This is a genomic window from Nonomuraea sp. SYSU D8015, from assembly GCF_008065375.1.
Lineage (GTDB): Bacteria > Actinomycetota > Actinomycetes > Streptosporangiales > Streptosporangiaceae > Nonomuraea.
Genome location: NZ_VJYI01000011.1, coordinates 170,382 through 226,916 on the forward strand (window position 1 = coordinate 170,382; position 56,535 = coordinate 226,916).

53 protein-coding genes (2 of these 53 running past the window's edge) are annotated in these 56,535 nt (G+C 70.0%); 24 read left to right on the top strand and 29 right to left on the bottom strand.

The window, feature by feature from the left end; genetic code table 11:
* The 4 genes from ID574_RS37045 to ID574_RS37060 all read left to right on the top strand — a co-directional run.
* Positions 1 to 510: the final stretch of a sensor histidine kinase gene (locus ID574_RS37045; protein WP_188193668.1), read on the top strand. It extends 609 nt beyond the left edge of the window; the window shows 510 of its 1,119 coding nt (coding positions 610-1,119); its start codon lies off the left edge, out of view; its stop codon occupies positions 508 to 510.
* A gap of 47 nt (positions 511 to 557) precedes the next feature.
* Positions 558 to 1,154, top strand: coding sequence for an NUDIX hydrolase (locus ID574_RS37050; RefSeq protein ID WP_188193669.1), 597 nt, complete (start codon positions 558 to 560; stop codon positions 1,152 to 1,154).
* 300 nt (positions 1,155 to 1,454) lie between these two features.
* Positions 1,455 to 2,114, top strand: coding sequence for a lysophospholipid acyltransferase family protein (locus ID574_RS37055; protein ID WP_223167464.1), 660 nt, complete (start codon positions 1,455 to 1,457; stop codon positions 2,112 to 2,114).
* A gap of 65 nt (positions 2,115 to 2,179) precedes the next feature.
* Positions 2,180 to 3,754, top strand: coding sequence for a penicillin-binding transpeptidase domain-containing protein (locus ID574_RS37060; RefSeq protein ID WP_223167465.1), 1,575 nt, complete (start codon positions 2,180 to 2,182; stop codon positions 3,752 to 3,754).
* 24 nt (positions 3,755 to 3,778) lie between these two features.
* Here ID574_RS37060 and ID574_RS37065 read toward each other — a convergent pair whose 3' ends face one another.
* From ID574_RS37065 to ID574_RS37075, 3 genes are all read right to left on the bottom strand, one after another.
* Entirely contained in the window at positions 3,779 to 3,991 is a 213-nt protein-coding gene (locus tag ID574_RS37065; protein WP_188193671.1) for a hypothetical protein, read from the bottom strand.
* A gap of 731 nt (positions 3,992 to 4,722) precedes the next feature.
* Positions 4,723 to 5,697, bottom strand: a complete 975-nt coding sequence (locus tag ID574_RS37070) for a hypothetical protein (RefSeq protein WP_188193672.1) — start codon at positions 5,695 to 5,697, stop codon at positions 4,723 to 4,725.
* Positions 5,698 to 5,738: 41 nt separating this feature from the next.
* Complete coding sequence (locus tag ID574_RS37075) at positions 5,739 to 6,134, bottom strand: GntR family transcriptional regulator (RefSeq protein WP_188193673.1); 396 nt, start codon at positions 6,132 to 6,134, stop codon at positions 5,739 to 5,741.
* Between the two features lie 137 nt (positions 6,135 to 6,271).
* Between ID574_RS37075 and ID574_RS37080 the strand changes: the two genes are divergently transcribed.
* The 4 genes from ID574_RS37080 to ID574_RS37095 all read left to right on the top strand — a co-directional run bounded on the left by ID574_RS37080 (position 6,272) and on the right by ID574_RS37095 (position 9,034).
* A complete protein-coding gene (locus ID574_RS37080; RefSeq protein ID WP_188193674.1) occupies positions 6,272 to 6,787 on the top strand; it encodes a sporulation delaying protein family toxin in 516 nt (171 codons plus the stop codon).
* Positions 6,784 to 7,338, top strand: a complete 555-nt coding sequence (locus tag ID574_RS37085) for an SdpA family antimicrobial peptide system protein (protein ID WP_188193675.1) — start codon at positions 6,784 to 6,786, stop codon at positions 7,336 to 7,338. The genes ID574_RS37080 and ID574_RS37085 overlap by 4 nt, the downstream gene beginning before the upstream one ends.
* Positions 7,332 to 8,327 (top strand): sporulation-delaying protein SdpB family protein, encoded by a 996-nt coding sequence (locus tag ID574_RS37090; protein WP_188193676.1) that lies wholly within the window; start codon positions 7,332 to 7,334, stop codon positions 8,325 to 8,327. The genes ID574_RS37085 and ID574_RS37090 overlap by 7 nt, the downstream gene beginning before the upstream one ends.
* An 89-nt stretch (positions 8,328 to 8,416) precedes the next feature.
* A complete protein-coding gene (locus ID574_RS37095; RefSeq protein WP_270094315.1) occupies positions 8,417 to 9,034 on the top strand; it encodes an LmbU family transcriptional regulator in 618 nt (205 codons plus the stop codon).
* A gap of 30 nt (positions 9,035 to 9,064) precedes the next feature.
* Here the strand turns inward: ID574_RS37095 and ID574_RS37100 are convergent, their stop codons facing one another.
* The gene (locus ID574_RS37100) at positions 9,065 to 9,331 is read right to left on the bottom strand and encodes an acyl carrier protein (RefSeq protein ID WP_188193678.1); all 267 of its coding nucleotides are present in this window, start codon (positions 9,329 to 9,331) and stop codon (positions 9,065 to 9,067) included.
* Positions 9,306 to 10,361, bottom strand: coding sequence for a ketoacyl-ACP synthase III family protein (locus tag ID574_RS37105; protein WP_188193679.1), 1,056 nt, complete (start codon positions 10,359 to 10,361; stop codon positions 9,306 to 9,308). The genes ID574_RS37100 and ID574_RS37105 overlap by 26 nt, the downstream gene beginning before the upstream one ends.
* Positions 10,362 to 10,457: 96 nt before the next feature.
* Here ID574_RS37105 and ID574_RS37110 point away from each other — a divergent pair, with 96 nt between their 5' ends.
* Together ID574_RS37110 and ID574_RS37115 are read left to right on the top strand one after the other, a co-directional pair.
* Entirely contained in the window at positions 10,458 to 11,726 is a 1,269-nt protein-coding gene (locus tag ID574_RS37110) for an activator-dependent family glycosyltransferase (protein WP_188193680.1), read from the top strand.
* The gene (locus ID574_RS37115) at positions 11,714 to 13,027 is read left to right on the top strand and encodes an activator-dependent family glycosyltransferase (RefSeq protein WP_188193681.1); all 1,314 of its coding nucleotides are present in this window, start codon (positions 11,714 to 11,716) and stop codon (positions 13,025 to 13,027) included. The genes ID574_RS37110 and ID574_RS37115 overlap by 13 nt, the downstream gene beginning before the upstream one ends.
* On the opposite strand, the gene ID574_RS37120 is transcribed toward ID574_RS37115, so the two are convergent.
* The 10 genes from ID574_RS37120 to ID574_RS37165 form a co-directional block, all read right to left on the bottom strand.
* A complete protein-coding gene (locus ID574_RS37120) occupies positions 12,961 to 13,971 on the bottom strand; it encodes a ketoacyl-ACP synthase III family protein (protein WP_223167466.1) in 1,011 nt (336 codons plus the stop codon). The two genes, ID574_RS37115 and ID574_RS37120, sit on opposite strands and share 67 nt — an antisense overlap.
* A gap of 9 nt (positions 13,972 to 13,980) precedes the next feature.
* Positions 13,981 to 14,814 (bottom strand): alpha/beta fold hydrolase, encoded by an 834-nt coding sequence (locus tag ID574_RS37125; RefSeq protein WP_188193682.1) that lies wholly within the window; start codon positions 14,812 to 14,814, stop codon positions 13,981 to 13,983.
* An 18-nt stretch (positions 14,815 to 14,832) separates the two neighbouring features.
* Positions 14,833 to 15,990, bottom strand: coding sequence for an ABC transporter permease (locus tag ID574_RS37130; protein WP_188193683.1), 1,158 nt, complete (start codon positions 15,988 to 15,990; stop codon positions 14,833 to 14,835).
* Entirely contained in the window at positions 15,987 to 17,144 is a 1,158-nt protein-coding gene (locus ID574_RS37135; RefSeq protein WP_188193684.1) for an ABC transporter permease, read from the bottom strand. The genes ID574_RS37130 and ID574_RS37135 overlap by 4 nt, the downstream gene beginning before the upstream one ends.
* Before the next feature lie 6 nt (positions 17,145 to 17,150).
* Positions 17,151 to 18,086, bottom strand: a complete 936-nt coding sequence (locus ID574_RS37140; protein WP_223167467.1) for an ABC transporter ATP-binding protein — start codon at positions 18,084 to 18,086, stop codon at positions 17,151 to 17,153.
* Between the two features lie 65 nt (positions 18,087 to 18,151).
* Complete coding sequence (locus ID574_RS37145) at positions 18,152 to 19,231, bottom strand: class I adenylate-forming enzyme family protein (RefSeq protein WP_223167468.1); 1,080 nt, start codon at positions 19,229 to 19,231, stop codon at positions 18,152 to 18,154.
* Complete coding sequence (locus tag ID574_RS37150; protein ID WP_188193686.1) at positions 19,231 to 20,508, bottom strand: activator-dependent family glycosyltransferase; 1,278 nt, start codon at positions 20,506 to 20,508, stop codon at positions 19,231 to 19,233. The genes ID574_RS37145 and ID574_RS37150 overlap by 1 nt, the downstream gene beginning before the upstream one ends.
* A 42-nt stretch (positions 20,509 to 20,550) precedes the next feature.
* A complete protein-coding gene (locus tag ID574_RS37155; protein ID WP_188193687.1) occupies positions 20,551 to 21,816 on the bottom strand; it encodes an activator-dependent family glycosyltransferase in 1,266 nt (421 codons plus the stop codon).
* A gap of 12 nt (positions 21,817 to 21,828) precedes the next feature.
* Positions 21,829 to 23,181, bottom strand: coding sequence for an NDP-hexose 2,3-dehydratase family protein (locus ID574_RS37160; RefSeq protein WP_188193812.1), 1,353 nt, complete (start codon positions 23,179 to 23,181; stop codon positions 21,829 to 21,831).
* 22 nt (positions 23,182 to 23,203) lie between these two features.
* The gene (locus ID574_RS37165) at positions 23,204 to 24,316 is read right to left on the bottom strand and encodes a DegT/DnrJ/EryC1/StrS family aminotransferase (protein ID WP_188193688.1); all 1,113 of its coding nucleotides are present in this window, start codon (positions 24,314 to 24,316) and stop codon (positions 23,204 to 23,206) included.
* 301 nt (positions 24,317 to 24,617) lie between these two features.
* On the opposite strand from ID574_RS37165, the gene ID574_RS37170 reads away from it, so the two are divergent.
* The gene (locus ID574_RS37170; RefSeq protein WP_188193689.1) at positions 24,618 to 25,847 is read left to right on the top strand and encodes an acyl-CoA dehydrogenase family protein; all 1,230 of its coding nucleotides are present in this window, start codon (positions 24,618 to 24,620) and stop codon (positions 25,845 to 25,847) included.
* Positions 25,847 to 27,142, top strand: a complete 1,296-nt coding sequence (locus ID574_RS37175; RefSeq protein WP_188193690.1) for an activator-dependent family glycosyltransferase — start codon at positions 25,847 to 25,849, stop codon at positions 27,140 to 27,142. Before ID574_RS37170 ends, ID574_RS37175 begins: the two co-directional genes overlap by 1 nt.
* Here the strand turns inward: ID574_RS37175 and ID574_RS37180 are convergent.
* The 6 genes from ID574_RS37180 to ID574_RS37205 form a co-directional block, all read right to left on the bottom strand.
* Positions 27,115 to 28,341 (bottom strand): class I SAM-dependent methyltransferase, encoded by a 1,227-nt coding sequence (locus ID574_RS37180; protein ID WP_188193691.1) that lies wholly within the window; start codon positions 28,339 to 28,341, stop codon positions 27,115 to 27,117. The two genes, ID574_RS37175 and ID574_RS37180, sit on opposite strands and share 28 nt — an antisense overlap.
* Before the next feature lie 37 nt (positions 28,342 to 28,378).
* The gene (locus ID574_RS37185) at positions 28,379 to 29,368 is read right to left on the bottom strand and encodes an NAD-dependent epimerase/dehydratase family protein (RefSeq protein WP_336245589.1); all 990 of its coding nucleotides are present in this window, start codon (positions 29,366 to 29,368) and stop codon (positions 28,379 to 28,381) included.
* A gap of 137 nt (positions 29,369 to 29,505) precedes the next feature.
* Entirely contained in the window at positions 29,506 to 30,504 is a 999-nt protein-coding gene (locus ID574_RS37190; protein ID WP_188193693.1) for a Gfo/Idh/MocA family protein, read from the bottom strand.
* A gap of 58 nt (positions 30,505 to 30,562) precedes the next feature.
* Positions 30,563 to 31,138 (bottom strand): GNAT family N-acetyltransferase, encoded by a 576-nt coding sequence (locus ID574_RS37195; protein WP_188193694.1) that lies wholly within the window; start codon positions 31,136 to 31,138, stop codon positions 30,563 to 30,565.
* Positions 31,139 to 31,180: 42 nt separating this feature from the next.
* On the bottom strand, positions 31,181 to 31,732 hold the full coding sequence (locus ID574_RS37200; RefSeq protein WP_188193695.1) for a GNAT family protein: 552 nt from the start codon (positions 31,730 to 31,732) through the stop codon (positions 31,181 to 31,183).
* A gap of 62 nt (positions 31,733 to 31,794) precedes the next feature.
* Positions 31,795 to 32,649, bottom strand: coding sequence for an ABC transporter permease (locus ID574_RS37205; protein WP_188193696.1), 855 nt, complete (start codon positions 32,647 to 32,649; stop codon positions 31,795 to 31,797).
* Positions 32,650 to 33,327: 678 nt separating this feature from the next.
* Here ID574_RS37205 and ID574_RS37210 point away from each other — a divergent pair.
* Together ID574_RS37210 and ID574_RS37215 are read left to right on the top strand one after the other, a co-directional pair.
* Positions 33,328 to 34,314 (top strand): aldo/keto reductase, encoded by a 987-nt coding sequence (locus tag ID574_RS37210; protein ID WP_188193697.1) that lies wholly within the window; start codon positions 33,328 to 33,330, stop codon positions 34,312 to 34,314.
* Positions 34,315 to 34,336: 22 nt separating this feature from the next.
* Entirely contained in the window at positions 34,337 to 35,674 is a 1,338-nt protein-coding gene (locus tag ID574_RS37215) for an activator-dependent family glycosyltransferase (RefSeq protein WP_188193698.1), read from the top strand.
* On the opposite strand, the gene ID574_RS37220 is transcribed toward ID574_RS37215, so the two are convergent.
* From ID574_RS37220 to rfbA, 4 genes are all read right to left on the bottom strand, one after another.
* Entirely contained in the window at positions 35,596 to 36,381 is a 786-nt protein-coding gene (locus ID574_RS37220; protein ID WP_188193699.1) for an SAM-dependent methyltransferase, read from the bottom strand. The two genes, ID574_RS37215 and ID574_RS37220, sit on opposite strands and share 79 nt — an antisense overlap.
* A complete protein-coding gene (locus ID574_RS37225; RefSeq protein WP_223167469.1) occupies positions 36,378 to 37,958 on the bottom strand; it encodes an aromatic amino acid ammonia-lyase in 1,581 nt (526 codons plus the stop codon). Before ID574_RS37225 ends, ID574_RS37220 begins: the two co-directional genes overlap by 4 nt.
* Positions 37,959 to 38,029: 71 nt before the next feature.
* Positions 38,030 to 39,025 (bottom strand): dTDP-glucose 4,6-dehydratase, encoded by a 996-nt coding sequence (gene rfbB, locus ID574_RS37230; protein ID WP_188193700.1) that lies wholly within the window; start codon positions 39,023 to 39,025, stop codon positions 38,030 to 38,032.
* A gap of 6 nt (positions 39,026 to 39,031) precedes the next feature.
* A complete protein-coding gene (gene rfbA, locus ID574_RS37235) occupies positions 39,032 to 39,916 on the bottom strand; it encodes a glucose-1-phosphate thymidylyltransferase RfbA (protein WP_188193701.1) in 885 nt (294 codons plus the stop codon).
* 94 nt (positions 39,917 to 40,010) lie between these two features.
* On the opposite strand from rfbA, the gene ID574_RS37240 reads away from it, so the two are divergent.
* The gene (locus ID574_RS37240) at positions 40,011 to 41,258 is read left to right on the top strand and encodes an activator-dependent family glycosyltransferase (RefSeq protein WP_188193702.1); all 1,248 of its coding nucleotides are present in this window, start codon (positions 40,011 to 40,013) and stop codon (positions 41,256 to 41,258) included.
* Here the strand turns inward: ID574_RS37240 and ID574_RS37245 are convergent.
* On the bottom strand, positions 41,239 to 42,501 hold the full coding sequence (locus ID574_RS37245) for an activator-dependent family glycosyltransferase (RefSeq protein WP_188193703.1): 1,263 nt from the start codon (positions 42,499 to 42,501) through the stop codon (positions 41,239 to 41,241). The two genes, ID574_RS37240 and ID574_RS37245, sit on opposite strands and share 20 nt — an antisense overlap.
* Positions 42,502 to 42,520: 19 nt before the next feature.
* Positions 42,521 to 45,175 (bottom strand): AAA family ATPase, encoded by a 2,655-nt coding sequence (locus ID574_RS62300; RefSeq protein WP_188193704.1) that lies wholly within the window; start codon positions 45,173 to 45,175, stop codon positions 42,521 to 42,523.
* A gap of 204 nt (positions 45,176 to 45,379) precedes the next feature.
* On the opposite strand from ID574_RS62300, the gene ID574_RS37255 reads away from it, so the two are divergent.
* The 5 genes from ID574_RS37255 (at position 45,380) to ID574_RS37275 (ending at position 49,196) form a co-directional block, all read left to right on the top strand.
* Positions 45,380 to 46,132 carry an NAD-dependent epimerase/dehydratase family protein gene (locus ID574_RS37255; protein ID WP_188193705.1) on the top strand — a complete coding sequence of 251 codons (753 nt, stop codon included), beginning with the start codon at positions 45,380 to 45,382 and terminating at the stop codon, positions 46,130 to 46,132.
* Between the two features lie 66 nt (positions 46,133 to 46,198).
* Positions 46,199 to 46,756, top strand: coding sequence for a GNAT family N-acetyltransferase (locus ID574_RS37260; RefSeq protein ID WP_188193706.1), 558 nt, complete (start codon positions 46,199 to 46,201; stop codon positions 46,754 to 46,756).
* Between the two features lie 114 nt (positions 46,757 to 46,870).
* On the top strand, positions 46,871 to 47,104 hold the full coding sequence (locus ID574_RS37265) for a hypothetical protein (RefSeq protein WP_223167470.1): 234 nt from the start codon (positions 46,871 to 46,873) through the stop codon (positions 47,102 to 47,104).
* 17 nt (positions 47,105 to 47,121) lie between these two features.
* A complete protein-coding gene (locus ID574_RS37270; protein ID WP_188193707.1) occupies positions 47,122 to 48,474 on the top strand; it encodes a nucleotide sugar dehydrogenase in 1,353 nt (450 codons plus the stop codon).
* 14 nt (positions 48,475 to 48,488) lie between these two features.
* Positions 48,489 to 49,196 (top strand): class I SAM-dependent DNA methyltransferase, encoded by a 708-nt coding sequence (locus tag ID574_RS37275; protein WP_188193708.1) that lies wholly within the window; start codon positions 48,489 to 48,491, stop codon positions 49,194 to 49,196.
* Here the strand turns inward: ID574_RS37275 and ID574_RS37280 are convergent.
* On the bottom strand, positions 49,131 to 50,459 hold the full coding sequence (locus ID574_RS37280; RefSeq protein WP_188193709.1) for an activator-dependent family glycosyltransferase: 1,329 nt from the start codon (positions 50,457 to 50,459) through the stop codon (positions 49,131 to 49,133). The genes ID574_RS37275 and ID574_RS37280 overlap by 66 nt on opposite strands.
* A gap of 234 nt (positions 50,460 to 50,693) precedes the next feature.
* On the opposite strand from ID574_RS37280, the gene ID574_RS37285 reads away from it, so the two are divergent.
* The 4 genes from ID574_RS37285 (at position 50,694) to ID574_RS37300 (ending at position 55,100) form a co-directional block, all read left to right on the top strand.
* Positions 50,694 to 51,311, top strand: coding sequence for a flavoprotein (locus ID574_RS37285; protein WP_223167471.1), 618 nt, complete (start codon positions 50,694 to 50,696; stop codon positions 51,309 to 51,311).
* A gap of 21 nt (positions 51,312 to 51,332) precedes the next feature.
* Entirely contained in the window at positions 51,333 to 53,843 is a 2,511-nt protein-coding gene (lanKC, locus tag ID574_RS37290; RefSeq protein WP_223167492.1) for a class III lanthionine synthetase LanKC, read from the top strand.
* 151 nt (positions 53,844 to 53,994) lie between these two features.
* Entirely contained in the window at positions 53,995 to 54,486 is a 492-nt protein-coding gene (locus tag ID574_RS37295; RefSeq protein WP_188193712.1) for a DrrA family ABC transporter ATP-binding protein, read from the top strand.
* A 29-nt stretch (positions 54,487 to 54,515) separates the two neighbouring features.
* Positions 54,516 to 55,100 (top strand): NADPH-dependent FMN reductase, encoded by a 585-nt coding sequence (locus ID574_RS37300; RefSeq protein WP_188193713.1) that lies wholly within the window; start codon positions 54,516 to 54,518, stop codon positions 55,098 to 55,100.
* A gap of 55 nt (positions 55,101 to 55,155) precedes the next feature.
* Here ID574_RS37300 and ID574_RS37305 read toward each other — a convergent pair whose 3' ends face one another.
* On the bottom strand, positions 55,156 to 56,535 hold the 3' portion of the coding sequence (locus tag ID574_RS37305; RefSeq protein ID WP_442939362.1) for an MFS transporter. Its footprint extends 162 nt past the window's final position; 1,380 of the gene's 1,542 nt are visible here — the last part of the coding sequence; its start codon lies beyond the right edge, outside the window — the gene reads right to left on this strand; the stop codon is at positions 55,156 to 55,158.

The window sequence follows — 56,535 nt, forward strand, 5'->3', positions numbered from 1 at the left end:
GAGCGGCTCATCGAGGGCCTGTTGCTGCTCGCGCAGTCGGAGCAGGAGCTGACCGTGCGCAGGCCGGTGGACCTGGAGCAGGTCGTGCGGACGGTGCTGGAGCAGCTCGACCTGCAGTCGCGCAAGCGGCCCGTCACGCTGCACGAGGACCTGCGTCCCGTGCTGGTCGAAGGGGATCCGCTGTTCCTGGAGCGGTGCGTGTTCAACCTGCTGGAGAACGCCACCAAGTACAACGTGCGCGACGGCGCGATCTGGCTCGCGTTGCGGGAGGACGACGGAGGCGCGGTGATCACGGTGGAGAACACCGGGCCGCCGGTGCCGCCGTACGAGGTGGACGACCTGTTCGAGCCGTTCAGCCGGATGCAGGGAGATCGGGTCCGCTCGTACAAGGGGGCGGGGCTGGGGTTGTCGATCGTGCGGGCCATCGTGGCCGCGCATGGAGGCCAGGTGGGGGCGGTGGCGCGGCCGGAGGGCGGGCTCCGGGTCACCGTACGCCTGCCGCGCGGTTGAGTGAGTCCTTGAGGGGCCGGATGAGGCCGCCGTGAGATCCTGAAGGCGTGTTGCCGCCCATTGACGTGCTGCGTGAGCAGATCACCGCCCGGCTGACCGCCTTCGACCGCCGGGAGGTGCCCCCTGCCGGAGGCATCCTCCGGGCCGCCGTCACCGTGTGCGTGCTGGAGGACGCCGAGCGGGTCCCGTACACGATCCTGCTCAGGCGCGCCCCGCGCGGCCGCAACCCCGGGCAGTGGGCGCTGCCCGGCGGGCGGCTGGACGACGGGGAGCAGCCGGTCGAGGCGGCGCTGCGGGAGCTGGCCGAGGAGGCCGGCGTCAAGGATGTCGAGGTGGCGGGGCTGCTGGACGACTTCGTCACCGACTCGGGATTCGTGATCACGCCGGTGGTGGCGTTCGGCGGGCAGCAGGAGCCGGTGCCCGATCCGAGGGAGGTGGCGTCGCTGCACGCGGTGCCGCTGGAGCGGTTCCTGGCGCCCGGGGTGCCGCGCTGGGAGGGCGAGCTGCTGCAGATGCCGCTGGGGCCCTCGATCGTGGTCCACGCGCCGACGGGGGCGATTCTGTGGCAGTTCGCGGAGGTGGCGCTGCGGGGCCGCGAACTACGCGTCTTCGACGTCGCCCAACCCCACTGGACGAGGACCTGACCGGCCGCCGCGATCGGCACGCCATCCACGTCCCGGCCGCGTCACGGGCTCCCCATGCGGAAGGCACGATTACCTCCCGAGCCAACCCGTGTGCTTAACTCAAGAGGCCGATGTGGTTAGTGTCCCCCGGGCCGCAAATTACCGCCTTCACGGAATACCGTTCGGCTGGAGCCGTGTTGTGCATCTCGCCGAGGAGGCGACCGCCACATCGGCCTCACGCTTTCCCAGGCGCCTCGCTCATCCGGCGGGACGCCTGCCTTATGGTGGGGTGGCCGACCGCCGATGATCCGGGAGAGCCTGTTGCTTTACGAAGTGGTCAAGTTCGCCGCGACGCCGCTCACGCACGCGATGTGCCGGCCGCACATCTCCGGCGCGGCACACGTGCCGCGCAGCGGGCCCGCGATCCTGGCCGCCAACCACCTGTCCGTGCTCGACTCGTTCCTGCTGCCCGCGCTGCTGCCGCGGCACGTGACGTTCACCGCCAAGAACGAGTACTTCTCCGGCAACCCGGTCTCGGGCTTCTTCATGCGGCTGGGCAGGAGCCTGCCGATCGACCGGGAGAGCGCGCACGCCGCACAGGCCATGCTGGACGAGGCCGCCGCCCTGCTGGAGCGGGGCGAGCTGTTCGGGATCCATCCCGAGGGCACCCGCTCCCCCGACGGCCGCCTCTACCGCGGCAAGATCGGCGTGGCGTGGCTGACGCTCAAGACGGGCGCGCCGGTGCTGCCCGTGGCGCTCAAGGGCACCGAGAAGGTGCTGCCCCTGGGCGCCAAGGTGCCCAGGCCGGCGAAGATCGGCATCTCCATCGGGGAGCCCATGCACTTCGAGGGCGACCACACCAAGGCACGCGACCGGCGGCGGGTCACCGACGAGATCATGGCCGCCATCCAGAAGCTGTCCGGACAGGAATACGTACCGGTTTACGCATCCAGCGTCAAGGCATCCAACGGATTGGCCTAAGCTCGGGCATCTGTCGTCGAAGACCAGGGGGCTGATCAGTGGCGCGGGGTCGTACGATCGCGATCGTGTCCGGTGCCACCGTGCTCGTGGTGGGCGCCGCGGCCGGTGGGGCTTACTACCTCCTGCACACCAGGGGCACGCCGGCCGAGACCGCGCAGCGTTTCGCAGCCGCGTGGCAGGCCGGCGACAAGGCCGCCATGACGAGAGAGCTGGCCAGACCGCAGCCGCTCGACGCGTACGACCAGCAGCGCAGCGCGCTCACAGTGGAGCGGACCACGGTCCGTCTCGGCGCGGTCACCGAGGGTGACGGCACCGCCCGCGTCCCCTACACCGCCACCCTGGCCTTGAAGAACGTCGGCGAGTGGTCCTACGAGGGCCGGATCGACCTGGTGGTGGCCGACCGCACCTGGAAGGTCGACTGGAAGCCGGCGACGCTGCACCCGTCGATGACGGCGGGGGCGACGTTCGGGATCAAGACGCGCTGGCCGGAGCGGGCCGAGATCACCGACGCCGAGGGCGACCGCATCGACGACGGCACAGCGGGCGGGTCGGTGCAGCAGCTCGTCGGTTTCCTGGACAAGGCGACCAAGAAGGACGTCGGCAAGCTGGGCTCCGCCTACAAGGTCGGGCAGGCCGTCGGGCGGGGCGGGCTGCAGGAGACGTTCCAGAAGCGGCTGGCGGGCACCCCGTCCACCGACATCCAGCTCGGCGGCAAGACGCTCAAGACCATCGAGGGCAAAGAGGGCGAGCCCTTGCGGACCACGCTCGACCCGCGCGCGCAGGCCGCGGCGGTGGGCGCGGTCAAGGACGTGGAGAAGCCGGCTTCGATGGTGGCGATCAAGCCGTCGACCGGGGAGATCCTGGCCGTGGTCAACAACCGGGGCGGCTTCAACCGGGCGCTGGACGGCCGCTACCCGCCGGGCTCGACGTTCAAGGCCGTCACGGCGATCGGGCTGCTCGCGGCGGGGATGTCGCCACAGGACCAGGTCACGTGCCCGAAGCGGGCCAACGTCGGCGGCCTGCCGATCCGCAACTCCGACAACGAGGCGTTCGGATCGCTGTCGTTCCTCGACTCCTTCGCCCATTCGTGCAACACGACCTTCGCGCCCCTGGCGCACGCGAAGCTTGGCGCCGCCAAGCTGCTCGACGCGGCCGAGGACGTGGGCTTCAACCAGCCGCTCAACATCGGGGTGCCGGCCACCGAGGCCAGCTTCCCCCGGGCGGAGTCGGACTCGGAGCTGGCCGCGGAGTCGTTCGGGCAGGCGCGGATCACCGCGAGCCCGCTGTCGATGGCCTCGGTGGCCGCCGCCATCGCCGACGGCACCTGGCGCCCGCCGACGCTGGTGCCCTCGCTGAAGCAGCAGGCCTCCGAGCGGAAGCTGCCCGACGGGGTGAAGGAGCAGCTCCACACCATGATGGAGGCCGTGGTCACCAAGGGCACCGCCAAGGCGGCGGGGCTGCCCGCCGGCACGCACGGCAAGACCGGCACGGCCGAGTACGGCAGCGGCGAAAAGCTGCCCAGCCATGCCTGGTTCATGGGGTTCCGGGGCGACGTGGCGTTCGCGGTCGTCGTGGAGGGCGGCGGCGGGGGCGGCAAGGTGGCCGCCCCGCTGGCGGCGAAGTTCCTCAAGGCCCTGTGAGCCGGTTACGGGCTCACGGGGCGGTCAGGCGGGGCTGGAACGATCCGGCGCCGGGGTGAGGAAGACGATCCCCAGGTTGTGACGCCGGGCCGCCTCGGCGAGTTCCTCCCGGGTGGGCTCGCGCTTCACGGTGTCGATCATGCCGAGCCGTCCGACGCCCTCCAGTCCCACCGTTTCGATCATCTCGAGCGCGATGTCGGCCAGTGCCTCGGGATCGGTCTCGAGGCGGGCGTGCATCGCAGAGCGCACGCCCCGGTCCGTCACCTCGATGTCGGCGCCGCCGCGGAAAGTTGGCCCGCCAGCCGGCCTCCGTGAACACCCCGATCCGCCCGTTGAAGTCCTGCTTCGTGACGGGCACCTCGTAGGGCGTCCCGCTCTTCCTACCGCGGAAGTGCAGCAGGATCAGGCCATCCATCGACTTGGTGTAGGCGCCCTTGCGGATCTCCTTACGCATCATGGGATTGAACAGTCGGAGCCACAGTTTTTGGCGTACGACTTGGATCATGGAGGAGGAGCGATGTGGAAAGGGGGTGGCGTCGGGCGCGGGCTCGTTGATCTTCCCGTCGGCGCCCTCGCCCGCCCGCACCGCCCGGTTGACCACCCGGACGATCTGCTCGGCGGAGAAGACCGCGTACTGTGGCCGCGCCCACCACGGTCACGGCTCCCAGGAAGCCGCGTCGCGTCGTCTCGGCCGATGTCGACACCGACCTTTCCTGTTTTCGGCTCCGGCTGTCCGGAGACGTGTTCAACGATCTGTCCGGCCCAGGCCGCCCAGCGCCGCGGTCACCACCAGGCCCCCCCGGGGCGCGGAATTCGGCAGGCACGGCGGATTCTTGGCCATCGGCCCGGGCGAGGACAATCAAGTGAATTCCGCTGTCCCGCCAGCGAGACAGGTGCACGTGAGTTTCTCGGTAGCAAAAGCCCGCCGTGGTTGAATGAAATTCACCATTTCGCCCGAGCGCTTCCCGTCACTCCTCTTGAGCGCTGGTCGGCTGGGGCTCAGGCGGGAGTTCGAGCTTCGCGCACCGCAGCGCCTGCCTGATCTCGGCCGCGCCCACCGCGGCGTCGTCCACGGTGACGATGAACTCGCCGCCGCCGCGCAGGGCCACCAGCAGGGCCTCGCCCCTCCTGACCACGACCGCGTGCTTGCGCCGCTTGCGCAGGCGCCACCCCCAGCCCCACTGGCGCGGATCGATCTCCACCCGCTCGGCGGTCTCGATCTGCTCCAGCGTGATACGTCGCGGGAACAGGAACGGCACGCCCCCGCGGACAGTCAGCCGGCATCCGTCGAAGACGGCCGTGACGCCGCTCCAGAAATGGAGGCTGGCCAGGGGGACGACGGCGGCGGCCAGCATCCAGCTCACGCCCAGGGCAGCCAGGACGAGCATGAGACAGGTGGCGGCGAGGGTCCGCCAGAAGTAGGCGGGATTTCGCGCCCGGCCGATCCACACTGTGCGTCCTCGCGCGGGTGGGTCCGTGACGGGGTCGTCGGGTATCTCCTCGCGCTCCTCGGGCTGTGGCCTGCGGGGGCTTACGGCTATCGCGCCGAACAGCATGGCCAGCACGCCGCTGCCCACCGCGACGGTGGGAGCGTAGGACGGCGAGGACGCCTCCTGCCATGACGCTGCGTCAAGGTTGGACACCACGACGCCCAGGAGGAGCGCCACATCCAGCAGGACAACGATGCCCAGGGCCAGTCCGGCCGCGATCCGGCGGCCCATCGAGCCGTCGTGGCGTAGCAGCGCGAGCAGCCCGAGAACACTCCATGCCCCGGTGCCCAGCATGAGGTTCTCCCCGACGGCGGCCCAGAGGTGACTGGAGCGATCGGGGGTCTCATCGGTGAAATGCGTGGCCACGGGCTCGGGTAACCGGTGCCTGAGCGCGAGGGGGATTGCGAGCGTGGCGGTGTGAACGGACGCGGGAATGAGAATCACAACCTTCACGAAGCGTGACCTCATACCTCTGTCTCCCCGTCGCGGTGATGTCACTCCCCCTCGCCCGAGATACTGTCATATCCGATATTGGCCCGAAAGCTCCGCGTTATTAGTCGAATCAGCTCGTTCTCAGTGAGGCCCACCCGATGGGCTTCCATGAGCAGGTGCGCCACCGCCTGCGACAACCGGGGATCAATCTGTTTCTCGGAAGGGGACACCACCACCGTTCCCCGGCCCCGCCGCACTTCCAGCAACCCCTCATCACGGAGAAGCGCGTAGGCGCGCAGGACCGTATGCAGGTTGACCTTCAGAATCTCCGCGAGATCCTTGGCGGGAGGCAGGCGGTCCCCTGGCCGGAGCGCCCCAGAGGCAAGCGCTTGCCGGAGGCTTCTGGCGATCTGGTCGAAGAGGGGCTCCGCCGAGCTCGGGTCGATGCTCAGGCGCATTAACGCCTCCTTCTTGAGCTCCTGCCGTCACGGACAGTAGTGCCAGCTTCCCCCGAAGGGCCCCGTTTACAACGTTCTTCGAGAAGTTATATAACAAATGAGTCTTCTGGTGACCGCCACTGTGACCTGGAGCGAAGATGCGACGTACGAAAGTGAGCCTGGGTACCTTCCTCGTCATCGGCCTCCTCGGCGGCAGTACGGCGGAGGGAGCGACCAGGCCCGACCGTTTCGACGGGCAACAGCTGTTCAGAGGCCTGTTCCTGGCGGAAGGCCCGGTCGCGCACAGCTATCCCGAGCTGAGCCTGCCGGGACGATCATGGGACACCGTGCCCGCGCAACAGCTCGCCAGGAAAATCGACGAACTGGCTCCCGGCTTCTTCGTCAGCTTCCAGAACGACGTTACAAGCGGCGACCGGCTCCGAGTCGAGCAGTCGACCGCAGCAGCGCACGATCTGGCGGTCAAGGCGGCCGCCGCGGGCCCCGCCCCCGACAACCAGGCAAAGGGAGCGTTCGTCGTGGTCGACAAAAACCTCTTCAAGGCCACTCACATGGTCGTCAACAAGAATAGCTACTGGGATCGCGCCGCGGCGCACACCACCACCCTCGCCCGTGAGCGCTGGGTGAACGACATAGCCGAAACCCTGGCACGGTGAGCGGCGACCACAGCCGGCTCGGAGCGGCGACGCTCGTGATCGGTCTCGCTTGGACAGGCATCGCAATCTACGTCGTGGTCACCCAGTTGCCGGCAAGCGCGCTGGAACTGCCCGGCCAGCGGTCGGTTGCCGAGAAGGCACAGGTGGTCGCGCCACAGGGCTGGGCGTTCTTCACCAAGTCCGCCAGAGAGAAGAGGGAGGTCGTCTGGCGGCGCACCGCCACCGGAACGTGGGAGCAGGCTCTGCTCGGCCCGCACGCGGAGCCGCGCAACCTGTGGGGCTTCGACCGCCGCTCCCGGGCTCAGGCCCTCGACCTCGGCATCCTGACCACCTCGGTACCGGCGGCCCGCTGGTCGGCCTGCGAGAGCGGCGTCGTCCCGCGGTGCCTGGACGCCGGTCCCGCCGTACAGGTGACCAATCCCGCACCCGAGCCCCTGCTCTGCGGCGAACTCGGCGTGTCGAGACAGGAACCCCTCCCGTGGGCCTGGTCCCGTGCCGCCGCCAAGACCCGGATACCCGCGACCGTGGTCCGGCTGGAGGTGAGATGCTGAACCGGCTGGGGTCCCTGGTCGACGGAATCGTTCGGATCAGCATCTGGACCAACGTGTACGGCCTGGCCCGGACCATGGTGGCGATCGGCACGCTCAGCACCCTGCTGGCCAGCGACACCTCGGCGCTGTTCAGGCCCGCGGCCGGCATTCCCGACTTCCCCTTCTGCGGCGGCCTCGCGAGCGCGAGCCTGTTCTGCGTCGTCGAAGTCGATTTGGCCCACCCGATCGCGATCGTGATCCTGCTGCTGGCTGCCTCCGGCTGGCGGCCCCGCTACACCGCGCTGCCCCACTGGTGGGTGACGGTCAGTTTCCAGGCCTCCGCCACCATCCCCGACGGCGGGGACCAGGCCGCCACCGTGATCACTTTGTTGCTGCTGCCGATCGCCCTGACTGATGGGCGGGCCTGGCACTGGCAGCGGCCGCGGGCGATCACCGACGTGGTGGGCTCCCTGATCGCCTGGTCGGCGCTGCTGATGATCCGCATTCAGGTCGCGGGCATCTACCTGCAGGCCTCGATGGCGAAGCTGGGCCGCGAAGAGTGGGCGGACGGCACCGCCCTCTATTACTGGCTCAGCGACCCCCTGTTCGGCATGCCGGGCTGGGCCGCGCCGATCCTCGGCCCGGTGTTGGCCAACTCGCTCGGCGTCACCATGCTCACGTGGGGTTCGGTGGCCATCGAGTTCGCCCTCGTGCTCGGCCTGGTGGCCAGGCGGCCGGTGCGGCCGTACCTGCTGGCCGCCGGGCTGGCCCTGCATCTGTCCATCGCGGTGCTGATGGGCCTGGGCAGCTTCGCCCTGGTCATGATCGGCTGCCTGTTGCTCTATCTGAGACCGCTTGACCTGCCCATCGCAGTTCAGGTCAAGCAGACATTCGTGCTACTCGCCGGGCGCTCGCCGATCGGTGTGCGCCCGGTGCAGGAGGTTCTACAGCAAGAACCTAGTCCGCGTAGAACACCGACCCACAGCGGTAAGGCGGCGGAGGTGCCATGAACCACTCGGTCAACGGCCTGGCGGGGAACGGCCAGAGTTCCCCCTCACACGTGGGATCCGGTCAGCGCTTAGGCCTCGACCGGTCCGTCGTGACGAGGCGAACGGGCCTGCAGTTTCCCAACCGCCTGGAGTTTCCGATATGGGAACGCATAGGCAAACAGATCTCGCTCATCTCAGACTCCTCGGCCTGGTGGCTGGGCGACTGGCTGATCTACGGAGAGAAGGAGTACGCCGACCGCTACCGGATGGCCATCGAGCAGACCTCGCTCGACTACCAGACCTTGCGCAACTACGCGTGGGTGGCCCGCCGCTTCAGCTTGTCCCGGCGCCGGGACAAGCTGAGCTTCGCCCACCACGCCGAGGTGGCCGCGTTGAGCCAGACCGATCAGGACCTCTGGCTGCAGCGCGCCGAGCACTTCGGCTGGTCCAGGAACCGGTTGCGCCGAGAGTTGCGTCGCGCGGCCGGCGCCGGCGAGGTGGTCGAGGCAGCCGAAGCGGTCGATTCCCGCAAAGCGAACGGCGGAGCCGTGGACGTGAAGGTCAAGCTGACCTCCAGCCGCGAACAACTGGACCGCTGGAAGCTGGCCGCGGAGCTACAGAACAGCGATCTGGTGAGCTGGATGGTCCAGGCTCTGGAGAGCAACGCGAAAGAGGTGATCGGTAACAAGACGCCCGAGAGCGAGGCTCCGGTCGCGGAGCGGACCTGAGCGGTCCCGCCGGCGAGACGGGGAGACCGCTCAGTCCACCTTCGCGCACAACATCGAGGCGATGCTACTGACGGTGTGGAATGCCCGTGGGTCGATCTGCTCGACGGGCACCACCGTCCCCCATTCCTGGAAGATGAAATTCAGCAGGATCGCCGTGTTGAGCGAGGTGAGAATTCCGCTCTCGAGCAACGGCGAGGATTCGTCGAACTCCCCGGTGGGGTCGTCGTACAGAAACCTTTCCCAGATGAAATCGAGTAACCGCGCGGAGACTTCACGCTCGGTCAGTGTCTCCGCCATTTTCCGCCCCTTCCACGTCGAGGATCTTCACCACCGCGCACGAGATCGTGACCCCGGAGCCGATCCCGCCCATCAGGACATGGTCGCCCGGCCTCGCCTTTCCCGTCACTATCAGGTGGTGCAGCGAGACCAGCGGGTCGCTGGCGCCCAGGTGGCCGACCGTGCGACCGAAATCCCACGTCGACTTGGACATCGGCATGCGCAGGAGCTCCATCCAGCGGTGTTCGATCGCGTCGGGGGCCAGGTTGGTGAGCGCGGCGTAGGCCAGCTGTTCCGCGCGGACGCCTGCCTCGGCCAGCACACGGCCGACCAACTGCATCATGACCTTCTGGACCATGATCCAGGCGATCCGGAGCTCGCTGCTGTTCTCCACCAGCCGGGTGTACTCCTCGTCGCGGGTGACCCAGTCGACGTGGGCGCCGGTGGTGGCGCCGGGCGGGAACATGGGCTCGCCGTACCGGCCCCCCTCCTCCAGCTCGGGCACCGCCGCGGAGCCGACCGACAGCACCTGCGCGATTCCCGGCCGGCGGGTGAGCAGGACCGCGCTGGCGGCGTCGCCGAAGACGGTGGGCGCCGCGCGCCACCGGTCGAAGCGCGGCGTGCCGAAGTTGTCGGCCGCCACCACCAGCACGTCGGGCCGCTCGGCCCGGTCGTAGGCCGCGGCCAGCTCCATCGCCGCGAACACCCCGTTGCATCCCTGGTGCAGCTCGACCGCCAGCGTCTCGCCGCCGACCAGGTGCCGCTGCAGGAAGTACTGCGGCAGCCAGCCGTCAGGGCCCTGGTGCCACACGTCGCAGTACAGCAGCATCCCGACGTCGCCCACCCGGCCACCGGCCGCCGCCACCGCGTCCCGTGCGGCGCTCAGCGCCATCTCCGGAGCCGGCACCTCCCCCGCGACCGCAGCGCCCGCCATCCCGTGGACCGCCGCCTCCTCCGCGGTGCACCAGCCCCGCTCGACCGCCGTCTCCACACTCACCGACTCTGGCACGAACACCCCGAGACCACCGATGAAGAATTCAGCCGTCCGCATGTTCCCCACCTCCGGAAGAAAGGCTATCGAAGATTCAACGACACTCAAGATAATGAGGCCGCGCGTATTATTCGGTATTGCCTCCGGGAGGAACGCGTGCGTATTCTGTTCGCCACTCACGAGGAGAAAACTCATTTCCTCGGAATGGTGCCGCTGGCGTGGGCGGCGCACAACGCCGGCCACGAGGTCCTGGTCGCCAGCCAGCCCGCGCTGACCGACGTGATCGTGAGCACCGGGCTGACGGCGGTGCCCGTCGGGCGCGACCACACCCTGCACCGCCTGCTCCAGCTGGCCGCCGAGAGCGGCAGCCGGGAGCTTGACTACGACTTGAGCGGGGATCGGCCGGAGAAGCTCACATGGGAGTACCTGACGGCCGGGTACGAGGAGTGGGTCCGATGGTGGTGGAAGATCATCAATGATCCGATGATCGACGACCTCACCGACCTGTGCCGCAGCTGGCGGCCCGATCTGGTGATCTGGGAGAGCCTCACCTTCGCCGCACCGATCGCCGCCAGGGCGTCGGGCGCGGCGCACGCCCGCTTCGTGTGGAGCAGCGACCTGTGCGCTCGGCTGCGCGCGCACTACCTGCGGCTGAAGGGCCTGCGCCCGCCGGCCGAGCAGGTGGACGTGCTTGCCGCCTGGCTCGGCGATCGGGCCGCCGCGGCCGGCGTGCCGTACTCGGAGGAACTGACGCGCGGACAGTTCACCATCGACCACGTGCCACCGTCGCTGCGGCTGGAGGTGGACCTGGACTACGTGCCGCTGCGCTTCGTGCCCTACAACGGCAGGTCGGTGGTGCCGCGCTGGCTGCGCACCCCGCCGGAGCGGCCACGGGTCTGCCTCACACTGGGCACATCCTCGATCGAGCGGCTCGGCGGCTACGCCGTACCGGTGCAGGAGTTGCTGGACTCCCTGGCCGAGCTCGACGCGGAGATCGTCGTGACGCTGCCTCGCGAGCAGCAGGCGGCGCTGCGCGAGGTGCCGGCCAACACCCGGGTCTTCGACTTCGTGCCGCTGAACGCCCTGGCCGCGACCTGCGACGTGGTGGTCAACCACGCCGGGCCGGGAACCGTCTTCACCGCGTTGGCGCACGGCGTGCCGCAGTTGCTGCTGCCCTACTACATCTTCGACGCCCCGGTGCTGTCGGAGGGGCTCGCGAAGCACGGGGCGGGCCTGACCATCCCCAGCCATGAGGTGACCGGGCCGGCGGTCTGCGACGCCGTGCGGAGGCTGCTCGACGAGCCGTCCTTCCGGCAGCGGGCCGAGGAGCTGCGGCGGGAGAACAGGGCCGCTCCCTCGCCGGACGAGGTGACCCGGCAGCTCGAGGAGCTGGTGAGCCGGACGGAGGAGACATGCGCGTCCTGATCGCGACATATTCGGACACATCGCATCTGCTGGGCATGGTGCCGCTGGGCTGGGCACTGCGGACGGCCGGGCACGAGGTGCGGGTCGCGAGCCAGCCGAAGCTGACCACCGCCATCGAGAGCACGGGCCTGACCGCGGTTCCGGTCGGCACCGACCACCGCTTCTTCGAGATCCTCGCCGCGGGCGGCGAGCCGCAGGAGGAGGAGTTCGATCTGACGGAGGAGCGTCCGGACCGGCTCACCTGGGAGGCGCTGCGGGAGGGCTACCGGCAGATCGTGCCCTGGTGGTGGAGCATGATCAACAAGACGATGATCGACGACCTGACCGCCTTCTGCCGGTGGTGGTCACCGGATCTGGTGCTCTGGGAACCGCTTACCTTCGCCGGACCGATCGCGGCGAAGGCGTCGGGCGCCGCGCACGCCCGGTTCCTCTGGAGCCTGGACTTCTTCGCCCGGATGCGCGACCGCTTCCTGAGCCTGATGCACCAGCAGCCGCCCGAGCACCGGGAGGACCCGCTGGCCCTGTGGCTGGGTGCCCGGCTGCGAAAGCTGGGCGAGGAGTTCACCGAGGATGTCACGCGCGGCCACTTCACCGTCGACCACGTCCCGCCCTCCCTGCGGCTTGCGCCCGTCCCCGGCGTCGACAGCCTGTCGGTGCGCTACGTGCCCTACAACGGTCGCGCCGTCGTCCCGTCCTGGCTTCGGGAGCCGCCCCGGCGGCCCAGGGTCTGCGTCAGCCTCGGCATCTCGGCCACCGACTGGTACGGCGGCTATATCGTGCCGGTCCAGGACGTGCTCGACGCGCTGGGCGGCATCGACGCCGAGATCGTGCTCACTCTCGACGCCGAGCAGGCCTCGCGGCTGCACAGGGTGCCGGACAACACGCGGGTAGTCGGCTACGTGCCGCTCCACGCCCTCATGCCGACCTGCTCAGCCATGATCAACCACGGCGGCCCCGGCACCGTCTTCACCGGGCTGGCCTACGGCGTGCCCCAGCTGGTGCTGCCCAACCAGTTCGACGCCCCGGCCCTCGCCGCGAACCTCGCCGCCCAAGGCGCGGGGCTCACCGTGCCCGGAGCCGAAGCCAACGGGACCCGGGTCCGCGCGTTGCTGCAGCGTCTGCTGGAGGAGCCTTCCTTCCGCGAGAATGCTGAGCGGCTACGCCAGGAGATGCTCGGCATGCCGGCACCCAACCAGTTGGTGCCCGTCCTCGAAGAGCTCACCGAGCGGCACCGCTACAGCACCCGCACCACGGCGCACGAGGCCGTCACGCCGTTGCCCACTGCGCCCAGCAGCACGTGATCGCCCGAGCCCACCTGGCCGGTGTCGAGCAGGTGGTGCAGAGCGGCGAACGGCCCGCCCGCCCCGAGCTGGCCGACGCCGCGGCTGTAGTCCCAGGTGGTCCTGGCCATGGGCATGCGCATCGTCTCCAGCCAGCGGTGCTCGATGGAGTCGGGAGCGAGGTTGGTGAAGGCCGCCCGGACGATGTCGTCGAAGGAGATGCCGGCCTCGGCCACGATACGGCTGGCCAGCTGCAGCATCATCTTCTCTGTGGTGAGCAGGGCGGTGCGCAGGTCGGTCCTCTCCGAAGCCATGCCGACGAAGCCGTCGTCTCGGGCGGCCCAGTCGAGGCGCGCGCCGGTGGTGGCGCCGGGCGGGAACATGGGCTCGCCGTACCGGCTGCCCTCCTCCAGCTCCGGCACGGCGGACGAGCCGACCGAGAGCACCTGCGCGACCCCTTGCCCGCGCTTCAGGACCAGCGCCACCGCTCCGTCCCCGAACAGGACGGGCGAGCGCCACCGGTCGAAACGCGGGGTGCCGAAGTTGTCGGCCGCCACCACCAGCACGTCGGGCCGCTCGGCCCGGTCATAGGTCGCCGCCAGTTCCAGCGCGCTGAACATGCTGTTGGCGTCGTGGCGCAACTCCATCGCCACCACCTGACCGCCGACCAGGTGCCGCTGCAGGAAGTAGTGCGGAAGCCAGCCGTCGGGGCCCTGGTGCCACATGTCGCAATACAGCAGCATCCCGACGTCTGCCTCCCGGCCGCCTGCTGCGGCGATCGCGTCGCGGGCGGCGCTCAGCGCCATCTCCGGCGCCGGGATCTCGCCCGCCACCGCCGCCCCGCTCATCCCGTGCAGCGTCGCCTCGTCGGTCGAGCACCACCCCTGCTCGACCGCAGACTCCACGCTCACCGGCTCCGGCACGAACACCCCGAGGCCACCGATGAAAAGTCCAGACGTCCGCACGGTCTCACCTCACGAATCTCCTGGGACGGCTTCGCCGAAGAAGTCCAGCAGCACCGCCGCGACCTGGCCGGGAGCCTCCACAGGGCCACCGTGGCCCAGGCCGGGCAGCTCAACGGACCGGGATCCGGCGATGACGGAGGCCAGGAGCCGGGCCCCTGCCCGATACTCCTCCTCGACTTTCGATCCCACCATGACCAGCGTCCGCGCGCCAGTATCCCGGTAGCGCCCCGGGGTGTAGGCCAGCCGCTCGACCTCGTGATACTCCGCCGCGAACGTCGGCGTCAGCGCGACCATGTCGCGGCCGTCCTGAGTCCAGGTCAGCGCGCTGACGGCGAATCTGACGAAGGGCAGCGGCATGCGGCTGACGGAGCCGAGTCCCTCCAGCCCCTTGAGCATGATCGACAGGGCGAGCTGGTGCCGCCCCTCGGCCATGGCGTGCTCGAAGTCGGGATACCACGGATCGGGGACCGGCTCCGCGGTGGACACCGGCGCCTCGTAGACGGCCAGCTTGTCCAGCGGGTATCGCAGGGCTGTCTCCAACGCGACCAGGCCGCCGGAGCTGAAGCCGAACACCGCCGCGGCCCGCTCGGCGTCGAGGACGGCGATGATGTCCTCAGCCTCCTTGGCGAAACTGTAGTCCTCGCCCTGCGGCCCGCTGCCGGGCCGGCCCCGGCGGTTGACGGTGTGGACGGTGTAGGAGCCGGACAGTTTCCCGGCCAGTCCGGACAGGGAACGGGCGGCCTGCAGGCTGCCAGGCACCAGGACCAGGGCGGGTCCCTCGCCGACGCGCTCCGCGGTGATGGTGGTGCCGTCCGCGGACGTGTACGTGCGCTGCTCGGTCATGGCCCTCCAGGAGTGTGTTCAGCGGGTGATCGCACGTCGCTGTGCCCACACCCCCAGAGGCAGAAGCACCAGGGCGAAAGCCGTCAGCACGCCGAGCTGAGGCAGGATGTCGCCGATCCCGCCGCCGTGCCGGACGAGCGTCACGAAGCCCTCGTAACCCCAGGCGTGGGGGGTGAAGTGCGCGACGGTCCACATCACTCCGCTAAACGACTCCAGCGGCACCATCGTTCCGCCGACGGCGGCCAGGCCGAGCCCGAGGATGGCCGACAGCGAGACGACCGGCCCGACCGTGCGGAAGAACGAGGCGAGCAGCATCGCGGCGCCCGCCCCGATCGCGGAGAAGACCGTGAGGAGCGCCGCCGCGCCTAACGGGTCGCCCCACTCGACCTGGAAGAGCAGCGCCGAGCCCAGCATGATGAGCAGCCCCTGGAACAGGGCGATGACCAGACGGCCTGCGGTCTCGCCCAGGACGATGGCCCTGGCCGTGGTCGGGGTCGAGTACATGCGTGCCGACACTCCCGACAGGCGCGTCTCGACGAGTCCGATGGCGGCGGTCATCGAGGTGAGGAAGGTGTAGAGGAGCAGCAACGGCGGCGCGGCCAGGTTGAACTGGCTGAAGCCCTCGGGGAAGACCGTGCGCCCGATGGTGCTGACCTTCACCTCGACGCCGGGAAGCCTGGCCGCTTCGGCCCGCCGCAGCCCGTCGTCGAACGACGTGACGTCCTCGGCCGCGGCGAACCCGGCGGCGTACAGCAGCGCGGCCTCCTTCGGCACCGTCGAACGTACCCAGCTGCCGACGTCCAGCGCCTGCCAGTCATCGGGCCTGACCAGGTAGCGGACCTGGACCTGGCGCCCCGCGCGCAGGTCGGCGTCGTAAGAGCCGGGAATCATGACCCCGGCCTGGGCCTGGCCGCGTTCGACCGCGGTGCGCAGGTCCTCCTCGCTGCCCATGGGGACGACTTCGATGTCGTCGCGGGTACCGAGCGCGGCCGACAGCCGCTGTGCCAGGGGGCCGCTGTCAGCGCCGACCACGCCCAGCCGATGTTGCTGCCCGCCGCCGAACAGCAGGCCCATCATGAAGATCATCAGGAACGGGACGACGATCACGAAGAAGATGTTCGACCGGTCGCGGAAGAGCCGCCGCAGGTTGAGCAGGGCGATCGCGAGGATCTTCACCAATGGAGCATCCTTCCCAGGCGGTGCAGCGCGAGCGCGCCACCCGTGACGGCGAAACCAAGCAGCATGAGCACCGGCACCACGACGACGGCCAGAGACCCGCCGGCCAGGTCGCCGAGACCTTGGAGGAACCAGTGGTGCGGCGTCAGCACGCTCACGAACGACAGCGCTTCGAGCTGGGCGATCGGGAACAGGGCGCCGCCGAACAGACCGAGCACCATCGCGATCACCGACAACCGGTTCGACGCCTGCTCGGTGGTGCGCGCGAACGTCGCCACCGCCGCAGTGACCCCGGTGGCGGCCAGCACAGCCGCCACGGCCAGCGCGGCCACGCCGAGCGGGTTGCCCCAGTCGGCGCCCAGGGCCAGCGTGGAAACGGTGATCAGGATGACCATGCTGAGCACGCCGACCAGGACCCCCCCGAGCGACTTGCCGAGCAGGATGGCCCGCCGGGTGATGGGCGCGACCAGCAGCCTGGCCAGCGTGCCCTCACGGCGTTCGTCGAAGATGCTGGTCACGCTCATCATCGTGACGAAGAACAGGAAGAACATCGCCATGCCGGCGGAGTAGTAGGTGGTGCTGTCGAGTTGCCTGCGCTGCGTTGCGGAGTCCTCGGCCAGCTCCAGCGGACGTGGCGCCGCGGCGGCCCGCTCGATCAGCTCCCGGTCGGTGGCTTGCCCGCCTGCCACGGTCACGGCGAGCTGGACCATGCGCCGCTCGTTGGCATAACCCTGCGCGATCTCGCGGGCGACCTGCACGGCCACCGCCGAGTCCGCGCCGCCGACGATCTCGAGAGCGGTGGGACGGCCCTGCTGCATCGCGGCCGAGAACCCCGCCGGGATCACGAAGACGGCGTCCACCGCCTTGTCCCCCACGAGACGCCTGCCCTCCTCCGCGCCGGCCACGGGCCGGATCGTCACGTCGCCAGCGGCGCGTAACGGCTCCAGCACCTGCGTCACGAACTCCTGGGCCACCGTGCCCCGGTCGAGGTCGGCCACGGCGTACCGGGCCTCCAGCCGGCGCTCGCCGCCTCCGAGCATCAGGTTGAACAGGAAGGCCAGGCCCAGCGGCAGGACCACGCCGAAGACGAGCAGCGTGCTGTCCCGGGTCCGCTGCCGCAGATCCTTCGCCAGAATGATCAGGCTTTGCCGCACGATGTCTCAGTCCCTCAGCGCTTTGCCGGTCAGGTGCAGGAATACCGACTCCAGGTCGGGTTCGTGCACCTGTACCGTGCGGACCTGCACACCTGAACCGGCCACCGTCTCCAGGATCAGCGGCAGCAGGGCCCTGGCGTCGGAGACGAGGACCTCGATCTGGCCCTCGCCGGAGCTGACCTGCTTGAGCTGCGAAAGCTCGGCCAGATCCCGGACGGCTCGCGCCAGGTCCCCGTCGGCCTGCAGCGTGACGCGGTCGGTCTCGCCGACGAGGCCGACGAGTTCGCGCCGGGTCCCCTCGACCCGGAGCCGGCCCTGGTCGATGATGCCCACCCGGTCGCAGAGGCGCTCGGCCTCCTCCATGTAGTGGGTGGTGTAGAGCACCGCCACGCCTTCGTCGGCCAGCCTCTCCACGCTCTCCAGGATGGCGTTGCGGCTCTGCGGGTCGACGCCCGCCGTGGGCTCGTCCAGGACGAGCAGCTTCGGCCGGTTCATCAGGCCGACGCCGATGTTGAGCCTGCGGGCCATGCCGCCGGAGAAGCCCTCCACCCGCTCGTCGGCCCGGTCGGAGAGCCCGACGACCTCCAGGATCTCCTCGATCCTCGTTTTGAGCGCCCGGCCGCCCAGTCCGTAGAGCCGGGCGAAGAATCTCAGGTTCTCCCGCGCCGACAGGTCACGGTAGAGCGCGATCTCCTGCGGCACGTAGCCGATGAGCTCCTTGGTCTTCACGCTGGTCACGTCGTGCGGCTGGCCGGCGATCACCACTTCCCCCGCGTCGCGGTCAAGGATGCCGACGATCATCGAGATGCTGGTCGTCTTGCCTGCGCCGTTGGGACCGAGCAGGCCGTAGGTCTCGGCCACGCCGATGGCGAAGGAGACATCGTCGACGGCGATGTGCTCACCGTAGCTCTTTCGCAGGCCCGTGACCTCGAGCAAGGGCACCTCATCACTCCTTCGGGGTTGAGAGTCGCCGCCAGTCTTACCGTTGTGCGCCGCCGGTGACCAGCTCAGTCCTGCACGCGGCGCAGCTTGCCCGTCTCTGACCGGTCGATCCGCTCGACCGTCCGCAGCTTTCTGGGCCGCACCCCCACGGCCGCGAAGGCCCGCCGTATCTCCTCGCCGCTCACCGCGACCCCGCTCCGCGGCACCAGGAGCAGGTCGAAGTGCTCGCCGATGACGGCGTCCCGGACGGGCACCAGGGCCAGGTCCCGACAGGGCAGTACGGCACGCACCGCGTTCTCCAGCTCGTCGAGGTTGATGCGCCTGCCGTTCACGTTCACCAGGCGGCTGCGCCGTCCGGCGAAGCGGAAGCGCCGCTCGTCCAGGATCTCCACGTGGTCGTCCATCTGGTGGACCGCCAGCGGTTCCCCCTCCGGCGCGCGGGCCAGGCGGGGGCTGAGGACCGTCAGAGGCGCCTCGCCGGCCTGGTCCGGAGCGGCGAAGGCGACGTCGGGAAACAGCTCCCAGGGCGGGTCGCCGAGCGCCCAGCGACGGGTGGCCACGCCGCCCGTCTCCGTGGAGCCGAAGATCTCGGTGATGGACAGCCGGTCGTCCTGCGCGACGCCGGCCAGCTCCGCGGCGGTCGCGGGCAGGATCGCGGTGCTGTGCAGGACGGCGATCCGCTCGGCGGCCAGCACCCACGGCAGCCGTTGCAGCAGGAGCGAGAAGGTCCACGGGATGGCCGCCACCGCCCAGCGTGAGGCGGCCTGCTCCGGCGGCATCGGACCGTACTGCGAGCGGTACCAGACCGGCAGGCCGAGACGGGCGGGCACCAGCACGCTCACCAGGATCCCGTACAGGTGGCGGGGCGGTGCGAAGGAGAGCATCGCCTGGGGACGGGCCGGCCGCAGGAGCTCGGCCAGCAGGCCGGCCTCGGCCCACAGCTGCTCCCGGGTGCGCAGCCAGCGCTGCTGGGCACCCGTGCTCCCCGAGGTCGACAGCTCGACCTCGGGTGGAAGCCCTGACAGCACCAGTTTCTCGGCCTTGTCGGCCACGATGTCCCAGCGCACCGTCCACGGGCCCTCGGCCAGGACCGGCGAGTCGGGCACCGAACCGAGCAGTTCGGCGGGTTCCAGCTCCGTGTACATCACGCGACTCCTCGTCCGAGATCGGTACGCCGGTGCCGGGCGGCGATCGCCTCCAGCTGTGGCACCAGCGCGTTCGGGGTGGGCATGCGCCGCATCTCCTCGCGCAGCCGGCCGGCCTGCACGCCGAACTGCTGCTCGGTGAGCAGGCGGACGACGGCGTCGCGGACGGTCTCTCCCGTGGCCTCGGAGCCGGGGATGGTCAGCCCCGCTCCCCGGGCGGCGAGGTTCGCGGCGAGCGCCGGTTCATCGAACAGGTTGGGCAGCACCACCTGGGGCACGCCGTAGGCCAGGCCGGTGAAGACCGTGCCGGGGCCGCCGTGGTTGACCATCGCAGCGCAGGTCGGCAGCAGCGCGTGCAGGGGGACCCGGTCCACCACCCGGACGTTGTCCGGCACCCGGCCCAGCCGCTCGCGCTCGCGGCCGGAGAGGGGCGCCACGAACTCGGCCTCCAGCCCGGCCACAGCATCGAAGATCTCCTGGGCGGGGAGCAGGTAGCCGGCCCGATCCACTGACGACAGGCCGAAGCTGACGCAGACCCGCGGTCCGCGGGCCGGGCTCCGGAGCCAGTCCGGGACCACCGCGCGCCCGTTGTAAGGCACGTATCGCACCGGCATCGGGCGCGGCTCGACGTCGAGCCGCAGGGACGCCGGGGTGTGGTCGATCGTGGCCTGGCCGCGGATCAGGTCCTCGGAGAACTCCTCTCCCAGCCTGGTCAGGTGCCCGCGCAGCCAGGCGGCCAGCACGTCCTCACGCTCGGCGGGCGGCTGGGCGTTCATCAGCCTCAGGTAGTGGCCACGCATCCGGGAGAACAAGTCGGGGCCCCACACGAACCGCACGTGCGCCGTGCCGGTCGCTGCGGCGGCGATGGCGCCGGCGAAGGTGGTCAGCTCCCAGATCACCAGGTCGGGTCGCCACTGGCGGCAGAACGAGGTCAGGTCCTCGACCAGGGGCTCGTTGATCACCCGTAGCCACCAGGGCACGATCTCCCTGAAGCCGTCGCGGACGTACTCCCACGTCAGCCGCTCCGGCCGGTCCTCCGACAGGTCGAAGCCGGGATCGCCCTCCTGGCCCAGGCTCTCGGCCAGCCCGAGGAGCTGACGCCCGAGATGGTCGCGGCCCACGGGGACGACGGTGAGCCCGGAACCGGCCGCCGCCGAGGCCAGTTCGGGCTGGGTGGCGACCCGCACCTCGTGACCCGCCGTACGCAGGGCCCAGCCCAGCGGCACCATGCCCAGGAAGTGGGTCTGTTCGGCCTGGGTGGCCAGCAAAACCCGCATCTCTCCCCCTTCCCGCACCTGTCTCGCCGGCGAGACATCACTTCACGAAGGCTCGCGCAGCTCGGCGACCAGCCGCTCCAGCTCGGGAACCACCTGGTTGGGGCTCGGCATGGCCAGCATCTCCTCGCGCACCCGGCCGGCCGCCCGATGGAAGGCGGGATCGTGGAGCAGCCTGTCCAGCTCCTCCCGCACCCGCCACCCGCTCAGCTCCTCGGAGGGGATCCGCAGGCCGGCCCCCTGCTCGGCGAGGCGCTGGGCCAGCAGCGGCTCGTCGAACATGTACTGCGGCAGGATCAGGTCGGGCAGGAGCAGCTGCGGGACCCCGTAGAACAACGCGGTGGTGTAGGTCCCGGCGCCCCCATGGTGAACGACCGCCGAGCAGGTCGGCAGCACCGCATGCATCGGCACGAACTCGACCAGGCGTGCGTTGTCCGGAACGCGTTGCAGCTCCGCCTGCTGCTTGGCCGACAACGTGGCGACCACCTCGATGTCCATGTCTCCCAGGACGGTGAGCAGCTCCTGGACGGACAGCAGGTGTCCGGCGACCCGCTCGGGGGCGGCGCTGCCCAGGGTGAGCAGGACGCGCGGCCGTGCCGGCCGGCCGCGTAACCAATCCGGCACCACCGCGCGCCCGTTGTAAGGCACGTACCGTATCGGCACCTGGCGCACATCGACGTCCAGCCGCAGGGAGGGCGGCATGTAGTCGATGGTGAACTGCCCGCGCGTCAGGTCCTCGGAGAACGCCCCGCCGTACTCGGCAAGGTGCCCGCCCAGCCAGCCGGCCAGGACGTCCTCGTGCTCGTCGGCGGGCCGGCCCGCCAGGAACAGCTCACGCATGCGGGCGAACAGGTCCAGGCCCCACAGCAGCCGCGCGTGCGCCGCTCCACACACGCGCGCCGCCACCGGCCCGGCGAACGTGGTCGGCTCCCAGATCACCAGATCCGGCCGCCACTGCCGGCAGAACGTCACCAGGTCGGCCATCATCGGCTCGTTGACGACCTTCCACCACCACGGCACCAGCCTCTGGTAGCTGTCACTGATCTCCTGCCAGGGCACGTCCTGGTCGAGGTTCGGCTCGAAACCCGAGCCGTCGTCCAGGCCGAGGCTCTTGACCGACTTCAGCAGGTAGTGGAACAGGTGGTCGCGCCCGACGGGGACGGCCGTCAGGCCGCTGTCGGCGATGCCCTCCGCCAGGTCGGGCTGGCTGGCCACCCGCACTTCGTGGCCGGCCGTGCGCAGGGCCCAGCCCAGCGGCACCATGCCCAGGAAATGGGTCTTCTCCGCCTGGGTGGTGATCAGCACGCGCACGGCTCGGCGTCCTCAGCGGAGGGCGTGGATGCAGGCGAGCAGGCTGCGCGCCTGGATGTTGAGGTAGTGGCCATGCCTCAGCAGCTCCATGAGTTGGCGGACGGTGACCCAGCAGTAGTTCTCCGGCACCTCCGCCGGGAAGTCGTCGCCGACCTCCACGATCTGGTAGCGGGTCTGGACGTGGTAGAAGCGGCCGCCCTCCTCCGACAGCAGCGCGTCGAACCTGACCCGGCCCATGGTGCCGGCCACCACCGCGTCGACGAAGGGCTGGCCGGCCGCCTCGGCGGCCGCCTTCTCGGTCGGCGCCAGCTGCACGGTCGGCCCCATCTCGACCACGTCGAGCAGGCCCGGCTCGGGCATGCACTGCAGGAGGAAGTGCAGGACGCCGCCGATGTCGCGGGCCAGCAGCACGGCCAGGCCATGGGCGCGGGTGGCCAGGAGGGGCTGCGCCCACCTGGTGACCTCCCGGTCCTTCGCCACGACCCGGACCCCCAGGATGCGGAAGTCCTGCCGGCCGTCGTCCACGATCTCCTCGCCCGTGCGCGACCACCCCTCCACCTGCGACAGCGGGATGATGGCGGTGTTCCACTCGCACCGGCTCTTGCCCTCGGTGAACCAGCTCACGATCTTCTGCGTTGGGTTCACCGCGCCGTCGCGGGATTCCCACAATCCGTGCTGGTAGGAGCGGTGGAGGGCGTGCTGGAAGGAGTCGGCCCCCGCGGGGGGCGGCGGAGGGTCCACCGGCAGACAGGCCAGCACCGTACGGGTATCCATGTTGACCATGTTGTCTTGGTGCAACAGCGCCCAGACCTGGTCCAGCGGCAGCCAGCGGTAGCCTTCGCGCACCGGGACGTCGCCGTCGACCATGACCACGATGTTGCGGTTGCGCTTGCGCCAGAACCAGCTGCCCTGCTCCGACTGGAGGACGTCCACCAGGATCCGGTCGCGGCCGGCCTTGCGGAAATACTCCGTGTAGGGGGTGTCGTTCCCGCCGTGCACGCGGGTGTAGTTGCTGCGGGTGGCCTGCACGGTCGGCGACAACTGGCGGAGGTTGACGTTGCCCGGCTCGAACTTGGCCTGCATCAGGCCGTGGAGCACGCCGTCGACCTCCTTGACCAGGATGCCCAGGATGCCGATCTCGGGCTGGTTGATGATCGGCTGGGACCAGGTGGCCCCGTTCCTGTCGTGGACGTGGACGCCTTCGATGGAGAAGAAACGGGAGCTCTCGTGCGCCAGGTTTCCCGTGTCGGACCGGAACCGCCATTGCGGCATCTCGGAGAAGGGAATCGGCGTCACCTCGAATCGGTCGGACCGCCGCACGTCGGCCCACCACTCGTGGAACCGCCCGTCGAACACGCTGGTCATTGTCACTACAGGCTCCTCATGCTCAAAGCGTCGCGAGCGTCTCACGGAGGGCGTCGATCACCTTCTCCTGGTCGGTCCCGAGCACGGAGGGGTACATCGGCAGAGAGAAGATCTCGTCGGCCACGGCCTCGGTGACCGGCAGGGAGCCCTTCGGGACGCCGAGGTGGGCGAAGCCGGTCATGGTGTGCACCGGCCACGGGTAGCTGATATTGAGCGAGATGTCGAAGCTCTTCATCCTCTCGATGATCTTGTCCCGCTGCGGGTGGCGCACCACGTAGACGTAGTAGACGTGGTCGTTGCCCGGAGCCGTGGCCGGGAGCACGATGTCGGTGTCGCTCAGCGCCTCGGCGTAGTTCGCGGCGGCGGTGCGGCGCGCGTGGATGTACTCGTCGAGCCGGCGGAGCTTGCGGCGCAGGATCTCGGCGTGCACCTCGTCGAGCCGGCTGTTCATGCCGTTGCGGGCGACGACGTAGTACCGCTCCTCGTCCATGCCGTAGTAGCGCAGGCGCCGCATCTCGGCGGAGAGCTCGGCGTCGGAGGTGATCGTCCCGCCCGCGTGGCCGTAGGCTCCCAGGACCTTGGTCGGGTAGAAGGAGAACGCTCCGGCGCGGCCCATCGAACCGGCGACGCGGCCGTGGTGACGGGCGCCGTGGGCCTGCGCACAGTCCTCGAGGATCTGCAGGCCGTGCTGGGCGGCCAGGGCCTCCAGCGGCGCCATGTCCACGCACTGCCCGTAAAGGTGGACCGGCAGCAGGACGCGCGTGCGCTCGCTGATCGCGGCGGCCACCTGGTCCACGCGCATGAGGTAGGTGTCGGGGTCCACGTCGACGAAGACAGGGGTGGCGCCGACCGCGCAGATCGCCACGACCGTGGGCGCGGCCGTGTTGGACACCGTGATCACCTCGTCGCCCGGCCCGATGCCCATGGCGCGCAGGGCGACCACGAGGGCGTTGGTGCCGTTGTCCACCGCCACGCAGTGTGAGACTCCGTGATAGGCGGCGAATTCACTTTCGAAACCGGTGACCCGGGGTCCCCACACGAGCTGGCCAGAGCGGAAGACCTCGTCGACGGCCTCGAGGATGTCGTTCCGTTCCTGCTCGTACTCCTGCAGATAGCCCCAAACATAAATGGTCATGATCACGTCGCTTTCGGGGATTGTCGCACTCGCAGCCGGCCGAGCCGGCTCGGTCACCCGTCCGCCGCCCAGGGGCGGGGCGCCGAGATGTCCCGCCGTCGGGACAACTCAAAAGTTTCTCGCCCCAAGGAGTAGTTCCGCCGCCGCTGATAGTCAAGGCAATTCGGATTTGCCCATTCTGAAAGTTGGTGCGGTTTCCCCATTTCGCTAGGCTGGCGTCTCAAGAATATTTCCCGGGACACGCTCGCAAACGGCCGCCGAGAGCGGCGCGAAATGGGCGATGGAAGGACCTGGAAGCTCGATGGCACCGAGGACTGCAAATCAACAGATAATCGGAAGGCTGCAGGAACCGATCACCACCGAGGGCCGGGTTCTGCACGACCTGCTCACCGCACACCTTCCCACGATCCGGGCCGCCGCGCCCGACAACGACCGCCACGGCACCTTCCCCACCGAGGTCTTCGAAGGCCTGCGCAAGGACGGCGTGCTCGGCGCGACCGTCCCCCGCGAACTCGGAGGGCTAGGCGTAAGCTGCCTGCACGACGTGATGTTCGCGCTGCTGACCGTGGCCGGCGCCGACGGCTCGACGGCGCTGGCCCTGCACATGCAGCTCAGCCGCGCGCTGACGCTCACCTATGACTGGCAGCACGGCTCGGCCGGCGCGAGCGCCTTGGCCGAGCGGTTGCTGAGACGCATGGGGACCGGCGAGGCCATCATCTGCACCGGTGTGAAGGACATCGTGAGGGACAAGGTCGTCACCACCCTCACCCCCGGCGAGCAGGGCGGGTGGCTGCTGTCGGGCGGCAAGACCCTGGTGAGCCTGGCGCCCGTCGCCACCCACTTCATGATCTTCGCTCGGCTGGAGGGCGAGGACGGCCGTCCCCATCTGGCCACGGCCGTCGTCGGCAGGGACGATCCGGGGCTCACCGTGACCGACAACTGGGACGGCCTGGGCATGCGCGCCTCCGGCAGCGTGGACGTCGTGTTCGACCGGTGCCGCATCGCCGCCGACGACGTCTTCTTCCGCGGGCCTTTCGACGACCAGCCTCCCGCCGCGCTCGCCGGGCAGACCATCAGCTCGATCAACATGCTGGGCATCTACACCGGGCTCGCCCAAGCGGCGCGCGACATCGCCGTTTCCACCCTGGTGCGCAGGCGCATGCCGCCCGCCGGCGGTCCCGCGACGCTGGTGACAGAGATCGACGCGCGGCTGTACTCGCTACGCAGCACGGTCGCGGCGGCCGTCGCCGAGATCGAGGAGCTCAGCGGGGACACCACCGGCGACATGGACGAGCGCGGTCATCGCATGATGCTGCCGTTCCAACTGGCCAAGCTGACGGTCAACCGCCTCGCGCCGGGCATCGTCGCCGACTGCATGACCCTGGTCGGAGGCGCCTCCTACTCCGCCTCCCACCCGCTGGCCCGGCTGCACCGCGACGTACGCGCGGGAGCGTTCATGCACCCCTACACCTACGGCGACGCGGTCGACTACCTCAGCGGGCGGGCTCTGGACATTTCCCGGGACGACTGATGCGAGTCCTGTTCGCCACCTTTGCCGAGAAGACCCATTTCATCGGCATGGCCCCGCTCGGCTGGGCGCTGCGCACGGCTGGTCACGACGTCCGGGTCGCCAGCCAGCCCGAGCTCGCCGGGATCATCGCCGACACCGGGCTGACCGCGGTGCCCGTGGGCAGGGACCACCTGCTGTCGCAGGTCCTGCAGTGGACCAGGCGACTGGGCCCGGACCAGGCCCCGGGCTTCGACCTGATGGAAAACCGGCCCGAGGTACTCACCTGGGACCATCTCCGGCGCGGCTACCGCGACGTCCTGCTGCCGCTGTGGTGGAAGGTCATCAACGAGTCGATGATCGACGACCTCACGGAGTTCTGCCTGTCCTGGCGGCCCGACCTCGTGATCTGGGAGCCGCTCACGTTCGCCGCGCCCATCGCCGCCAGGGCGTGCGGCGCAGCGCACGGCCGGCTGCCCTTCGCGCTGGACCTCACTGCCCGGATGCGCGGGCACTACCTGCGCGTGATGGGCGAGCAACCCCCGCAGGAGCGTGACGACGTGCTGGCGCGCTGGTTGGGTGCTCGCGTCGCCCGTTTCGGCGGGGAGTTCGCCGAGGAACTGGCCGTCGGCCAGTTCACGATCGACTACCTGCCCCCCTCGCTCCGGCTCGACGTGGACGTCCGTCACGTGCCGATGCGCTACGTGCCATACAACGGCCGGGCCATCGTGCCCGGATGGCTGCGGGTCCCGCCGGAGCGGCCCCGCGTGTGCCTGAGCCTGGGCACTTCCGCGACCGACCGGCTGGGCGCCTACGCGGTGTCTGTCCAAGATCTCCTCGACGGGCTGGCCGAGTTGGACGTCGAGGTGGTGGCGACGCTCCCCGCCGGGCAGCGGGCCGGGCTGGGGAGGGTGCCGGACAACGCCAGGATCGTCGGCTACACCCCTCTGCACGACCTCATGCCCACGTGCGCGGCCATGATCAACCATGGTGGCGCCGGCACGGTCCTCACCGCGCTGGCCTCGGGCGTGCCGCAGCTCGTCGTCCCCCACCACATGTTCGACGAGCCGCTCCTGGCCCGCCGCCTGGCCGAGGCCGAAGCCGGGGTGACCATCGAGCCGGCGGAGGTTTCCGGGGACAGCGTGCGCAAGCAGGTGCTGCGGCTGCTGGACGACCCGTCCATGGGAGCCGGCGCAAGAGCGCTGCGCGAGGAGATGTCGGCCATGCCCTCCCCCAACGAAATCGTGCGCGAGCTCGAGGAGCTCGCGCACGGTCCGCGGGAGGCGGCGGGTCAGACGACCTTGACCTCCGGTGTGTAGAGGATCCACCGGCCGCCCGCCATCCGGAAGTCACGCTCCTTTGCCATGATCTCGTCGGCGTGGTTCCACGCGAACAGCAGGGCGTAGTCGGGGTACGGCTCGGCGAAGGCCTTGGCGTCGCGCACCGGGATGTGCGAGCCGGGCGTCAGCTTGCCCTGCTTGGCGGGGGTGGTGTCGCAGATGAAGTCGACCAGTTCGGGCGTGATTCCGCAGTAGTTGATCACCGTGGCGCTCTTGGCCGTCGCGCCATACCCGACGACCCGGCCACCCTGCGCGCGGATGTCCTGCAGGAGTCCCATCAGCTGCTCACGGGTCTTGTTCACGCTGGCGCCGAAGCCCTGCAGCGTCCCCGGGTCGGTGAGCCTGCGGGCGTCCTCCTCGGTCAGCAGCTCACCCACGGCGGGCGAGACGGGCCGCGCGCCGGCGTGGGCCACGGTGTAGCGCACCTCGCCGCCGTGCACCGGCAGGCGCTCGACGTGGACCAGCTCCAGCCCGTACTGCGCGGCCATCGCCTGCACCGAGCGGACGGCGAAGAAGTAGAAGTGCTCGTCGTAGATCTGGTCGAACGAGGTGCGCTCGACGATCTCCAGGAAGTAGGGGTCCTCGAAGACGAACACACCGTTCGGCGCGAGGAGCGCCTTCACCCCGCGGAAGATCGAGTCGACGTAGGCGATGTGGGAGAAGGTGTTGGCGGCGTAGATGACGTCGGCCTGGCCGTCGGAGGCCGCGATCTCCAGGGCGCTGGACTCCTCGAAGAACGATTTGCGAACCCGGATCCCCTTGGCCGCGGCCATGTCGGCCACGCCGCCCGAAGGCTCCACACCGAGGTGACGGATACCGCGGTCGGCCAGTGACTTGAGCATGATCCCGTCGTTGCTGCCGAACTCGACGATGAACGGGTCGGGACCGGTGAGCTCGGTGTTCAGGAAGTGCTCGGCGGTCTTTTCGAAGTGCGTGCGCATGACGCTGGAGCCCGAGGACAGGTACGGGTAGTCCTCGTGGAACATGCGCTGGCGGGGCACCTCCTCCATGAGCTGCACCATCGTGCAGCTCTGGCACATGCCCACGGCCATCCGGTAGAAGAACTCCCCGTCCGTCTGGCCCGGGGTTACGAAGGCGTCGGCCAGTGGCTGGCGCCCGAAGTCGAAGAACTCCTCGACCGTCCCGGAACAGACGCGGCACTGGGCGGTGTCGGGCATCGCTAGCTCCTTGGATCTGGGGTTTCTCAATTGGCGTTCAGCGCCCGCTCCCGTCCGGTTCGGGCGCGCTCTCGTCTTGTTCCAGCCACACCGGATTGGCCCTGGCCCACTCGATGGTCCGCAGCAGGCCATCGCGCAGCGCGGTCCTGTTCTCCCAGCCCACCAGCGTGCCGATCTTGGTGGTGTCGGGGATGCGCCGGCTCAGGTCCTGATAGGTCTCCCCGTAGAGCCGGCGGGTGTCGAGCGGGGCGATCTCCACGTCGGCGCCGGTCAGCTCGACGAGCAACTCCACCGCTCCCCTGATCGAGACCTCGTCCGAGCTGCCGACGTTGAAGCACTCGCCGTCGGACTTGGGGCTCCGGGCGATGTCCAACGTGGCCTCCACCGCGTCGTCGACGAAGGTGAAGCTGCGGGTCTGCTCGCCGTCGTCGTAGACCACCGGCGGCAGGCCGCGCAGGACCCGGTGCAGGCTGCGGCTGATCAGGAAGGCCGGACGCTGCCGCGGGCCGTAGAGGTTGAAGTAGCGCACGATCGTGGCCCGCAGGCCGCGCTGCCGGATGAAAGCGTAGATCAGATGCTCGGCCAGCGCCTTGCTGGAGGAGTAGCTCCACCGATCCGTGGCGGTGCTGCCCAGGACCCGGTCGGCGTCCTCCGCCCAGGGAACCGCCGGGTTCCGGCCGAAGATCTCGCTCGTGCTCGCGAAGACCACCTTGACGCCGGCGCCGTCGGCCGCCTCCAGGACGTTCCTCGTCCCGATGAGGTTGGTGTCCACCACGTCGAGCGGCCGCCGCAGGTAGCGGTCCACGCCGACCACCGCGGCGAGGTGGTAGACGATCTCGACGTCGGCCGTGATCGCCTTCGCGACGTCCGCGGGCGAGCGGATGTCGCCGTCGACGCACCGCACGCCCCGCAGGTCCTGATCGGGGGGCGGCGCGTCGTTGTCGAGCACGGTCACCTGATCGCCCTGATTGACAAGATGTTCGACGAGATGGCTCCCGACGAATCCATAACCGCCAGTGACAACCACAGAGGCCAACGCAGCTCACCGCCCCGGAATTAATAGCGCCGGAAATGAATTGGCCCGGCGAGTTCTTATTGTCATGGAGCCGCTAAACATTGGCAACTCCCACAGAAAAGCACGATAAACGGGATTGAATTTCCGCGTCACCGCACCCGGAATCGCCGGGCCTGATTGCGGATCTGTTCCAGGAGATCGGCCCGCTGGAGCAGCGCCCGCCGATGCCCCGCCGGATCCGCGCCCTCGCGCACTGACCTGGCGAAGGCCCGCACGGCGTTGGCGAACTGGTCGTCGGGCGGGACCGAGATGTCCTTGACGCCGCCCTCGCGTTCGAGTCGCACCACCGTGCTCAGCGACGCCGGTGGGGAGAAGGCCCGCTCCAGGGTGATGCGGCCCGAGCTGCCCCAGATGGAGTAGGTGGAGCGGTAGGAGGCCTCGAAGCTGAAGGTCAGCTGCGCGGTGAAGCCGTTGTCCGAGCCGAGCAAGGCGGTGCCGCCCAGGTCGATGCCACGCCGCTCGTCCATCCGCAGTGTGGAGCCCAGCACGCTCACCCCGGAGTCCAGGAACATCTGCGCGGCGCGCAGCGGGTAGACGCCGACGTCGAGCAGCGCGCCCCCACCGAGATCGGCCCGGTAGCGGATGTCACCCGGATCCCGCGGCGGGATGCCGAACTCGCCGGTCAGAACGTGCGGCTCGCCGATGCAGCCTTCGGCGATCAGCCTGCGCACCTCCTCGTGCTGGCGGTGGTGGACGAAGGCGAAGTTCTCGGTGACCCGCAGCCCGTGCGCCCGCGCGGTCTCCAGCATCTCCTCGGCCTCGGCGTGACTGGTGGCGAAGGACTTCTCCACCAGGACGTGCTTGCCGACCTTCAGAGCCCGCAGGGTCCACTGGTGGTGCAGCCCGGTCGGCAGGGCGACGTAGACCACATCCACGTCGTCACGTTCGAGCAGCCGCGCGTAGCCCTCCACCGACTCTCCGCCGAAACGCGCCGCGAACCGCTCAGCCTTGGCTCGCTGCCTGCTCGCGATCGCGACCACCTCGACATCCTCGACCAGCCCCATGGCCGGCAGCGCCCGGCGCCAGACGATGTCGGCGCAGCCCAGGACACCGATCCGAAGGGGCTGGCCGGTGGGTCGCAGGCTCATCGGCGTTCCTCCGTCGCTACTGGGCTGTGGGCTCACGCACGCTCCTCACGCACGCAGGTCACCCTCCACGGCGGAGGACTTCCGGATCGTGCTGCTCCACACCGCGGACCAGCCGGTTGACGATATGCGCGCCCGATTCCAGCCAGGCGTCGCGGGTGATCGCATAGAAATGCACGTCCCACAGTTTCCCCTGGAAGAACAGGTGCTCGGGAAGAACTGCCTCGCGCGGAATAAGGCTCATCCCGCGGCCGAGACTCGGCAGGCTCGCCTCGGTGGTCGAGAAATAGACCTTCCGGACCTGCTCCCATTTCGCGAAGCCGTAATTGACGGTGAGCATCATCGCCTCCGCGCCGGCGCCCAACCGACTCAGCTCGGGGTCGGTGAAAATGCCGATCTGAATATGCCCGGCCGGACTGAGGTGCTGCAGCGAGCTGAAGCCGATGATCTCGCCGTTGCGCTTGAGCTCGATCGCGAACTGGGCGTCCACGCCCTGCCCGTGCTGCCGCGCGAACGCCTCAGGATTGGGCAGGCTGTGCAGCCCGAGGCGCAGGAGCACGTCATAGAGGCGGGGGACGTCTTCCTCCGCTGCCGGCCGGAGCCGGGTCCTGACGGTTTCGAGATGAGGGTGCAGCATGACCTTCCGTCCTGAGCCGTGACAGTGCGTGCGCCGAGAGGCCTAGCGGACCGCGCCCGCCCGGGACAGCCGTCGAAGCAGGTTGGGGACGACGCGCGCCCAGTCCTCGCGGTAGACGGCGAAGATGGTGAGGTCGCGCAGGAGCCCGCCGTCGTGGACGAACTCGCGCAGCGTCGCCTCCCTGCGCACGATCTCGGAGGCCTCGCGCAGCTCGGCCAGGTCCTCCTCCACCGTCCACACGTACACCTTGCGGACGCTCCAGTTGGCGAAGGCGTAATTGACGGTCAGCGCGGACGCGGCCGAGCGGACCTCCTCGTCCGCGGGATCCACGAACACCCCCGCCTGGACGTGCCCGCCGTTGAGGTCGAGGCGCTGGAGCACGCTCAGCCCCGCCACGCGTCCGGTGTCGCGGGCCTCGACCTGGAACTGGGCGGCCACCTCGCCGAGGTCCACCGCCCAAAGCACAGACAGCACCTCGTGGCTGAGCCCGCCGCCGGACCCGTGCTCGGTGAGGAAGCCGTGGGCGCCCTTGCTGTCAAGCGGATCCACGCAGCGCAGCGCCGTACGGCCGACATCCAGATGAGGAAAGATCACGATGAGTTCTCCTTGTCCCGCTGGCGAGACACCGGCGGCCTTCGAGTGGCGGCGACGAGGGCCTAGTCGATCTTCCGCAGCCGGGCCACGGCCAGGTACAGGAACACCAGGCCCGATCCTGCGACGAGGGCGATCTCCAGAGCCACTGGGACGGTCCAGCCGTACCACGAGATCCCGGGGTTGAACATTAGCTGCACGCTCTCCGGGGCGTCGACGTGCGCGAACAGGGCCTGGCGCATGGGATCGACGGTGTACGAGAGCGGATTGACCAGAGAGAGCGCCGACAGCCAGCCCGGCAGGGTGCCGGTGGGGAACAGCGCACCGGACAGGAAGACCAGCGGCATGACCGCCAGCTGCGACACGCCCAGGTAGGCCTCCAGCCCCTTAACCCGGCTGGCGATCATGATGCCGAAGGCCGACAGGCTGAAGGCCGCCAGCAACATCAGCCCGAGCAACTCGGCCATCAGGACCAGGTCGTACGGCACGCCCGCCAGCCCGGCGAGCGCCAGCAGGACGGCGCCCTGCATGGTGGCCAGCACGGTCCCCGACAGCACCTTGCCGATCACGATGGAGGTGCGTCCGACCGGCGCGACCAGCATCTCCCGCAGAAAGCCGAACTCCCGGTCCCAGACGACCGAGGAGGCGGAGGAGATCGATGTGACGATTACCGTCATCGCCACCACGCCGGGGAACATCACCGTCTCCAGCCGGATGCCGCCGGAGTCGGCCGGCATGAGCCCGCCGAAGCCGCCGCCCATGACGAACAGCCACAGGACCGCCTGCAGGAACATGGCCAAAGCCCGGGAGACGTCGTAGACGAACCGGATGAGATCCCGCTGGAGCACGACCTTGATCACCCGCAGGTCCCGGCGCAGGCCACGCGGGAGAACCGGCGCCTCGACCGTCCGTACCGTCACTGGTCACCGTCCCGAAGGGTCGCGATTACGTGCGTGAGAATTCGACGCCGTTTCCGTCCCGGGGCCGCACGGATTCGCCGTAGTACCATCAAAAGCGCTCGGCCGCCACCGGCGATTGGCCCGACAATAGTCCGGGCCGCGTTCTGGGGAGAAGATATCCATCGGGCGGTATCGTGGCCGATGTCCGTCCCGCTGGCGAGACGTTGCACGGCCCTCTTGAATTGCCGAGCCGGATGCGCATAGGTTCACCATCGAATGAATGGCCAGCACATTGTAGCGGGGACACCATTCTCGACCGATGCGCCATATCAACCGCCTCCAAGAGACGGCCGAATCTCAAAGTACAAGACAGGTCCGCCGCCTTTCTCATGCTGCCGGGGAGGGGCCGATGAGAGCCGTCTGGTCCACCCCCTGGTAATCCCTCTCGCGGAAACAGAAGGGAGGTGTGAAAATGGATCTGTCCAACATTCTTGAGCTCCAGGAACTCGAGGTAGCCCCCGAGTACGCAGAACTGCCTGGAAGCAACAACAGCACGATCACCTGCTGATGATCGACGGTGCGGGGGGCCGTTCCACGGTTCCCCGCACCGTCCTCGCCACGGTGGCCCCACGGCGCCTCAAGGCGTCTCCTCGCCGCTCAGGACCCGTCGGAGGACGGAATTCAACGGACAGAGGGACGATGCAGCACACACATCTCGGTCGTACCGCGCTGGAGGTCAGCCGTCTCTGCCTGGGCACGTTGAACCTCGGCATCAACATGTCCAAGGCCGATAGCTTCCAACTCCTGGACGAGGCGCTCGCGCGGCGGATGAACTTCATCGACACCGCCAACCACTACGGGTGGCAGGTGCACCGCGGCATGACCGAAGAGCTCATCGGCGAGTGGTTCGCCAAGGGCGGCGGCCGCCGGGAGAAGGCCGTGCTGGCCACCAAGGTCTTCAATCCGATGAGCGACTGGCCCAACGACCGTGGCCTGTCGGCCCGGCACATCATCGCCTCCTGCGAGGCCTCCCTGCGCCGGCTGCGCACCGACTGGATCGACTTGTACCAGATGCACCACGTCGACCGGAACGCGCTGTGGGAGGAGATCTGGCAGGCCATGGAGCTGCTGATCCAGCAGGGCAAGATCCGCTATGCCGGATCTTCCAACTTCGCCGGTTGGCACCTGGTGGCCGCCCAGGAGGCCGCGAGGCGGCGCAACATCGTCGGCCTGGTCTCCGAGCAGTGCATCTACAACCTGATCACCAGGCACGTGGAGATGGAGCTCATCCCCGCGGCGGTCGCCTACGGGCTGGGGGTGCTGGCCTGGTCTCCGCTGCACGGCGGCCTGCTCGGCGGCGGTCTGCGCAAGCTGGAGCGGGGCACCGCCGTCAAGACCGCCCGCGGCCGCGCGATGGTCGCGCTGGACAAGCATCGCGAGACCGTCGCGAGCTACGAGAAGTTCTGCCTGGAGATCGACACCGACCCGGCGACCCTGGCGCTGGCCTGGGTGCTGTCGCGGCCAGGCGTCACCGCGGCGGTGATCGGCCCGCGCACCCTCGCCCATCTGGACGGGGCGATGGAGGCCCTGGAGCTGCAGCTCAGCCCCGAGGTGCTGGAGGAGCTCGACAGGATGTTCCCGCCCATCGGCAACGGCGGCCCCGCGCCGGAGTCGTGGGCCTGGTGACCCGCACCCGGAGGTGAGGCCCGTGCGCGTGCTGATCGCCACAGTCGCCGAACGCACCAACTTCATCGCGGCGGTCCCGATCGCCTGGGCACTGCGCACCGCCGGGCACGAGGTCCGGGTGGCCAGCCAGCCGAGGCTGATGGAGGTGATCGCCGACGCCGGCCTGACCGCCGTGCCGGTCGGCAGGGATCACGACTTCTGGCGGGTCATGCGCAGCCGCGCCTTCTTCGACCCGCTGCGCGACAGCGTGCCGCCATTCGACCTGGCCGGGCTGCCGATGGAGGAGATCACCTGGGAGCCGCTCCAGGAGGGCTACCGGCAGATCGTGCCCTGGTGGTGGCGGTTGGTCAACGAGCCGATGCTGGACGATCTGGTGGCGCTGTGCAGGGACTGGCGGCCCGATCTGGTGCTCTGGGAGCCCAGCACCTTCGCGGCGGCCGTCGCGGCCAAGGTTTGCGGCGCCGCCCACGGGCGCTTCCTGTGGGGAGTGGACGTCTTCGCGTTCATCCGCACCCGGTACGTGGAACTGCTGGCCGAGGAGGCCGGCGAGGAGCGCGAGGACGTGCCGGCCGCGTGGCTCGGTGCCTGTGCCGCCCGCTTCGGCGAGCGTTTCTCCGAGGATCTGATCACCGGCCAGTTCACCGTCGACTGCCTGCCCATGGGCATGCGGCTGGGCGAGAGCGGCGTACGGTACGTCCCGGTGCGCTACATCCCCTACAACGGCCGGGCAGTGGTCCCATCCTGGCTGCGCGAGCCCCCCGCGCGGCGGCGAGTCTGCCTCACCCTGGGCACCTCGGCCACCGAGAGGCAGGGCGGCTACGTGGTCTCGGTCCAGGACCTGCTGGACTCGCTGGGCGAGCTCGACATGGAGCTCGTCATCACCCTGCCGGAGGCCGAGCAGCAAAGGCTGACCCGGGTTCCGGCCAACACCCGGTTGGTCTCCCACGTGCCCCTGCACGCTCTGGCGCCCAGTTGCTCTGCGGTGATCAACCACGGGGGCGCCGGGACGGTGCTCACCATGCTCCATTACGGCGTGCCGCAGCTCATCATCCCCAGGCCCACCTTCGACGAGCCGCTGCTGACACGCCAGATGGTCCGTCAGGGCGCCGCCGTGTCGATCCCCAGCGCCCAGGCCCGCGGCGAGCGGGTCCGGGCGGAGCTGGAGAAGCTGCTGGCCGACGAGGCCGTCCACCGCGCCACGGCCGATCTGCACCGGCGCGCGCACGCCCTGCCGGCCCCCAACGCGGTTGTTCCCCTCCTGGAGGAGCTCGCGGTCCACGATCAGCGCGCGAGCGGCGTCACCCCCCAGGGCGGCAGCGGGCGCAGCAGCAGCGTCAGAAAGCCCAGCGTGCCTCGGTAACCCCGGAGCCAGGCGTCGCGGTAGTCGGCGGTGTAGCGCAGGATTTCGCGGCCGTCACGTCCCCCGGCCGCCAGCCCCCATCCGGTCAGCCCGGCGACGCACGCCCACGCGAAGTCGTCCCACTCCTGCTCGGTGCTCACATGCCCGTGGACGGGCAGCCAGCGCGCGTCGGTGACCCGGTCGATCGTGTCCGGCAGGTCGGTGAAGGCGTGGGCGTCCAGCTCGAGCGACTTCAGCACCGCCTCGTCCGGCTCGCGGGTCCAGAAGGGCTCCCCGATGAGGGCCACGCCGCCCGGCTTGAGCAGGCGGCGCAGGTAGACCAGGTTGTCGCGGAGCCCCCCGAAGGCGTCCGACAGGCCCACACACATGACCAGGTCGTACTTGCCGGCGGGCGCGAAGCGCAGCGCGTCGACGCTCTCGAAGGTGGCGCGCTCCACCAGGCCCCGCCTGGCGGCCGCGGCCGCCGCGGCCTCGATGTGCTTGGCGGAGGCGTCGATGCCGTGCCCCCGGGCCTGGGGGTAGATCTCCAGGGCTCGCAGCAGCCAGGCGCCGAGCCCGCAGCCCACGTCGAGCAGGCGCGCACCCGGTTCCAGCCTGGCCAGACGCAGCACCTGATCGACCGACTCGTCCGACAGGGGAGCGAGCACGGGGTGCTCCTCCTGGAGCAGGTTCCACGTGGTCTCGGTGTCGATGTCGTCGTAGTTCACAGCCTGTCCTCTGCGTCCGCCTGGCCGAGCCGCTCCTCCCGCACCCACTGCTCGGCGGCCCGTGTCAGCAGCTCGCGCGCCGCCCGCACCTCGGCCGCCAGGGGGCGGTCCTTGCCCAGCGGCGGTGAGAGCTCGGCCAACTCGGCCCAGGGGCTGTGGGAGGCGCCAGGCATGCCGTACGGCTCCGCGGCGCCGTCGCCGCTCAGCGGCACGCCTCCGGCCAGCGCTCCGTACTGGGCCACGCCGACGGCAAGCGAGCCCACGACCAACCAGGCGAGCTCCACGGCCTCGGCGACCGAGTTGGCGCCGTTGAGCGCCATCGGCACATGGTCCTGGTTGGTGCCGTTGGTGGGCAGGGCGGTCAAGGAGGCGGGATACACCAGCTGCCGGATGCGGGCGACGAACGAGGTGGCGCTGATCTGCACTCCTGCCAGGCCACTGCCCCTGCCGGGCCGCGGGGTGAGCATCGGCGGCAGCCCGCCGTTGGTCGTCGGCGCGCACAGCAGCGCGAGCTGGCGCTCGGCCAGGAAGGCGACCTGCTGCAGGCAGAGCCCCAGCTGGTCGGAGCAGAGCCCAACGGGCATCGCGTGGAAGTTGCCGCCGTGCAGGATCTCGCCCTCGAAGCAGATCGGGTTGTCGGTGCAGCCCAGGGTCTCGCGCACGAGGATCTCCTCGGTCGAGTGGAGCTGGTCGAGAACCGCGCCGAGCACCTGCGGGGCGCATCTCAGGCTGTAGGGCTCCTGCAGGGGGCGTGAGGCGTTGCGGGTGAAGCCGGGCGGGATCTCCTCACGGATCCAACCGGCGACCGTCAGCTGCCCGTGCTGGCCCCGGGCATGCCCCAGCCCGTGGTGGTAGGCCTCGGGGTTGGCGCCCAGCAGGAGCACCATCCGGCCGGACAGCGCCGCCACCGCCCGCGTCAGCAGCAGCACCGAGCGGTGGTTGACCAGGCTCATGGCCAGCCCGACGCTTGTTCCGTTCACGAAGGCCAGCGCCTCGCGTGCGGGCCAGTCGATCGGGGTGGCGCCGAGGTCGGCGAGCGCCTCGGCGGCTGGACAGGTGGTCCATGCGCCTCGCGCGTCGCGCACCCATGCCTCGCCCTGGCCCGCGTAGGCCAGGGCGGCCGACGACAGCGGCTGGAGGTCGCCGCTCGCGCTCACCGTGCCGTGCCGTGGGATCGCCGGGGTGAAGCCGCGGTTCCACAGATCGGCCAGCACCTGCCAGAACTCCGGCGAGACCGCCGAGTAGCCCCGGCGCATGCTCTGCAGCCGCAGCCACACCACCAGACGGCAGACATCGGGCGGCAACGGCTGCCCCTGTGCCGTGCCCAGATGGGAAATGAGGCCACTGCCCTGCTCGACGGAGGACTCGGAGGCGGCGAAATCCACCAGCGCGCCGTATCCGTGCGTGATCCCGTAGACCTTTTCGTCGGACGCGATCGCGGCGGCGAGCACCGCGACGCTGGCCTGCATGCGTTCGATGTCGTCCTCGTCGCACTTGTCCAGCTCGGCGTCCCACCCCGCGCTGTGCAGGAGGTCGGCGAGCCGGCCGTGATGGCGGCGCTCGGCAAAGACTGTCACGTGTCACTCCAAGGTTGGTCGGGCTCACGCCGTCGTGAACGTCTCGCCGGCGGGACGTCCGCCGCCGGCGATCAGGATCCGACCGGCTCGTACATCTCCCTCTTCAGCGGTTCCCACCAGCTGCGGTGCTCGGCGTACCACCGCGCCGTGCGCCGCAGCCCCTCGAGGAAGGGAACCTCTGGCCGGTATCCCAGCTGGGTCGCGATCTTGGTGCTGTCGAGGGAGTAGCGCCGGTCGTGGCCCTTGCGGTCGTCCACGAAGCGAATCACGGACCAGTCCGCACCGGAAATCTCCAGCAGGTGCCGGGTCGTCTCGATGTTGGTCAGCTCGACGCCGCTGCCGATGTTGTAGACCTCGCCCGGGCGGCCCTGCTCCGCGACGAGCGCGACGCCACGGCAGTGGTCGTCCACGTGCGTCCACTCCCGCACGTTGAGCCCGTCGCCGTACACCGGCAGCTCCTCACCGTCGAGCAGGCCGGTGATGAACAGCGGGATGAGCTTCTCGGGGAACTGGTAGGGACCGTAATTGTTGGAACACCTGGTGACGCAGACGGGCAGCCCGTGGGTGTGGAAGGCGGCCAGGGCCAGCATGTCGCCCGCGGCTTTGGAGGCGGAGTACGGCGAGCTGGGCCGCAGGGGCTCCTGCTCGTTCCACGACCCGGAATCGATGGAGCCGTAGACCTCGTCGGTGGAGACGAGCACGATCTTGTCCACACCCGCCCGCAGCCCCGCCTCGAGCAGGACGTGGGTGCCCAGGACATTGGTCCGCACGAAGGCGGACGGGTCGTGGATGGACCGGTCGACGTGCGTCTCGGCGGCGCAGTGCACCACCAGCGACACGTCCTTCATCAGGCCCCCGACCAGGTCGGCGTCGCAGACGTCACCGTGAACGAAGGTCAGGCGGGGGTCGCCGGCCACCGGGGCCAGGCTCTCCCTCGTGCCGGCGTAGGTGAGCTTGTCCAGCACCACGAACTCGGCGGTGGCAAGCGATCGATAGGCTCCCGACAGAGCCTGCCGGACGAAGTTCGAGCCGATGAATCCGGCCCCGCCGGTCACCAAGACGCGCATCGGGATTCACCTTCTCCGTGCGTTCCAGGAGCGGGCCACGTCCATGACGTACCGGCCATATTCCGAATGCTTCATGTCGAGGCCCCTGTTATAACATGTCTCCGCGTCGATAAAGCCCATTCTGAGCGCCGTCTCCTCGATGCAGCCGATCCGCAGGCCGTCGCGGCGGTTGACTTCCCGGATGTAGCTGGAAGCCTCGAGCAGCGACTCGCAGGTGCCGGTGTCGAGCCATTTGAATTCCTCGCCCAGGTTCACCAGCGACGCTTTCCCCTCGGCCAGGTAGACTTTATTGACGTCGGTTATCTCCAGCTCGCCGCGGGCCGACGGGCGAATCTCCTTGGCGATGTCCACGACCTCTTTGTTGTAGAGGTACAGCCCGGTGATCGCCTGCCGCGAGCGCGGGCGGGCGGGCTTCTCCTCCAGTGACACGAGCCTGCCGCGATCGTCCGTCTCTCCGACCGCGTACCGCTCCGGGTCGTCCACCTGGTAGCCGAACAGCACGCACCCGTCCACTTTCCGACATGCGGCGCTGAGGACTCCGTCCAGCTGAGGGCCGTGGAACAGGTTGTCGCCGAGGATGAGCGCGCATTCCTGGCCGTCCACGAAGCGCTCGCCCACGAGGAACGCCTCGGCGATGCCGCGCGGCTCAGGCTGCTCGGCGTAGCTGATATCGAGTCCCAGCTGCGCACCGTCGCCGAACAACTCGCGAAGCTGCGGGAGAGCGGCAGGAGTGGAGATGACCAGGATTTCCGTGATACCGGCCAGCATCAGCGTCGAGAGCGGATAATAGACCATCGGCTTGTCGTATACCGGCAATAATTGTTTGGACATCGTCAGCGTGATGGGGTGGAGTCGAGTTCCGCTCCCGCCCGCGAGAACGATTCCCTTCATCTCTGCTCCCTGAATACGGCGAATAGGCCCCAGCGTACGGACGGGACGCGCGGCCTCAACCCCTACTGGCCTCCTTAACGGCGGGAACCGGAAGATGCGCATTCTCATCGCGACCCAGGCGGAAAGGTCGCACTTCTTCAGCCTCGTGACACTGGCCTGGGCGCTGCGCACCGCGGGACACGAGGTCCGTGTGGCCAGCCAGCCGGAACTGACGGACGCGGTGGCCGACACCGGCCTGACCTCCGTGCCGGTGGGCCACGACCACAAGTTCCGGCACGTCATGAAGCGCGTCGCCGATGCGGAGTGGCCGCGCTTCGACATGACCGTCGAGCGGACCGGCGACGTGTTGTGGGAGTACCTCAGGGACGGCTACCGCCGGGTCGTGCCGTGGTGGTGGAAGGTCGTCAACGAGCCGATGATCGCCGACCTGGTGGCCTACTGCCGGCAGTGGCGGCCCGACCTGGTGCTCTGGGAGCCCACGACCTTCGCCGGGGCCGTGGCGGCACGGGCCTGCGGAGCGGCGCACGCGCGGCTGCTGTGGAGCCTCGACCTGTTCGCCCGGATGCGCGGGCTGCTGCTGGAGTCGATGGCCGCCCAGCCGGCGACCGAGCGGGAGGACGTCCTGGCCGACTGGCTGGGCGGGCACATGGCCAGGTACGGCGGGCAGTTCTCGGAGGACCTGACCACCGGCCACTTCTCCATCGACTACCTGCCCGCCTCGATGCGCCTGGAGGTGGGAGTGCGGCAGGTGCCGATGCGCTACGTGCCCTACAACGGGCCCGCCGTCGTCCCGCAGTGGCTGCGCACCCCCCCGGAACGGCCCCGCGTCGCCCTCACCCTGGGCAATTCGTGGGCCACCAGGCTCGGCAGGTACGCCGTACCCGTCCCGGACATCCTCGACGCCCTGGAGGGGCTCGACGTGGAGGTGGTCGCCACCTTGTCGGCCAAGCAGCAGGCGGAGCTCCCCCGGGTGCCGGACAACGCCAGGATCGTCGACTACGCGCCCCTGCACGCGCTCGCGCCGACATGCCAGGTAGTGATCAACCAGGGCGGCCCCGGCACCGTCTTCACCACGGCCCACTACGGCGTGCCCCAGCTGATCCTCCACTACAACTGGTTCGACGAGCCGCTCCTGGCCAAGGGGATCACCGCGCTGGGCGCCGGCCTTGCCGTACCGGACACGAAGGTGACGGCCGACGGGGTACGCGAGCGCGTCGCGCGCCTGCTTGCCGACTCCTCCTTCGCCGCGGGAGCCGGGCGGCTGCGCGAGGAACTGGCGGCCATGCCCTCGCCGAACGAGATCGTCCCGGAGCTGGAGCGGCTCACCGCCGAGTTCCGCTGAGGGCCAACTGCTCGAGCTGGGCGACCACCTGGTTGGGCGTCGGCATGGCGAGCGCCTCGTCGCGAAGCCGTTCCGCGCCGGCGGCGAAGGACCGCTCCCTCAGCAGCCGCACCAGGTGCTCTCGCACCCCGGCCGCCGTCACCTCGCCGTCGGGTACGGCCAGTCCCGCCCCCTGCCGCACGATGGCCGTCGAGAGCAACGGCTGGTCGAACAGGTTCGGCAGCATGAGCTGCGGCACGCCGACCGCCAGCAGCGTGCACAGGGTTCCCCAGCCGGCGTGGTGGATCACCGCGGCGCACGTCTGCGCCAGGGGCTCCAGCGGCGCGAAGTCGACGATCCGGGCGTTGTCCGGAACGGGGCCGAGCATGGCCCGCTGCCCGGCCGGGATGGTGGCGACCACCTCGAGGTCGAGATCAGACAGGGCGTCGAGGATGTCCGGCAGCGTCACGTTCTCTCCGTGCCGACCGGCCGCGGAGATCCCCAGGGTGAGGGCGACCCGGGGCCTGTCGGGCTGGACGCGTAGCCACCGCGGCACCACCGCACGCCCGTTGTAGGGCACATAGCGCATCGGCACGCGGTGTCCGGCCACCCCGAGCTGGAGAGACGCGGGAACGCAGTCGAGGGTGAGCTGCCCGCAGGCCAGGTCCTCCGAGTACGAATGCCCGTACCTCGCCAGGCGGGCGCCGAGCCAGCCGGCCAGCAGGTCCTCCCGCTCGTGCGCGGGCCGGAGCGGGAGGAGCCGGAGGAAACGCTCGCGTACTAGGGCGAACTTGTCCGCCCCCCACACCACGCGGGCGTGGGCGGCGCCGGACACCTTGGCGGCGAGGGCGCCGGCGAAGGTGACCGGCCCCCAGATCACCAGGTCGGGCCGCCACTCCAGGCAGAGGCGCGCCAGATCGTCGATCATCGAGTCGTTGACCATCCGCCACCACCAGGGCACCACGCGACGATAGCCCTCCTTGAGGTACTCCCAGCTCAGCCCCTCGGGAGGGCCTCCCACCCGGCCGAACAGCGGGGCTTCCGCCCCCAGCCGGTCGAGCGCCGAGTAGGTGGTGGCCACCCGCCAGAAGTCGTGATCCCGGCCGACCGGCACCGCGGTCAGCCCGCTGGCGGCGATGGCCTCGGCCAGCTGCGGCTGGCTGGCCACCCGCACCTCGTGTCCCGCGGTGCGCAGGGCCCAGCCGATGGGCACCAGGCCCAGGAGGTGGGCGTGCTCCGCGACCGTGGCGAGCATGACTCGCATGGCGCCTCCCTGGTCTCGCTCACGCGCCGGCGATCGGTGGCCGCAGCCTCTTGGACAGGGCGGCGCGGCCGCCGACGTGGAGCTTGCGATAGATCCGCGTCAGATGCTGTTCGACCGTGCTGACGGTGACGCCGAGCATCTCCGCGATCTCCTTGTTGCGGTAGCCCTCGGCCGCCAGCGCCGCCACGGGCTGCTCGGCGTCGCTGAGCAGCGGACTGCCGTAGGCGCTCGCCACCGTGTAGGACGTGACGTGGGCCTCCTGGTTGACCTGCCGCAGCGCCAGCGCCCGGCGCAGAGGTTCGGCCCGGCACTCGGCCGCCACGTCCAGCGCCCGCTGCCGCATCGCCCGTGCCCGCGCCCACTCGCCGAGCGCCTGGTGAGCGAGGCTGAGATCGGCCAGGACCTGCGCGAGCGCGAACCGGTCGCCGCATCCCTCCAGGAGCACCAGCGCCTCCTTGAGCAGCGAGGCCCGCTCCGGCGGCTCGCGCAGCGGGGCGCGCAGACGCAGGGCGGTCCCACGGACCCGGTCCGAGGCCGCGGCGGGCTCGTCCAGCTGCTCGTCCAGCAGTTTCCTGCACCGGTCGAGCTGTCCCATCCGCAGGCAGGCCTCGGCCGCCCCGAGCCGCCAGCGGGGGAAGACCGGCAGGTCGGTCCCCCACTTGGTCACCAGTTCCCCGCAGGACAGGAAGTCGTCCAGCGCGGAGTGCGGGCGGTCGGTCGCCAGGTGGTAATGCCCGCGGGCCTCCAGATAGTGCAGCCCGAACCGGGTTTCGAAGATGGCCTCCGGGATCGGCTGCCTCAGGTGTCGTACGGCCTGCTCGTAACCGCCCATCGCGGTCACCGCCTGCACGAGCGTGGCCAGGGGCAGGCCGACCGCCACCCCCCAACTGCGCGGAGGCAGAAGGGTGAGGGCCGAGCCCGCGCGCCGCTCGGCCAGCGGCAGGTCGCCCTGCCTGAGCGCGATCTCGCCACGAAGGGCGGTGAACAGCGCCGTCCAGGTCGTCGCCCGCCGTCTGGCCGCCTCCTCGATCGCCTGATCGCACCACTCGGCCGCCTTCTGCGTGCGGTCGGAGCACATGAGCGCGAGGAGGGCCGCTTCCACCGCGGGCATCGTCGAGTCGTCCAGCCCGGGGCCGCGCAGCACGCCCTCGACCTCGGCGACCACATCGTCCTGCGGCGGACGTGGGGCGGCCGGCTCCCCCGGCAGCCGGGCCAGCAGCGGCGGGCACACGCCGGCCAGCCACTCGCGTGTGGCGCGCAGACCGGCCTTACCGTCCTCACCCGCGTCGCCCAAGGTCGTCAGAGCCAGCCCGGCCTCGTGGAGGCGGCCCTGCCACAACAGAGCCCGCACCACACCCGGCGCCTCATGCCCGGGCAGGTTGCCCTCCTGAAGGGCCAGGGTGAGCATCGTCAGATGCCGGGAGACCGTCGCGGGATTCACCCGCCAACCGGCCCTGGCGAGCATCAATGTGGTCTCCATCCGCTGCCGGTCGTCGTCGCTGGCACGCACCGCCAGGTTGAGGCAGTCGACCGCGAACTCCGCCTCGTCGTCGAGCAGCGCCTGGGTCGCCGCCTCCTGCAGCAGCGGGACCACCCACGGATCGGGCGCGTGCAGCGCGGCGACCAGGTGCCTGGCGATGGCGGCCCGGGAGCCGCCGTGGTCGTGCAGCAGCTTGGCGGCGCGACGGTGCATCGCTGCCCGCTCCTGCCTGTCCATGTCGCTCAGCACCGCCGATCTGGCCTCCTCGTGGCGGAATCGGCCCTCGCGCAGCACCCCGATCCGATCCAGTTCGCGCGCGGCCTGGTCGGCGGAGGCCTGGTCGATGCCCAGCAGCCGGTGGAGGTGCGCCGGCCCTTCCAGGTCCAGGACGGCCAGGCCGCGGGCGGCCCAAAGGCCTGTCGGACGACCTCGGTGCAGGCAGGCGAGGACGGCACGGGCGTAGGCGGCCATACCCTGCCCCCCTGCCCGTACGTCCGCCGCGAACGCCCGCACGAGAGCGGGATTGCCGCCGCTGAGCTCCCAGCACGTGTCGAGATCCCCCTGGCCGTCCAACTCCTCCTTCAGCAGCAGGGCGGTCCCCGTCCGGTCGAGCGGCGCGAGTTCGACCGGCGGCCCCTGGGCGTGGCTGAGCAGTTCGAGGTCGATCGGCTCGACAACCGGGTGAGGCCGCTCCAACTCGGCCAGGACGATGCTGACGCACGCGCCCTTGAGCCGGCGGGCGAAGTAGAGCAGGCACTGCAGGGAGGCGGGGTCGGCGTTATGCGCGTCATCGACCACGATCAGCACCGGTGTGGACTCGGCCAGGCGGGCCAACTCCAGCCACATGCGGTGCAGGGCACGGGCCTGCGCGGGAGAGGCGTAGACCGGCGTCGACCACGTCGTGGCCATGGCCTCGTCGACGAGCGCCCTGAGCCTGGCGAGCCGCTGGTGGTCCGGGCCGGCCGGATGGTGGGTCAGCTGGCTCAGCACGCCCATCGGCAGCACGCTCTCAGCCCGGGACCCGACCGCGCCCAACGCCAGGAAACCGGCGGCCTCCGCCTGTAGCGTGAATGCCCGCAGGAGCGCCGACTTCCCGCTACCAGGAAATCCTCTGACCGTCATCAGGCCGCGTCGGCCGGCCAGCAGTTCGTTCAGCCGAGCGAGTGCGTCACCCCGTTGTCTGAGATCAGTCATCGTGATGCTTCAGCCCCTCCGGCGGCATATATCGCTCGGTCATTATCGGGGAGACGGCCGCCCGGGAAATCAGTTTGTCCCGCCAGCGGGACGGGGCCGCTGCACCAAAGCACGGCTTTGTATTATCCGGCCGCGACATGTTCTCATCTCCAGCAGTCGCCCCGCACGAGGCGTGTCGCACTCTGCCCGAAAGGTGAACGTGGAATGGAGATCATCGGAAACGGTTTCCTCGCGAAACATCTCCGCCTGATCGGCCACAAACATCCCGACGCGACCGTGCTGGCCGCCGGCGTGCCCCGCCAGGAGTTGCCGGAGTCCGAGCACAAACGCGAGGTCGTCCTCGTCGAGCAGGCGATCGAGGAATCCTTGCGGCGGGACCGCCTGCTGGTCTTCTTCTCCACCGCCAGCATCTACGGGGGCGGGGACAGCTGCCGCGGCCGGGAGGACGAACCGGCCGCGCCGCTGACCAACTACGGACGGCACAAGCTGGGCCTGGAGGCGCTCATTCGCGACTCGGGCGTGCGCCACCTGACCCTGCGCCTCTGCTACATGCTGGGACCGCACACGCCCGCGTTGCGGTTGATCCCGTCGCTGATCGCGCAGATCCTGTCCGGATCGGTGCGCATCTACCCGGGCGCCTACCGGGACCTGCTGCACGTCGCCGATGCGGTGATGATCATCGACAAGCTCCTGGACATGCGCCTGGAGGACGAGATAGTGAATGTCGCCTCGGGCGACTGTGTGCGCATCGAACTCATCGTGGATCATATCGAGAAACGCCTCGGCACGACCGCGAAAAGGGAGTTCACCGGGGTCGGCACGGCGCACTGCCTGTCGGTGGAGAAGCTCCACAAAATTCTTCCGGAGCTGGGCGGCATGGACTTCGGGCCGGGCTATTACCAGCTCGCCATCGACCGGTATCTTCGGGAGTCCGGACACCTTCCCGGTGACGCCTGAAATCCCGGCGATATTTTTTCCGGCTCTCGTTCGAGCAACCGGCTAAACAGCTAGGGGCGACGAACCATGCTCTTTCCCCACACCATCGCGCGCCGTACGTCACTGTTGCAGACCGAACCCGTCGGCGGCACGGCACTACGGACGGTCCTGGAGCGGGAGAAGCTCGATCTCCTCCCCGACCTGGAGGTCTTCCTGTCCACCTCGACCGACGACCCGGTGAAGATCGCGGCGCTGTTCTTCGTCGTGCGTTCCGACACCGAGGAGAAGATCGGCTTCGGCTCGATAAGCCACCTCGACACCGAGCTCGGCCAGATCAGGATCGACGTCATCGCCGACCCCGACCGGACCGAGTTCGGCATCAGCCTGGAGGCGACCATGCTGGTGGTGAACTACGCGTTCGCCACCTGGGACGTCGGCAAGATCTACTTCTGCGCCACTCCGAGGAACTTCGAGACACTCTCCATGTTCCCAGCCATGATCATGGAGGAGCCGGAGCCCCCCGCCTACCTGCGCGAGTCCGGCACCGAGCACGGCCTGCGCGTGCTGTCGATCCATCGGGACCGGTGGGAGAAGTACGGCACCAGGTTCCTCGACCGGCTTGTGAAGAGCCCGCTTGGCCGATGACGCCCGCCCAGCCGCCGTCGACCCGGCGACGCGCCAAAACCTGACGAAGGGGACGTGATCGCGATGCTCGAGATCGAGCGGAACGAACTGATCACTCAGATATCAGTGCAGGCCATGACCATCTTGATGTTCACCTCCAGCGAGCCGGAGTTCGAGCTGCCCGAGCCCAAGAGGATGGACGATCTCGACTCCTTCTCGGTCGTGCAGCTGATCCTCACCCTTGAAGACATCTACGACGTGCGCCTCTTGGAGGACATGCACGCCTTCGAGGGCGAGACCTTCGACGACCTGGCCGACTTCGTCGCTCTGCGCATATCGCAGAACGGCCAGGCCGCTCCCTCGGCCTGAACAACCCTGGAGCTGACATGCGATTCCTGCCCGCCTGGGAGGGCATCACGGTATCGGTCATCGGCCTGGGTTACGTCGGGTCGTGCGTGGCTGCGACACTGAGCGAGAACGGTATCCAGACCGTCGGCGTGGACAACGACGCCGGCCTGATCGAGGAGCTCCTGGCCGGACACTGCCGCTTCCGCGAACCCGGCCTGCCCGAACTCCTCGGCCGCTGGGTGGGCACGCCCCGGCTGCGGGTCACCACCGACTACGCGGCCGTGACCGCGACCGACATCGTCATCGTCGCCGTCGGCACGCCGGTCCGGCCTGACGGCACGCTCCTGGACACTCAGCTCAGGAGCGTCTGCGAGGAGCTGAGCCGGCGGATCCGCCCCGGCCAGCTACTGATCTTCAAGAGCACCGTGCCGGTCGGCACCATGCGCAGCCTCGTCGCGCCGCTCCTGGAGAGCTCGGGCCTGCGCTGCGGCCAGGACTTCGGCCTGGCGTTCTGCCCCGAGCGCCTGTCGGAGGGCGTCGCGCTGAGCGAGCTGAGCAGGTTCCCCATCGTCATCGGCGGCTGGTGCCAGGACAGCGTCGACGGCGCCGCGGTGTTCTGGCAGAAGAGCATCGGTGTGGAGGTGGTATCCTGCGGCTCCCTCGAGGCCGCCGAGCTGGTGAAGCTGACCAACAACTGGTGGGTGGACCACAACATCGCCCTCGCCAACGAGCTGGCCAAGATCTGCGCCAAGGTCGACGTGGACGTCCTGGAGGTCATCGCGGCCGCCAACTCCATCCCCAAAGGCGAGGCGAGCGTCAACGTGCTGCTGCCGAGCGTCGGCGTCGGCGGGTCGTGCCTGACCAAGGACCCCTGGATGTTGTGGCGCTCGGGCCAGGAGCTCGGCGTCGAGTTGCAGACGATCCCCGTCGGCAGGGCGGTCAACGACTCGATGCCCGCCTTCACCGTCGACCTGATCATCGAGGAGCTGGGCAAGCTGGACAAGGACCTGGCCTCGGCGACGATCGCGGTGCTCGGAGTGGCGTTCAAGAACAACACGGGGGATCTGCGCTCCACCCCCGTCGCCCCCGTGGTGGCGGCCCTGCGGAAGGCCGGCGCCCAGGTGCGGCTCTTCGACCCGCTCGCCGAAGCCGAGGAGACCGAGCGGGTCTTCGGGCTTCGGCAGTCGGCCTCCCTGGAGGAGGCCACCCGGGACGCCGACTGCGTCGCCGTACTGGCCAAACACAAGCAGTTCGACGCCGTGGACTTCGCCGGGCTCCGCGCCCGCACCGCGCAGTCGTGCGTCATCGTGGACGGCCGCGCCTACTACTCGCGCGACATGATCGAGGCCCTGCGCGAGCTCGGCTTCTCCTACCGCGGCATCGGACGTTAGACGCGAGGTGACAGATGTACCCAGCCGAACTGGCGGCCAGCTACAACCAGGTCTACCTGGGTCGGGGCAAGGACTACGCGGGCGAGGCGGCCGACGTGGTGCGCCGGGTCCGTGAGCTCCGGCCCGGCGCCGCCTCGCTCCTGGACGCCGCCTGCGGTACCGGCAACCACCTGCGCTTCCTGTCGCAGGAGTTCGACACCGTCGAGGGAATGGACCTGTCGCAGGACATGCTCGCGGTGGCCAAGGAATCCTTCCCGGCCATCCCGCTGCATCTGGGCGATTTCCGCGACTTCGACCTCAACCGCACCTACGACGTGGTGAGCTGTCTGTTCGCCATCGGGCACGTGGGCTCGGCCGACGAGCTCGACGCGGCGGTCAGCCGGCTCGCGGCCCATGTGGCGAGCGACGGCGTGGTGGTCGTCGAGCCGTGGTGGTTCCCCGACACCTTCGATCCCGGGCACATCTCGGCCGAGCTGTTCACCCAGGAGCCGGCCCTGGCCCGCATGTCGCACTCGGTGGTGTCGGGCACGAAGGTGCACACCGAGGTGCATTGCATGATCGCACACCCCGGCAACGGCATCCGCCACTCCTGCCACCGCTTCGAGCTCACCCTCTTCACTGAGGAGCAGTACGAGAGCGCCTTCACCCGAGCCGGGCTAAAGCCCGCCTACTTCCCCGGCGGCCCCTGGGAGTGCGGCCTGTTCCTGGGCGTGCGCGACTGACGACGTCCCGCGGTAGAGCTCGGTCAGCAGCTCCAGCTCCGGCACGACCGCGTTGGGCGACGGCATGGCGAGCATCTCCTGCCTGAGCCGCTCGGGCCCCTGCCGCAGGAGCGGGTCGTCCAGCAGCCGGAGCAGGTGCTCGCGGGTGCTCTCCTCGGTGACGTCGTCACTGGGGATCATCAGCGCCATGCCCTCGTCGGCCAGCCCGCGGGCCACCAGCCGGTCGTCGAGCAGGCGGCGCGGCAGGATCAGCTGCGGCACGCCGTAGAAGGCCGACGTGCAGACGGTGCCCGGCCCGCCGTGGTTGATCACGGCCGAGCAGGTGGGCAGCAGCGCGTGCAGCGGCACGAAGGAGACCAGGCGGGTGTTGGCCGGCACGGCGCCGAGCTCCGCCTGGGTTTCGGGCGGCACGGTGGCCACGACCTCGATGTCGAGGTCGCCGAGCGCGTCGAGCAGGCCCCGGATCGAGACCGAGTAGCGGCCGAGCCGCTCGGTGGCCGACAGACCCAGGCTCAGGCAGACGCGGGGGCGTCCGGGCGGCTCGCGCAGCCAGTCGGGAACGACCGCGCGGCCGTTGTAGGGGATGTAGCGCATCGGCACATACCGCAGGCCGTCAGCACGGCGTAGCGAGGGCGGCATGTGCGTGATGGTGAAGTGGCCACTGGTCAGGTCCTCGGAGAACGCGCCACCGGTCCGTGCGGCCAATCCCCCCGTCCACTGGGCCAGCACGTCCTCGCGGTCCTCGGGCGGCCGCCGGCGCACCTCGCGCAGGAACGCCTCCCGCATCAGCCCGAACAGGTCCACGCTCCACAGCAGCCGCGCGTGGGCGGCGCCCGAGGCCTTGGCGGCGATCGCGCCCGCGTAGGTGCCGGGCTCCCAGATGACCAGGTCGGGCCGCCACTGGAGGCAGTAGGCGGTCAGGTCGTCGACCATCGGGCCGTTGACCGTGCGCCACCACCACCACACGACCTCGCGGTAACCCCACTTGAGCTGCTCCCAGCCCAGTTCCGGCCACACCTCGCCCATGTCGAAGAAGCCGGATCCCTCCTCATCGCCGAAGCGCCGCGCCCATTCCCTGTGGCGGTACAGCGAGTGGTCGGCACCCACCGGCACGACGGTCAAGCCGGTGGCGGCCACCGCTCCGGCCAGTTCGGGCTGGGTCGCGACCCTGACCTCGTGGCCTGCCGTCCGCAGCGCCCAGCCCATGGGTACGGAGCTCAGGAAATGCGTCTTTTCCGCATAGGAGACAAGGAGAACCCGCATTTCTCTCCACCTTTGCGCACGCCGATTCACCGAAATCGGGGGTGACTTCGTCAGCAGGGGATCGGCGCTCATCATACGCATGCCGTACCCGAAGCGGGCAGGTGCGAGGCCCCGTCCCGCCGGCGAGACGGGACACCCGCGAACCTTTTGACGCCGGCCCGGCCGATATCTAGCGTGCGACGGTAAGTCGAAATGTCGTTGCCCGGAAATCGTCGACTCGCCAAGGAGCCGGACGTGACGAAACCGCGCCGGATACCCGAATTGGGCGCCCGGCGGCTGCTGGTGGTGGGCACAGGCGCCATCGCCGCCATGCACCTGCCCTCGTGGCTCACCTGGCTCACCACGTCCTACCCCGACCTCGAAGTGCGAGTGGTGCTCACACCGAGCGCGGAGCGGTTCGTCAGCCACGAGGCCCTCAGCATGCTGATCCGCGACGAGGTGACCACCGACCGGTGGCCGGCCGAGCCGAGCACGCAAGCGCTCCACGTCCGCCTCGCCGAGTGGAGCGAGGCCATCGCCGTCTATCCGGCCTGCCTCAACTACGTCAGCAGGCTGGCGCTGGGACTGGGCGACACCCCCTCGCTGCTCGCGCTCCAGTGCACCGCGGCGCCGATCGGCATCGCGCCCTCGCTCCCGCCGGGCGCTCTGAACAATCCCACCTTCCGCGCCCACCTGACCACGCTCGCCGAGCGGCCGAACGTGGTCGTGGCTCCCACGCTACCGGCCGTCAGCGCCGCCACCGGGCGGGCCGACGCCGCCGGCGCTCCCCCACTGTGGGCACTGATCGAACTCATCGAGCGGCTGCGCCTGGACCTCGCCGCGGGCGAGACGCGGCCCGCTGACGTCGGGTGACGGAGGCCGCACGTGAACGACATGCTGCAGTACTACACACTCGCCGATCCGCTGTTCTACGACGAGGCCACCCGGTGGACCCGTGGCGCGGGTCACCTGGCCGACGCCGAGTTCGGGATCTCCTCGCGGCCCGTGCCGCAGGACTGGATCAGCAGGCGGCGCACGGTCTGGCGCGAGCTGCGGCCCGAGGGCCACCGCACACCCGAGCAGGGCTGGAAGATCCACATCTCGGCCACCCTGGAGAACGCCGACCGGCTGTGCACCACGGTCTGGGACTACTGCGTCGAGCGCGGCATCGCCTTCAAGTACCTGATGAACCGCAACATGCTGCTCGCCTTCAACGCCAAGTACACCCCGCGCGGGACCAGCGGGAAGCTGATCGCGATCTACCCGCCCGAGGAGCTCTTCGCCGCCGCGGTCACCGAACTGGCCGAGCTCACCAAGGGCGAGCAGGGCCCCTACATCCTCAGTGACCTGCGCATCGGCGACGGACCGGTGTACGTACGCTTCGGCGGGTTCGTCCGGATGCGCTGCGTCGACGAGAACGGCGAGATCACCATGGGCGTCCGCCGCCCCGACGGTGTGATCGTGCCCGACCGGCGTCGGCCGTACTTCTCCCCGCCCGACTGGGTGGAGCTCCCTGAGGTCCTTCTCCCGCACCTGGAGGCCCGCAAGGCCGCCTCGGCGCAGACCGCCCCGTACCGGGTGGAACGCGCGCTGCACTTCTCCAACGCGGGCGGCGTCTACGTGGCGACCCGGCGGCCCGACGGCCTGCGCGTTGTGCTGAAGGAGGCCAGGCCGCACACCGCGATCGACAACAACCACCTCGACGCACCGGCCCGGCTGCGGGAGGAGGCCTGGGCGTTGCGCAAGCTGGCCGGGGTGCGCGGGGTTCCGCAGCTCCATGACGAGTTCACCATGGGCGGGCACCACTTCCTGGCCCAGGAGTTCGTCGAGGGCGAGCCGCTGACGGTCTGGATCGCGGTCAACCACCCGTGGGCGACCATGGCCGAGCCCACCCCCGGCGACCTGGCCGACTACACCCGCAAGGCGGCCCGGGTGGTGGACTCGCTCACCGCGCTGCTGGAGGAAATTCACGCACGGGGTGTCGTCTTCGGCGACCTCCACCTGGGCAACGTCATGGTCACCCCTGAGGGGACGGCCGCCCTGGTCGACTTCGAGCTGGCCTTCGACTCCGCCCGTACGACATGGCGGCCAGGCCTGGGCGCCATGGGCTTCGTCGGCCACGGCAAGCAGGGCGCCCAGCTGGACCGGCATGCGCTGGCGGCCATCATGCTGTCGATGTTCCTGCCGTTCAGCAAGATCCATGTGCTTCAGCCGGACAAGGTCTTTCACCTCGTGCGGGTGGTCACCGCCGGCTTCCCGCTGCCACCCGGCTGGGCCGAGACGATCCGGCGCGAGCTGGCTCCGCCCGGCGCGCCGGCCGAGCCCGGTCTGCTGGAGAGCGAGCCGTACTCCTGGCGGCGGGTGGCCGGGCAGGTCGCCGAGGGCATCCTCGACTGCGCCACGCCTGACCGGGACGACCGGCTCTTCCCCGGCGACATCCAGCAGTTCGTCTCCGGCGGCCTGTCGTTCGGCTACGGCGCCGCCGGCGTGCTGTGGGCGCTGGACGTGACCGGGCACGGCCGCCATCCGGCTCATGAGCAGTGGCTGCTGCAGGCCATCGAGCGGATGGAGTTCCCCTACCCCGGCTTCTACGACGGGGTCGCCGGACTGGCCTACGCGCTGGACCACCTCGGTTACCAGGGCGAGGCGATGAAGCTCCTGGAGCACCACCCGATCCCGGAACAGACCGGGCTGTCGCTGGCTTCCGGCCTGGCCGGGATCGCCGCCGCCCGCCTCCACCTGGGCGTGCGATGGGACGAGCCGGGCCACCGCACGGCCGCGTACGCCGCCGCCGAGCGGCTCGCCGACGCCCTGCGCGCGGGCGGCTCCCCGCCCGCCGGGCTGATGCGGGGCTGGTCCGGCGTGGGGCTGTTCTTCACCCGCCTGTACGAGCACAGCGGCGACCAGCGCCACCTCGACCTCGCCGTCCAGGCCGTGCATCGTGACCTGGACGCGTGCGTGACCAACAAGCACGGGGCGCTCATGGTCGAGGAGACGGGCGTGCGGCTGCTGCCGTACCTGGAGAGCGGCAGCGCGGGGATCGCGCTGGTCATCGACGAACTGTCGGCGCACACCGGCGACGAGAGGATCCGCGAGGCCCTTCCCGGGCTGCTGCGGGCCTGCTCCCCGCGGCTCGCCGTGCAGGCGGACCTGTTCCGCGGCAAGGCCGGCCTCATCCTCGCCCTCGCCCGCCTGGCGGAGAGTACCGACCTGGAGCGCCATCGCGAGGTGCTCGCCTGGCACGCGATCGAGCTGGGCGACCACCTGGCGTTCCCGGGGAACCTCGGCTACCGGCTGTCCATGGACCTGGCCACGGGCTCGGCCGGGGCGCTGCTCGCCCTGGCCGGCGACGGGCCGCCCGCCCTGCCGTTCTTCTCGCCGCGCCCCCGGGCCGGCGAGCGGTGAACGCCACCGCGATCGGCGCCGAGGGCCTGGCCAAGCGGTACGGCGCGGCCGAGGCGGTCAAGGGGGTCGACGTCACCGTGGCGTACGGGGAGGTGTTCCGCGGGGTGAGGCGCCGTCTGGAGATGGTCCGCGCCTCCTCACCACGCACTACATGGAGGAGGCCGAGTACTGCGACCGCATCGCGATCATGGATCACGGCAGGATCGCCGTCGTGGACTCCCCCAGGACGCCCGCGTCCCTGCCCAGGCTGTTCGCCGAGCTGGGCGTGCCGATCAGGTCCGTCCAGCTGACCCGGCCGAGCTTGGAGGACGTCTTCCTGGCCCACACCGGGACGACCATCAGAGGCGACGCCCTGGTGAGGGCTGACGGCATGGCGATGACCCGGCCGGCACGGGACACCACGGGCGCCCTGTTCCCGATCGCGGGCCTCCCCGCGGCGCTCCAGGCGCCGGCGCCGGCCAACCCGCTGACGCACGCCGTGGACTTACTGCGCCAGGCCATCCTCGGGCACCTCGGCGCCACCGGCCGGCCGGTCACGTGGGGCGGTGTGCCGGTCCCGGCCTGGGCCGAGTCCGGCCTGCTCGCCGCGATGGGCCTGATCTTCCTGGCCCTGGCCGCCGCCCAGTTCAGGAGGGCCGACTAGCTCGACCACCGAACCCCCTAGGAGAGCCCATGTCATTCGCTCCCCTCCGCCTGACGGTGATCATCGCCAGCACGAGGACGGGCAGGATCGGCCAGGTCGTGGCCGACTGGTTCGTCGACCGCGCCGAGCGCCACACCGCCATGGACATCGACGTCATCGACCTGGCCACCACGCCGTTGCCGCTGGCCGTGACGTCGTCGCCGGCCCCCGCGGTCAAGGAGCTCCTGGCGCCCGTGAGCGACCGGCTGGCGGCGGCCGAGGCGTTCGTCGTCGTCACCCCGGAGTACAACCACAGTTTCCCCGCCACCATCAAGCTCCTCATCGACTGGAACTACACGCAGTGGCGCGCCAAGCCGGTCGGCTTCGTCTGTTACGGCGGCAGATCGGGCGGCCTTCGCGCGGTCGAGCACCTGCGCCTGGTCTTCGCGGAGCTCCACGCCGTCACGATCAGGGAGACGGTCAGCTTCCACAGCACGTGGACCCGCCTGGAGGACGGCGTCACGCCCGAGATCCCCGAGGGCAGCGACGGGGCCGCCAAGGTCATGCTCGACCAGCTCGCCTGGTGGGCCCGCGCGCTGAAGGCCGCCCGCGCCGCGCACCCGTACGAGGTCTGACGCCGACCGGCGGGGACGGGCGACGGCCGGCGGGGACGGGCGACGGCCGCACCCGTCAGACCGGCACGTCCGCCTTCTCCGTCTCCGGAGTCTCAGCGACGGGACGCAGGATGACGGCCGCCAGGACGGCGGTCAGAGCCACGATGACGGCGCCGACCACGGCCGTGACCTGAAGGGCGTCGGTGAAGGCGGCGCGTGCGGCGGTCAGGAGCGCCGTGGCGGCGGGGTCGGACAGCCGCGCGGCGGCGTCCGCCGCGGCGCCGAGCGTGTCGCGGGCCGACTCCCCCAGCCCGGCGGGCACCCCTTCCGGTACGACGACCTGCGCCCGATAGACCGCGGCCGCGATCGAGCCGAACACCGCCAGCCCGAGCGCCCCGCCGAACTCCTGCACCGTCTCCGACAGGGCGGACGCGGCCCCGGCGCGCTCGGGCGGCGCGGACCCGACGACCAGGTCGGTGCCCAGCACCAGGAGCGGCGACGCGCCCACGAAGAACAGCACCTGCGCGACCACGACGAACGCCGGCCCGGACCCGCTCCCGGCCCCCACGAGGAGCCCGACCCCGACGGCGGCGACCACGAGACCCCCTGCCATGACCGACCCGGGCCTGATCCGCCGGGCGAGCGCCGGCGACACCATGAACCCCAGCACGACGGCGGCGGTCTGCGGCAGCGTCCACAGCCCGGCCTGGAGCGGCGTCAGACCGGCCACGAGCTGCATGTACTGGGCGGTCAGCAGCATGACCCCGGGCCCGACGAGGATGACGAGCATCAGGGTGCCCAGCGCGGAGCTGAACCTGCGCTCGGCGAACAGCTTGAGGTCGAGCAGCGGGTCGGCCAGCCGGCGCTGCCGCCGGACGAACACCGCGCCCAGGGCCAGGCCCGCCGCCAGCGCCAGCACCGGCGCCGTGCCCGGCCCGTACGCGGCGATCTCCTTGATCCCGTAGATGGCGGAGATGACGGCGGCCAGCGAGAGCGCCACGCTGACCAGGTCCAGCCGCCCGGGATTCGGGTCACGGTACTCGGGCAGCAGCAGCGGCCCCGCCACCAGCAGCACCACCATGACCGGCACGCCCAGCAGGAACACCGACCCCCACCAGAAGCTCTCCAGCAGCACCCCGCCCACGAGCGGCCCGATCACCATGCCGCCCGTGAACCCGGTCATCCAGAGGCTGATCGCCACGGTGCGCTGGGCGGGGTCGTGGAACATGGTGCGGATCAGCGACAGCGTGGAGGGCATCAGCGTCGCGCCGGCGATCCCGAGCAACCCGCGGGCGGCGATGAGCAACCCGGCGTCCGGCGCGTACGCGGCCAGCACCGAGGCCAGGGCGAACGCGGTCGCGCCGATCAGCAGCAGGCGCCTGCGGCCGATGCGGTCCCCGATCGCGCCCATGGTGATGAGGAATCCCGCGATGAGGAACCCGTACACGTCGTTGAT

Excerpts from the sequence above, each read along its gene's own strand:
- ID574_RS37080 (WP_188193674.1), top strand. The coding sequence starts at position 6,272 with ATGCGACGTACGAAAGTGAGCCTGGGTACCTTCCTCGTCATCGGCCTC.
- ID574_RS37090 (WP_188193676.1), top strand. The coding sequence starts at position 7,332 with ATGCTGAACCGGCTGGGGTCCCTGGTCGACGGAATCGTTCGGATCAGC.
- ID574_RS62300 (WP_188193704.1), bottom strand. The coding sequence starts at position 45,175 with ATGACTGATCTCAGACAACGGGGTGACGCACTCGCTCGGCTGAACGAA.
- ID574_RS37160 (WP_188193812.1), bottom strand. The coding sequence starts at position 23,181 with ATGACCAGCGTGTTCGACGGGCGGTTCCACGAGTGGTGGGCCGACGTG.
- ID574_RS37270 (WP_188193707.1), top strand. The coding sequence starts at position 47,122 with ATGCGATTCCTGCCCGCCTGGGAGGGCATCACGGTATCGGTCATCGGC.
- ID574_RS37190 (WP_188193693.1), bottom strand. The coding sequence starts at position 30,504 with ATGAGCCTGCGACCCACCGGCCAGCCCCTTCGGATCGGTGTCCTGGGC.
- ID574_RS37175 (WP_188193690.1), top strand. The coding sequence starts at position 25,847 with ATGCGAGTCCTGTTCGCCACCTTTGCCGAGAAGACCCATTTCATCGGC.
- ID574_RS37150 (WP_188193686.1), bottom strand. The coding sequence starts at position 20,508 with ATGCGGGTTTTGCTGGCCACCCAGGCCGAACAGACCCACTTCCTGGGC.
- ID574_RS37115 (WP_188193681.1), top strand. The coding sequence starts at position 11,714 with ATGCGCGTCCTGATCGCGACATATTCGGACACATCGCATCTGCTGGGC.
- ID574_RS37105 (WP_188193679.1), bottom strand. The coding sequence starts at position 10,361 with ATGCGGACGGCTGAATTCTTCATCGGTGGTCTCGGGGTGTTCGTGCCA.
- ID574_RS37145 (WP_223167468.1), bottom strand. The coding sequence starts at position 19,231 with ATGTACACGGAGCTGGAACCCGCCGAACTGCTCGGTTCGGTGCCCGAC.
- ID574_RS37245 (WP_188193703.1), bottom strand. The coding sequence starts at position 42,501 with ATGCGAGTCATGCTCGCCACGGTCGCGGAGCACGCCCACCTCCTGGGC.
- ID574_RS37280 (WP_188193709.1), bottom strand. The coding sequence starts at position 50,459 with ATGCGGGTTCTCCTTGTCTCCTATGCGGAAAAGACGCATTTCCTGAGC.
- ID574_RS37180 (WP_188193691.1), bottom strand. The coding sequence starts at position 28,341 with ATGCCCGACACCGCCCAGTGCCGCGTCTGTTCCGGGACGGTCGAGGAG.
- ID574_RS37210 (WP_188193697.1), top strand. The coding sequence starts at position 33,328 with ATGCAGCACACACATCTCGGTCGTACCGCGCTGGAGGTCAGCCGTCTC.
- ID574_RS37240 (WP_188193702.1), top strand. The coding sequence starts at position 40,011 with ATGCGCATTCTCATCGCGACCCAGGCGGAAAGGTCGCACTTCTTCAGC.
- ID574_RS37170 (WP_188193689.1), top strand. The coding sequence starts at position 24,618 with ATGGCACCGAGGACTGCAAATCAACAGATAATCGGAAGGCTGCAGGAA.
- ID574_RS37165 (WP_188193688.1), bottom strand. The coding sequence starts at position 24,316 with ATGACCATTTATGTTTGGGGCTATCTGCAGGAGTACGAGCAGGAACGG.
- ID574_RS37075 (WP_188193673.1), bottom strand. The coding sequence starts at position 6,134 with ATGCGCCTGAGCATCGACCCGAGCTCGGCGGAGCCCCTCTTCGACCAG.
- ID574_RS37195 (WP_188193694.1), bottom strand. The coding sequence starts at position 31,138 with ATGCTGCACCCTCATCTCGAAACCGTCAGGACCCGGCTCCGGCCGGCA.
- ID574_RS37255 (WP_188193705.1), top strand. The coding sequence starts at position 45,380 with ATGGAGATCATCGGAAACGGTTTCCTCGCGAAACATCTCCGCCTGATC.
- ID574_RS37275 (WP_188193708.1), top strand. The coding sequence starts at position 48,489 with ATGTACCCAGCCGAACTGGCGGCCAGCTACAACCAGGTCTACCTGGGT.
- ID574_RS37265 (WP_223167470.1), top strand. The coding sequence starts at position 46,871 with ATGACCATCTTGATGTTCACCTCCAGCGAGCCGGAGTTCGAGCTGCCC.
- ID574_RS37100 (WP_188193678.1), bottom strand. The coding sequence starts at position 9,331 with ATGGCGGAGACACTGACCGAGCGTGAAGTCTCCGCGCGGTTACTCGAT.
- ID574_RS37295 (WP_188193712.1), top strand. The coding sequence starts at position 53,995 with ATGGAGGAGGCCGAGTACTGCGACCGCATCGCGATCATGGATCACGGC.
- ID574_RS37300 (WP_188193713.1), top strand. The coding sequence starts at position 54,516 with ATGTCATTCGCTCCCCTCCGCCTGACGGTGATCATCGCCAGCACGAGG.
- lanKC (WP_223167492.1), top strand. The coding sequence starts at position 51,333 with ATGCTGCAGTACTACACACTCGCCGATCCGCTGTTCTACGACGAGGCC.
- rfbA (WP_188193701.1), bottom strand. The coding sequence starts at position 39,916 with ATGAAGGGAATCGTTCTCGCGGGCGGGAGCGGAACTCGACTCCACCCC.
- ID574_RS37125 (WP_188193682.1), bottom strand. The coding sequence starts at position 14,814 with ATGACCGAGCAGCGCACGTACACGTCCGCGGACGGCACCACCATCACC.
- ID574_RS37260 (WP_188193706.1), top strand. The coding sequence starts at position 46,199 with ATGCTCTTTCCCCACACCATCGCGCGCCGTACGTCACTGTTGCAGACC.
- rfbB (WP_188193700.1), bottom strand. The coding sequence starts at position 39,025 with ATGCGCGTCTTGGTGACCGGCGGGGCCGGATTCATCGGCTCGAACTTC.
- ID574_RS37065 (WP_188193671.1), bottom strand. The coding sequence starts at position 3,991 with ATGCACGCCCGCCTCGAGACCGATCCCGAGGCACTGGCCGACATCGCG.